This window comes from Streptomyces sp. NPDC001532 (assembly GCF_040298625.1).
GTDB lineage: Bacteria > Actinomycetota > Actinomycetes > Streptomycetales > Streptomycetaceae > Streptomyces.
Genome location: NZ_JBEPAL010000014.1, coordinates 1 through 57,671, shown reverse-complemented (window position 1 = coordinate 57,671; position 57,671 = coordinate 1). Strand labels below are relative to the sequence as shown.

Genomic DNA, 57,671 nt, shown 5'->3' with positions numbered 1-57,671 from the left:
CGAAGTTCAGCAGGACGGCGGCGACACAGCCGGTGGAGATGCCGGAGTCCAGGACGATCCGGGCGGTCTCCGGGAAGGCGTGGTAGAAGTCCGGCTCGGTGATCGGGATGATGCCGACGGCCACGGAGACGGCCACGATGAGCACGTTGTTGTCCTTGTCGAGGCCGGCCCGGACCAGGGTCTGGATGCCGCTCGCGGCGACCGAGCCGAACAGGACGACGCCCGCGCCGCCGAGCACCGGGCGGGGCACCACGGCGATGAGCGAGGCGGCGACCGGGCACAGGCCCATCAGCACCAGGAAGCCACCGCCGGCCGCGACGACGAACCGGCTGCGAATCCGGGTCATCGCGACCAGGCCGATGTTCTGCGCGAAGGCGCTGCACATGAAGCCGTTGAAGAGCGGGCTGAGCGCGGAGCCGAGGGTGTCGGCGCGCAGTCCGGCCGCGATGGTCTTCTCGTCGGCCGGGCGGTCCACGATCTCACCGAGGGCGAGCATGTCGGCGGTCGACTCGGTCATCGACACCACCATCACCACGCACAGCGAGACGATCGCGGCGACCTGGAACTGCGGTGCGCCGAAGTGGAACGGCGTCGGGAAGCCGACGAGGTCCGCGTCGGCGACCGGGCTGAAGTCCGTCACCCCGAGCGGGATCGCGACCAGCGTGCCCGCGACCAGGCCCAGCAGCACGGCGATCTGCTTGACGAAGCCGCGGGTGAAGCGGCGCAGCAGCAGCACGATCACCAGGGTCACGGCGGCCAGGCCCAGGTTGGTGCCGGAGCCGTAGTCGTCGGCCGCGGGGCTCGCGCCCTGGGCCCAGCCGAAGGCGACCGGGAGCAGCGAGATGCCGATCAGGGTGATGACGGTGCCGGTGACGACCGGCGGGAAGAAGCGGACCGCCTTGCTGAAGAAGGGGGCGGCGAGGAAGCCGAGGAGGCCGGCGACGATCACCGCGCCGAAGATGATCGGCAGCGCGTCGGACTTGTCGTCGGTGGCGGCGACGATCGCGGTCATGGGGGCGACACCGGCGAAGGTGACGCCGTTGACGAAGGGCAGCCGGGCACCGATCTTCCAGACGCCGAGGGTCTGGAGGAAGGTGGCGAGGCCCGCGGTGAACAGGCAGGCGCCGGTCAGGAAGGTCAGTTCGGTGCCGGACAGGCCGATGGCGGCGCCGACGATCAGGGGCGGGGCGACCACGCCCGCGTACATGGCGGCCACGTGCTGGAGGCCGGTGGTCGCCATCTTGAGGGCGGGCAGTTTCTCGTCGACGGGATGCACGCCGGGGCGTGACCCGGGATCCGCGGCGGGATCCGGGGCGGATATGGGCGGTACGGCATCTGGCTGAGCGGCCACGGCGGCTCCTCCGGTCGGTTACACGTCGGCTCTGACGTGGGTTTCTTGGAGGTGGTGCGGGTGGTCGTGCGGGACCGGGACGGGGGTGGCACTGCGAGCGGTGAGCGGTGACCGTTCCGGGGCGCGCGCATGGGCACGCGCCCCGGAGACGGCTGCCGTGGATCCCGCTCGGATCCACGGGTCCCGGCCGGGAGCCGTCCCTCTCGGCCGGAGTCTGGTGGGATCAGCCCTGGGCGGCGATACGCGCCAGGCGCTGGGCCTCCTCGCGGGTGGAGCGGGCGACGGCGTCCTCGTCGACGGTGGTGAGGCGGCCGTTGTCGACGATCTGCCGGCCGTTGACGAAGGAGGCGGTGACGAGGGCGGCGGCGCCGAAGACGAGCGCGGTCACCGGGTCGGCGATGGAGGCGTGGGCGAGCGTGTCCATCTTCCACAGCACCACGTCGGCCAGCTTGCCGGCCTCCAGCGAGCCGATCTGGTCGGCCCGGCCGAGGACCTGCGCACCGCCGTGGGTGCCGAGGCGCAGCGCCTGACGGGCGTTCAGGGCTGCCTCGCGGTGAGCGCCCAGGCGGTTGATCAGCAGGGCGTTGCGCAGTTCGGTGTGGAGTTCACCGGACTCGTTGGAGGCGGTGCCGTCGACGCCGAGGCCGACCGGGACGCCCGCCTTCAGCATGTCGGGGACGCGGGCGATGCCGGCGGCGAGGCGGGCGTTGGAGGACGGGCAGTGGGCGACGCCGGTCCTGGTGCGGGCGAAGGCGGCGATGTCGGAGTCGGTCATGTGGACGCAGTGCGCCATCCACACGTCCTCGCCCAGCCAGCCGGTGGACTCGAAGTAGTCCGTCGGGCCCATGCCGAACAGCTCGTGGCAGAACTTCTCCTCCTCCACGGTCTCCGAGCCGTGGGTGTGCAGCCGTACGCCGAGGCGGCGGGCCAGTTCGGCGCCGTCACGCATCAGTTCGGTGGAGACGGAGAACGGCGAGCAGGGGGCGACCGCCACCTGGGTCATGGCGTCGAAGGAGGCGTCGTGGTGCTTCTTGACGGTCTCCTCGGTGGCGGCGAGCGCGCCTTCCAGCGTCTCGACGGCGAAGTCCGGCGGCAGGCCGCCGTCCTTCTCGCTGCGGTCCATCGAGCCGCGGGCCAGCGTGAACCGTACGCCCATCTCGGCGGCGGCGCGGATGATCGAGCCGGACAGGTCTCCGGAGCCCCGCGGGAAGACGTAGTGGTGGTCCATTGCGGTGGTGACACCGCCGCGGGCCATCATGGCGAGCGAGCCCTGCGCGGCCGCGTACGTCATGGCCTCGTCGATGCGCGCCCAGGTCGGGTAGAGCGCGACCAGCCAGTTGAACAGGTTGTGGTCGGTGGCCAGGCCCCGGGTGATCCACTGGTAGAAGTGGTGGTGGGTGTTGACCAGACCCGGTGTGGCCAGGTGGCCGCTCGCGTCGATCCGGCGCACCACGTTCTCCAGCCCCTCGGGGGCCTTGCCCGCGCCGACCGACTCGATCCGGTTGCCGGCCAGGACGAGGTGTCCGGAGGCGTACTCCGTGTCGCCCGCGTCCACGGTCGCGATCGCGCAGTTCTCGATGACGATGCGCTGGGCTGCCGATGGTGCCATGGTGCTTCCTTGTCTTTCAGTGGCGGACCCGTGGACGGGAGGACCGGGAAGTGTCCACGGGGAGGGCACGGCAGGACCCTAGGAGGATTTGAGTGCCGGGGCCGGTTGGCGCCGGGTGCCGAGATGGTGGAAGAACAGGTTGAGCGAGACGGCGACGAGCGCGCCGGCGCTGATCCCGGAGCCGAGCACGGTCTGCGCCCAGGCCGGGAAGTCCGCGTAGAACGTCGGTGACGCCAGCGGGATGATGCCGGCGCCGAGCGCCACGGCCACCAGGATGATGTTGGAGCTGTCGTCGAGGCCGGCTTCCGAGAGGGTGCGGATGCCGCTGACGGCGATCGAGCCGAAGAGCACGATGCCCGCGCCGCCGAGGACCGGCATGGGGACCAGGGAGACGACCGCGCCGAGCACCGGGAAGGCGCCGAGGACCAGCAGGGTGGCGCCGGCGACGGCGACGACGTAGCGGCTGCGCACCCGGGTGAGGGAGACGACGCCGACGTTCTGGGCGAAGGCGGAGGTGGGGAAGCCGCCGAAGACCGGGCCGAGCAGGGTGGCGAGGCCGTCGGTGCGCAGTCCGCGGGTGATGGTCCGGGCGTCGGCGCGGCGGTCGCAGATCTCGCCGAGGGCGAGCATGCCGGCGCTCGACTCGGTCATCAGCACCAGCATCACGATGCACAGCGACAGGACGGCCGCGGGCTGGAACTCGGGCGCGCCGAAGGCGAACGGGGCGGGCAGCGCGGCGACGGGGGCGGACTTGAGGGCTTGGAAGTCGGCCATGCCGAAGGGGACGGCGGCCAGGGTGCCGATGAGCAGCCCGAACAGCAGGGCGACCTGCTTGACGAAGCCGCGGCCGAAGCGCTGGAAGAGCAGGATCACGATGAGGGTGAAGCCGGCGAGCGCGAGGTGCCTCATGGCGCCGAAGTCGGCGGCGCTCTCGTCGCCGCCCTGGGCCCAGCCGACCGGCACGGGCATCAGGGTGACGCCGATCAGGGTGATCACGACGCCGGTGACCAGGGGCGGGAAGTAGCGCAGCAGCCGTCCGAAGAACGGTCCGACGGCCAGGCAGAAGACGCCGGCGACCATCACCGCGCCGTAGACGGCGGGGAGTTGGCGGCCCGGGTCGTTGGTCTCGGCGATCGCGAGGATCGGGGCGATGCCGGCCGAGGAGGCGGCGTTGACGAAGGGCAGCCGGTTGCCGACGAAGCCCTTGACGCCGATGGTCTGCAGGAGGGTCGCGACGCCCGCGATGAGCAGGCTCGCGGCGATCAGCCGGGTGCGGGCCGCGAGGTCGAGTCCGCAGGCCTGGCCGATGATGAGCGGAGGAGTGACGACGCCCGCGTACATCGCGGCGATGTGCTGGAGCGCGGCGGGGACGAGCCGCGAGGGGTGGAGCTTCTCGTCGACCGGGTGCACGGACGTGACGGCGTCCTCGGTGTGCGCCGGCGGGGTGGGACAGGGGACTTTCGCCGGCCCCTCGGCGGGCTGTGCCATGGTGTTCCCTCCGGTGTGGCGCGCCCCCGGTCCCGGCCGGCGGGACCGGGGGCGCGCGTCCCGCGTCAGAGGTTGGTCATGTCGACCGGGATACGGGCCTCGCAGCCGTCCCGCAGGATGGTGGCCTCGATCAGGCCGTAGGGACGGTCCGCGGCGAAGTACACCTCGTTGTCGTTCTTCAGCCCGAACGGCTCCAGGTCCACGAGGAAGTGGTGCTTGTTCGGGAGGGAGAAGCGGACCTCGTCTATCTCGCTGCGGTTGTTGATGATGCGCGAGCCCATCTGGTACAGCGTCTGCTGGAGCGAGAGGGAGTAGGTCTCGGCGAAGGCCTGGAGCATGTGCTTCTTGACCTGCTCGTAGGACTTCTCCCAGTTCGGCATCTTCTGCTCGTCGTCGGTCCAGTTGAACCGCCAGCGGCCGGAGACCTGGGTCGCCAGGATGCGGTCGTACGCCTCCTGGAGGGTGGTGTACTTGTCCTTGACGTAGCCCCAGAACTCGGAGTTGGTCGAGTTCATCACGACCAGGTCCTTGAGGCCGGAGACGACCTCCCACTTCTCACCGTCGAAGGTGATCTGGGTGACCCGGGTCTCCTGGCCCTTGCGGACGAAGGAGTGCTTGACCTCGTCGGCGCCGATGAACTTGGAGTTGGCGTCGGAGGTCTCGATCCGCTCCCAGGCGTACTCCTCGATACGGATGCGGGCCTGGTGGATCGGCTCCTGCGAGGTGACGAAGTGGCGGGCGAGGTGGATGCCGAACTGCTCGGCGGACTCGATGCCGTACTCCTTGGCGAACGCGAACACCGTGTTCTTGGTGGTGTCGGTGGGGAGCACGTTGGCGTTGGAGCCGGAGTAGTGGACCTCGTCCATGTCACCGGAGAGGGCGACGGAGACGTTCAGGTCCTTGATGTGGTGGGTGGCGCCGTCCCGCGTGATCTTTACGACTCGGTTCTCGGCCTTGCCGTACTGGTTCTGTCCCAGGATCGTGGGCATGTCTGCTAGCTCCCTCGGTAAACGGAGTAGCCGAACGGGTTGAGCAGCAGCGGTACGTGGTAGTGCTCGCCCGGTACGACGGCGAAGGTGATCGCCACCTCGGGGAAGAACACGGACGGACCGCTGTCCCGATTCGCGGGGGCGTCCTGCTGCGCATCGGCTTGCTTCTTCGCGAAACTCTCGAAGTACCGCTCGACGGCGAAGTCGAGCCGTACATGGGTCGTCCCCTCCGGCAGCGCCGGAAGGTCCTTGCACCGGCCGTCGGCGTCGGTCGCGGAGCCGCCGAGCGCCTGCCAGTCCGCGTCTGCGCCCCCGCGGGCGGAGAGGTGGACGGCGACGCCCTCGGCGGGGCGGCCGACGGAGGTGTCCAGGATGTGGGTGGACACGGAGGCGGTGGTGCTGGTGCTCATGGTGTCAGGCGTCCTCTTCGACGAGTCGGGCCAGTCGGATGCGGTTGATCTTCCCCAGCTCGGTGCGGACGATCTCCCGCTCCCGCTCCGGCGTGTTGCCGATCCGCTCCTTCACGGCGTCCCGCATCTGCTCGCCGGTCCGGCCGGTGGCGCAGATCAGGAAGACATGGCCGAACTTCTCCTGGTAGGCCAGGTTCAGTTCCAGCATCTCGGCCTTCAGCTCGTCGGAGGCGCCGGCCATGCCGCGCTGTTCGCGGGCGGAGGTCGGGTCGCCGGGCTTGGGGCGGCCGATCGGGGGGTGCCCGGCCATCGCCTCGTCGAGGTCGTTCGCGGTCAGCTCGGCGGTGGCCGCGTCGCTGGCCGTGTACAGGTCCTCGGGGGTGGCATAGGGTCGGGCGGCGAGCAGTCGCTCCCCCCATGCCGTGGAGGCACACGCCTCGTGGAGTGCGGCGGTGGCCGCGGGCTCCTCCAGGGCGTTGAACCGGGCCAGGCCCGGCGACGTGGAAGTGGAAGTCACGGGAGCCTCCGTGGCCTTGCGGCCTTCGTGCTGAACGGGCTGCGGATAGCTAACGCTCTGCGAAACACCACGTCAACACTTTGTTGAAAATTCGGGGTAACAAAAGCGGGATGACAAAGGCCGCCGCCCCGGAGCCGGGACGGCGGCCTGACACCACCCGCTTCGGGCCCTCTCAGGCCTCCTTCTCGCGGTTGAGGTAGTTGTAGACGGTGAAGCGGCTGACGCCGAGCGCGCCGGCCACCGTCTCCACTCCGTGCCGTACGGCGAAGGCGCCGCGCGCCTCCAGCGCCCGCACGATCTCCTGTTTGGCCTTGCGGTCCAGGTCCGCCAGCGGCTTGCCTCGCTTGCGCTCCATGGCGGCCAGGATGTGGTCGAGGGAGTCCGCCAGCTGCGGCAGGCGCACGGCGAGCACGTCGGCACCCTCCCAGGAGAGCACGACATCGTCCGGTCCCGCCTCGTCGGGCGGCAGCATCTCGCCGCCCATGGCGTCGATGAGCGGCTTCACCGCCGCGATGAAGGGCTCGTCGCCGGACCCGGTCACCGCTCGCCCTCCCCCACCACGTTGACCTGGAGCGAGACCCGGGTGGCACCGGCCTCCAGGGCCTTGCGCAGCAGGGCGTCAACGGCGGTGAGGACCTGGTCCGCGCCGCCCTCGGCGGTGTTGCCGAACGGGCCGACGTCCACCTCGTCCAGCTCGGCGGCCTCGATGACCTCACGCGCCACCAGCGCGTGCGCGGGCGCCTCGTCGAGATCGAAGGGCTCGGTTGTGAATTCCACTCGCAGTCGCACGCGCTCAACCTAACGCGCGGTGCGCCCTTTCGGGCGGCCGTCACCGGTTCGGCTCTTGACAGCCCTCCCCGACGGCATGCAGTCTTCCCCATGTCTTCCGGTAAGCAGAAATGAACTTCCGCGATACGAAATAGATCGCGGAGGAGCCAATCAGGAAGGAGCGCGACCCTGATGGGATTCGCAGACCAGCGCTTCAACGTCAACCTGTCGATCCTCTTCACGGAACTCCCGCTCCTGGAGCGCCCCGCGGCCGCCGCCGCGGCCGGCTTCACCGCGGTCGAGCTGTGGTGGCCCTGGATCGACACCCCCACCCCCGAGCAGTCCGAGCTCGACGCCCTGAAGCGGGCGATCGAGGACGCGGGCGTCCAGCTCACCGGCCTGAACTTCTACGCCGGACAGCTCCCGGGCCCCGACCGCGGCGCCCTGTCGGTGCCGGGCGAGGAGTCGGACCGGTTCCGTGCCAACATCGACGTCGCCGCCGGCTTCGCCGCCTCCCTCGGCTGCAAGGCGCTCAACGCGCTCTACGGCAACCGCGTGGCGGGCGTCGACCCGGCCGAGCAGGACGCGCTGGCGCTGGAGAACCTGACCCTCGCGGCCCGGGCCGCCGACCGGATCGGCGCGATCCTGCTGATCGAGGCGCTGAACCAGCCGGAGTCGCCGCTGTACCCGCTGGTGAGCGCGCCCGCCGCGGTCGGGATCGTCGACAAGGTCAACGAGGCGACGGGACTGGGCAACGCCACGTTCCTGATGGACCTCTACCACCTGTCGATGAACGGCGAGGACCTGCCGTCGGTGATCGAGCGGTACGCCGCCGGGACCGGCCATGTGCAGATCGCCGACAACCCCGGCCGAGGCGCCCCCGGCACCGGCACCCTGCCGCTGGAGGACCTGCTCGACCAGCTGAGGAAGGCCGGTTACGACGGCTGGGTCGGCCTGGAGTACAAGCCCGGCGACCGCCCGAGCGCCGAGGCCTTCGACTGGCTGCCGGCCGAGGCCCGCGCCGCCCGCTGACCATCCCCGTTTTTGAGAAAGGCCCCGCCATGAGCACGCTTCCCAAGATCGCCTGGATCGGCCTCGGCATCATGGGCTCCCCCATGTCCGAGAACCTGATCAAGGCGGGTTACGACGTCACCGGCTTCACCCTGGAGCAGGAGAAGCTGGACCGTCTGGCCGCCGCCGGCGGCACCGCGGCCGCGTCGATCGCCGAGGCGGTCCGCGACGCCGATGTGATCATCACGATGGTGCCGGCCTCCCCGCAGGTCGAGGCCATCGCCTACGGCCCCGACGGCATCCTGGAGAACGCCCGGTCCGGCGCGCTGCTGATCGACATGTCCTCGATCACCCCGCAGACCTCCGTCGACCTGGCCGCCGCCGCCAAGGACAAGGGCATCCGCGTCCTGGACGCCCCCGTCTCGGGCGGCGAGGCCGGCGCGATCGAGGCCGTGCTGTCCATCATGGTCGGCGGCGAGCAGGCGGACTTCGACCAGGCCAAGCCGGTCTTCGACGCGCTCGGCAAGACCATCGTGCTGTGCGGTCCGCACGGCTCGGGCCAGACGGTGAAGGCCGCCAACCAGCTCATCGTCGCGGTGAACATCCAGGCGTGCGCCGAGGCCGTGGTCTTCCTGGAGAAGTCGGGCGTGGACCTGGCGGCCGCGCTGGACGTCCTCAACGGCGGTCTCGCCGGCTCGACCGTGCTGACCCGTAAGAAGGACAACTTCCTGAACCGCGACTTCAAGCCAGGCTTCCGCATCGACCTGCACCACAAGGACATGGGCATCGTGACCGACGCCGCCCGCAACGTCGGCGCCGCCCTGCCGGTCGGCTCCACCGTGGCCCAGCTGGTCGCCTCGCTGCGCGCCCAGGGCGACGGCGGCCTGGACCACTCGGCCCTGCTGCGTGCCGTCGAGCGCCTCTCCGGCGCCCAGGTCTGATCCGGACCTCACCCAGACCTCCGGGCGGCGTCGCCGCTGACACCTGTCCTGTCGCGCCCAGGCGGTGGCGCCGCTCGGATTCCACTTCAACAAAGTGTTGACGTCCAGATCGCCCCAAATCTAGGCTCCGCACAGCGGAAGCTCCACAAAGCGGAAGACCATTTCCACAGACTTCCGCTGCCCCCTCGTACGGAAGGTCCACGATGTCGAAGCGCGTGCTCACCACCGAGTCCGGCGCCCCGGTCGCCGACAATCAGAACTCCGCCTCCGCCGGCGCCGGCGGCCCCCTCCTCCTCCAGGACCAGCACCTCCTGGAGAAGCTGGCGCGCTTCAACCGCGAGCGCATCCCGGAGCGTGTGGTGCACGCCCGTGGCTCCGGTGCCTACGGCTACTTCGAGGTGACGGACGACGTCACCGGCTTCACGTACGCCGACTTCCTGAGCGCCGTGGGCAGGCGCACCGAGGTGTTCGTGCGCTTCTCCACCGTGGCCGACTCGCTCGGCGGTGCGGACGCGGTCCGCGACCCGCGCGGCTTCGCGGTCAAGTTCTACACGGAGGAGGGCAACTACGACCTCGTCGGGAACAACACCCCGGTCTTCTTCATCAAGGACCCGATCAAGTTCCCCGACTTCATCCACTCGCAGAAGCGTGACCCGTTCACCGGCAAGCAGGAGCCGGACAACGTCTGGGACTTCTGGGCGCACGCTCCCGAGGCCACGCACCAGGTGACCTGGCTGATGGGCGACCGCGGCATCCCGGCGTCGTACCGCCACATGAACGGCTACGGCTCGCACACCTACCAGTGGACGAACGAGCAGGGCGAGGCCTTCTTCGTCAAGTACCACTTCAAGACGAACCAGGGCATTCGCAGCCTCTCCACCGAGCAGGCGCAGGAGGTCGTCGGCAAGGACGCCAACTCCCACCAGACCGACCTGCTCCAGGCGATCGAGCGCGGGGTGAACCCGTCCTGGACGCTGTACGTGCAGATCATGCCGGCGGCCGAGGCGGCGGACTACCGCTTCAACCCGTTCGACCTCACCAAGGTGTGGCCGCACAAGGACTACCCGCTCCAGCGCGTGGGCCGCCTGGTCCTCGACCGCAACCCGGACAACGTCTTCGCCGAGGTCGAGCAGGCCGCCTTCTCCCCCAACAACTTCGTGCCCGGCATCGGCCCCTCCCCGGACAAGATGCTCCAGGGCCGGCTGTTCGCCTACGCCGACGCGCACCGCTACCGCCTGGGCGTCAACCACACCCAGCTCGCGGTCAACGCCCCGAAGGCGACCGTGGCGAGCAACTACGGCCGCGACGGCCTGATGGCGTCCAACTCCCAGGGCCGGTACGCCAAGAACTACGAGCCCAACTCGTACGACGGCCCGGTCGAGACCGGCCGCCCGCTGTCCGCCCCGCTCGCCGTGTCCGGCTGGACCGGCAACCACGAGGCGCCGCAGCACACCAAGGACGACGACTTCTTCCAGGCGGGCGAGCTGTACCGCCTGATGAGCGAGGACGAGAAGTCCCGTCTCGTCGCCAACATCGCCGGCGGCCTGTCGCAGGTCTCCCGCGACGACGTGATCGAGAAGAACCTGGCCCACTTCCACGCCGCCGACCCGGAGTACGGCAAGCGCGTGGAGGAGGCGGTCCGCGCCCTGCGCGAGGACTGAACTCCCTGACCGCGTCCGCCCAGGGGACGACCCGGATGAGGGGTGGTCGCCCCGGCGGGCGGGCGCGGGCAGGGTGAGGACCGCGGCGGCCTGCGAGCCAGTGCGGTGGTGAAGGACGCGTGTCCCCCTTCTCGACCTGAGGGAAGGGCGGCACGGCTCCGTCGCAGCCGCCGCGGTCCCGGCAATCGGTACACCCCGGACGAGCGCCGGGTGCGGACGGTCCCGCACCCGGCGCTTTCCCGTGCCCGCCGGGGTGCGGATCCGTCCGGACCGCAGCAGCCTGAAGGCATGGCACCTCCAACGCAGCATCCGCATGTCGTGGTCCACTCCCCCGCCCTGGACGGCTCCCGGCGGGTCACCGAGGGCGACCAGACGCTGGGGATCGCCTCGCACGCCGACGACGTCGGCGAGATCCTGCGGCTGGCCGATCTGTACGTCACCGACGTCGCGGAAAGCGATCTCATCGAATGGCAGGGCGGCGGCCCGGACGACTGGCCGGGCCTGTCCGAGCATCACGACGCCTGAACGCACCTACGCCACCGGTCGTAGACCCGCTACGGCACCCTCAAATCAACCTCTGAACCCGTCCCCGAGGGGCGCGCCCCGCCCCCGGGGACGGGCACGATAGCCCTCGTGCCGGGGCCCGCCGACACGGGGGCGGCGGGCCCCGGCACGTTTCGGACGAGGCGGCGCGTCGCCGGCCGGGTACGCGGAAGGGCGGCCCACCGGGTGGTGGGCCGCCCTTCGCGAAGGTGCGGGTCAGGCCTTGAACGTCCTGACCGAGGTCGGGGCGTGACCCGGCTCGGTCGCGATCTCCTCGAACTCCACGACATTGCCGATGTCGTTGGTGGTGGACATCGAGATGTTGGTGACCCGCTCCAGGATCGCCTCGACCACCACCGGCACCCGGTACTCGGCGGCCAGCTTCTTGGCCTGCTCGAAGGCGGCGCCCAGCTCGCTCGGGTCGGTCACCCGGATCGCCTTGCAGCCCAGGCCCTCGGCGACCTTGACGTGGTCCACGCCGTAGACGCCCAGCTCGGGCGCGTTGATGTTCTCGAACTCCAGCTTGACCTGGAAGTCGATGTCGAACGCCCGCTGCGCCTGGCGGATCAGGCCGAGGTAGGCGTTGTTGACCAGGACGTGCACGTACGGGATCTTGTGCTGCGCCCCGACCGCCAGTTCCTCGATCATGAACTGGAAGTCGTAGTCGCCGGAGAGGGCGACGACGGGCGCCTCCGGGTCGGCCTTGGCGACGCCGAGCGCGGCCGGGACGGTCCAGCCGAGCGGGCCCGCCTGGCCGCAGTTGATCCAGTGCCGCGGCCGGTAGACGTGCAGCATCTGGGCGCCGGCGATCTGCGAGAGGCCGATGGTGGAGACGTACCGGGTCTCCGGGCCGAAGGCCTTGTTCATCTCCTCGTAGACGCGCTGCGGCTTGATCGGGATGTCGTCGAAGTGGGTGCGGCGCAGCAGGGTCGCCTTCCGCTCCTGCGCGGCGGCGGCCCAGGCGGAGCGGTCGGGCAGCCTGCCGGCCGCCTTCAGCTCCTTGGCCACCTCGACGAAGAGCTCCAGCGCGGCCTTGGCGTCGGAGGCGATGCCGTAGTCCGGGGCGAAGATCTTGCCGATCTGGGTGGGCTCGACGTCGACGTGCACGAACTTCCGTCCGGCAGTGTAGACGTCCAGCTTGCCGGTGTGGCGGTTGGCCCAGCGGTTGCCGATACCGAGGACGAAGTCGGACTCCAGGAAGGTGGCGTTGCCGTAGCGGTGCGAGGTCTGCAGGCCCACCATGCCGGCGTTCAGCTCGTGGTCGTCGGGCAGCACGCCCCAGCCCATCAGGGTCGGGACGACCGGGGTGCCGGTCAGTTCGGCGAACTCCACGAGCAGTTCGGCCGCGTCGGCGTTGATGACACCGCCGCCGGCGACGATCAGCGGGCGCTCGGCGGCGTTGAGCATGCCGATCGCCTTCTCGATCTGGGCGCGGCTGGCGGCCGGCTTGTAGACCGGCAGCGGCTCGTAGGTCTCCGGGTCGAACTCGATCTCGGTGAGCTGGACGTCGATCGGCAGGTCGATCAGGACCGGGCCGGGACGGCCGGAGCGCATCAGGTGGAAGGCCTGCTGGAAGACGCCGGGGACCTGCGCGGCCTCCAGCACGGTGACCGCCATCTTGGTCACCGGCTTGGCGATGGAGGCGATGTCGACGGCCTGGAAGTCCTCTTTGTGGATCACCGCGGTCGGGGCCTGTCCGGTGATGCACAGGATCGGGATGGAGTCGCCGATCGCCGAGTACAGGCCGGTGATCATGTCGGTGCCGGCCGGGCCGGAGGTGCCGATGCACACGCCGATGTTGCCGGCGTGGGTGCGGGTGTAGCCCTCGGCCATGTGGGAGGCGCCCTCGACATGGCGGGCGAGGGTGTGGTTGACGCCGCCGGAGGCCTTGAGCGCCGCGTAGAAGGGGTTGATCGCCGCGCCGGGCACACCGAACGCATCGGTGACGCCCTCGCGCTTGAGGATCTCGACTGCCGCGCGGGCAGCGGTCATACGAGCCATGGGAACTCCTGCTTCGGCTGTCGGTACGGCTCCCGTCGCGCCCCGCGGTGAGCTCGTCTTCCGCATGTTTTCCACATAGCGGAAATCAACTTCTGTTATCTGGAAGAAATGTAGGTGGGGTGAGGGGTCACGTCAAGAGACGACCGAGGCGCGGGACGGCCACCCGCCGAAGTCCGGGACAAGGAGGCTCCCGCCGGAGGACGATGGACGGCATGTCCGAGAGCGTGCCGGTGCGCTGTCCGGCCTGCCGGCGCGCCCATCTGTTCGCCGCGCCGTCCTACCCCTGCGCGTGCGGCGCGCCCGTCGCCCCGCCCCTCGACCGGCAGGCCCCGGTGACGGCCGTCGCCCACCGCGCCTGGGACGAGGAGTGGGTCACCGTCCGCTGCGCCGCCTGCGACCGCCCGGCCCAGTGGCCGCGCCCGGAACTGGGCTGCCCGTGCGGCGCCGTACTGCGGATACCCATGGCGGGGTCCGCCCCGGCCCCGGCCGCCCCCGGCCCCGCGCCCGCGCCCGCGCGCCCCGCCTTCCAGCCGGTGACCATCCGCACCGCCCGGGACGCGGTCACCACCGCCGCGCTCTATCTGCGCTGGCTGGGCCACGGGGACGTGCGGCGCGCCGACCGGCGTCCGCCCTCCGGGATCGGGCTCGCCGCCCGCGGTCTGCTGGCCCAGGTGGACCCCACCGTGCGGCCGGCGTCGGTGCGGGACGTGGAGTGCCTGTGGCTGACCGCCACGGCGGACTCCGCGGCCTGCGTCTACTTCTCCCTCGCCGGGTACACCGACGAGGCGCGCGCCCGCGCCGACGCGCTGGGCGTGCCGCTGTTCGTGCTCGACCTGACGGGCACCCCGCAGCCGGTCAACGGCCACGCCGACGCGCTCGCCGCCTGACGCACCGCACACAGGACGGCGCCGGCCCCCGCGGATGCGGGAGCCGGCGCCGCCGTCTGCCGGTGTTACGGGTTGACGCAGGTGATCGAGCCGACCGGCAGGTTGTTCCCGGTCGAGGTGGCCGTGAAGCCGAACGTCACACTGCCGTCCGGCGCGATGGTGCGGTTGTAGTCGGTGTTCTTGACCGTGACCGTGCCGTCGGTGCCGGTACTCAGGATGCCGTTCCACGCCTGCGTGATCTTGGTTCCGGCGCCGGGCTGCCAGCGCACCGCCCAGCCGTCACGCGCGGCGGTGTTGTGGTTCATCACCTGGACGGAACCCTGGAAGCCGCCGCCCCAGTAGTTCGTCACCGAGTAGACGGCCATGCACCCGGAGTGCGGGTCGGTGGGCGTCGGGGTCGGCGTCGGGGTGGGCGTGGGGGTCGGCGTCGGGGTCGGGGTCGGCGTGGGCGTGCCGCCCGAACCGCGGATGCCGGTCACCTCTCCGTTGCCGCCGTCGAAGACGATGTCGGAGCAGGAGAAGAAGTTCTCCTGGCTGTCCGAGCGCACCCACTGGATGAACATCATCGCGTTGCCCGAGCGGCCCGAGGGCAGCTTCAGGTCCCAGTAGTAGTGGCCGGAGTCCGAACCCACCGAACCGGACTGCGGCGGGTTGGTCACCGTCTGGACCAGCTCCAGGTCGCCCCAGCCCAGCGGGGACGTGGGCGAGTAGCCGGGCTTGGAGATGTACACCCGGAAGCTGCCCGGGTGCGCGGCCCAGTTGCTGTGCTTGATCTGGATCGTCGCCCCGGAGGTGAGGTGCGTGCGGGGCCAGTCGGCGCGGGCCGCGTTGTAGCCGGTGAAGTTGTACGGCGAGCGGTCGCCCGCGCTGCACAGCTTGCCGTCCGGCACATAGCCGGCACCGCGTCCGCCCGCGTTGGAGTCGAGCACGGCGAACCAGTTGTACAGGGCCGTCGAGCCGCTCTCGGCGAGCGCCGCCTTGCAGGCGGGGTTCGTCGGGTCCAGCGAGCCGGTGGATGTCTTGGCGTCCAGCCAGCAGAGGTAGGTCCGCGAGCCGGGCGTCATCGTCACACCGTGCGCCTGCGCGCTGCCCTGGCCGATCAGGGCCAGGCCGAGCCCGCTGAGCAGGGTGGCCAGCACCGCCAGTAACGACAGTGATCGTCTGGTGCGTGGAGCACTTCGTGCCATGGTGTCTCCTGTGATGGGTGGGGTGTTGTCGCTCTCCTCGGTGGTTCCGGGCCGGTCAGGCGGGCGGAGTGCCCCAGGCCCGCTCGGCGGCCAGGTAGGCGGGGATCTTCGGTGCGTCCGTGTACGAGGTGGCGGTGGAGCGGCTGTAGTCGCCGGCCTCGTCGAACGCGGACCAGTCGGACTTGGCCATCCGCAGCTGGATGTCGCCGGTGTCCTTGCCGGCGGCCAGCGTGCCGGCGGAGAAGCCGACCTCCAGGTAGGCGTCCGCTCCGGCCACCGGCGTGCTCAGCGCGACCACGCGGAGCCTGACGTTCCCGCAGCCGACGGCGGCGTAGTCGCAGAAGGCGTTCACGGTGGACGAGCCGCCGTCGCGGGTGAAGTAGTAGCGGGCCGTGACCTTGGTCAGGTCCACCGACGCGGTGCCGGTGTTGACGATCCGCAGTCCGGGCCGGATGGCGTTGTCCGTGGCCGAGGCGTCGTTGTTCTTGTAGGTGACCTTCAGGCCGCCGACCGGGTCCGGTCCGCCGCCGCCCGCCTCGGTGGTGACGCTCAGCGCGGTGGAGGCCGCGGAGACGTTCCCGGCGGCGTCCCGGGCGCGCACGGTGTACGAGTACGCCGTCGAAGCGGTCAGCCCGCTGTCGGTGTACGCGGTGGCGGTGACCGGTGAGGCGTTCACCTTGGTGCCGTTGCGGTACACGTCGTAGCCGGTGACGCCGACGTTGTCGGTGGCGGCCGTCCAGGACAGGGTGACGCTGGTCGCGGTCTTCGCGGTGGACGTCAGCGCGTTCGGCACGGTCGGGGCGGTGGTGTCGGTCGGGTCCGGGTCGCCGCCGCCGTCACCGGGCACGGCCGGGTGGGCGTTGCGGACCAGCATGGTGAACTGGTCGTGGAACCAGTGCCCGGCGAGCGGGGCGCCGGGCAGCGCGCCCGTCTTGCTGCCGCCCGCGTTGGGCGCCGAGTACGTCGGGTCGCACATCGGGTCCAGACGCTTGCCCTCGTCGTTGGGGATCTCGGTGCTCGATCCGTCCGACTCCCCCGGCGGCTTCACCCACAGGAAGGCGTCGAGGTGGGAGTCGGGGAAGCCGGAGGGCGCGGCCTGCGGCGGGCGGCCCAGTCCGGCGCCGCTGGTGTTGCACCACAGGCCGCGGTGGACGCGGCGGTCCACCTTCGACTCGCTGACGTAGGTGTCGAGGGTGGTGCTGGTGCTCTCGGCGGTCGGGCGGGCGGAGCCGCCCCAGCCGTTGCGGGAGGTGTCGACCAGCATGCCGGTGGAGGCGGGCCAGCCCGCCGCGACCAGGGCGCGGTAGGTGTTCCTGGTGAAGTCCGACTCGTCGAAGTTCGGGTTCCACTCGTAGTACTTGCCCGACTTGATCATGTTCCCGCCGACCGTCTTGTTCGGGTCGGGCAGGAACGGCTCCTCCAGCGGCGTGTAGTTGGAGACGTTGGTGACCAGGCCGTCGACGCTGCTCAGCCCGGCACGGGTGCCCTTGGCGACGTCCGTGTAGAGCTGGACGGTCTGGGAGAGGTTGGTGTCCCAGCCGAGCCAGCCGGAGTGGGCGAAGTCGAGGTAGGTGTAGACGTTGGGGACGGCGTGCAGCTGGTCGAGGGCGTACTGGACCGCCTTGGCATAGATCCCGCTGCTCTTGGCCTGGGCGCACTCCGGGTCGGCGGTGTTGGTCACCAGGTTCGGCAGCCCGTCCGGCTCGATGACGGTGGTGATCCGGATGTCCTGGTACTTCGGGTTCTTGAAGACGGCCGCGATGGCGTCGATGTACTCGGTCTTGTAGCGCTGCAACCCGGCCTCGGTGAGCGGCAGTTCGCCGTTGGAGGCGAGCGCGGCGCAGTCCCGGCCCGGCAGGTCGTAGACCACGAAGGTGGCGGTGATCGGCTGGCCGGGCTTCTTCTGGGCCAGCGCCAGGTCGAGATGGTCGGCGAGGCTCTTGCGGCCGGCGTTGACTGCACCGCCGTGGATGGCGGCGATCCGGTCCAGCCAGACGGCCGTCGGATAGCTCTTGACCTGCTCCATCTTCGCCTTGAGGGCGGCGTCGGAGGTCAGTGCGATGGAGCCCTGGACGCGCTCGGCGTAGTCGGGGTTGACGTACGCGGTGGCACCGGCGAACGGGTTGTCCACATGGGCCTCGGCGGCGGACGCCTCGGGCGCGGACAGCTGCGCCGCCGCCCCCAGCAGGAGCGTGCTCAGCGCCGTGGCCAGCGCTGCCGTCCGCTTGCGGTACGGCCTGCGCAGGCGGGCGCCCGTCCGTCTGGTCCGGTCTGTCATGTCTCTCCTCGGGTGGGAGGTGCGGGGTGACGGGTGTGGGGACATCCGTGATCGACCGTGGGGAGAACGGGGGTGCGGTCAGGTGGCGGTGCAGCGCGGGGCGGGGGTGCCCGCGGTGCCGTTCGCGGTGTAGCCGAACGAGGTGCCCGCCGCGGCGGCCAGGGAGCCGTTGGAGGCGGTGTTGCGGACGGTGATCCGGCCGCCCGCGACCGTGTGGGTGCCGTTCCAGAGGCTGGTGATCGTGGCGCCGCCCAGCTCCCAGTCGACGCTCCAGCCGGTGATCGGGCCGGTGCCGGTGTTCTTGACGGTGATCTCCGCCTGGTGGCCGCCCGGCCAGGAGTTGACGAGCTTGAAGGTGGCGGTGCAGGCCTTCGCGGGGGTCGGCTCCGGGGTGGGATCCGGGTCGGGGTCCGGGTCCGGGTCCGGTGTGGTGCCGTAGGTCAGGCCGTACCCGTAGGGGAAGAGCGGGCTCTTGCCGTCGCCGTCGTTGACCGGCTGCTGAGAGGCGCTCCGCATCCAGCTCACCGGCAGCTTGCCGGTCGGGGCGTAGGCGCCGAACAGCACGTCCGCGACGCCGCCGCCCTCGGTGCCGGGCAGCCAGGCGGCCAGCAGCGCCTTCCAGTCCGGGAGCTGCGCGGCGATGTCGAGGGGCCGGCCGGAGACCAGGACCACGACGACGGGCACACCGCTCGCCTTCAGCCGGGCCAGGGTCTGAAGATCCTCCTGGTCCAGGCCCATGCCGGCGGGCCGGTCGCCGCGCATCTCGGCGTACGGGGTCTCGCCGACGACGGCCACGGCGGCCGTGTAGCTGCCGTCGATGCCGTTGCCGTAGCGGTCGTAGGTGACGCGGGAGGGGTCGGTGACGGTGGCGCGGATGCCCTGGAGGACGGTGGTGCCCTCGGTGACGGCGCCGCTGCGGCCCTGCCAGCCCACGGTCCAGCCGCCGCTCTGGTTGCCGATGTCGTCGGCGGACTTCCCGGCGACGAACAGCTTGCCGTTCCTCGCCAGCGGCAGCACCCCGCCCTCGTTCTTCAGCAGCACCTGCGAGGCCCGCACCGCCTCCCGGGCGAGGGCCCGGTGGGCGGCCGATCCGACCGTGGTGGTGTACGAGCGGTCGGTCAGCGGGCGTTCGAAGAGGCCGAGCTGGAACTTCTTGGTGAGGATGCGGCGGTTGGCGTCGTCGATCCGGGCGAGCGGGACGCGGCCCGCGGTGACCTCGCCGCGCAGCAGGGCCAGGAACTTCTTGTAGTCGTGCGGGACCATCACCATGTCGACGCCCGCGTTGACGGCGGTGGCGATCTCGGCGCCGGTGAAGCCGGTCTGCCCGTCGAGCTGGTCGACGGCGGCCCAGTCCGAGACGACGAAGCCGCTGAAGCCCAGCTCGCCCTTGAGGACGTCGGTGACCAGGTACTTGTGGGCGTGCGAGCGCACCCCGTTCCAGCTGCTGTAGGAGAGCATCACCGAGCCCACGCCGCGCCGGACCGCCTCCTTGAAGGGCGGCAGGTGGATCGCGCGCAGCTCGGTCTCGGACAGCTCCGTGTTGCCCTGGTCGACGCCGCCGGTGGTGCCGCCGTCGCCGATGTAGTGCTTGGCGGTGGCGAGCACGGAGGCCGGGTCGCCGCCCAGGCCGGCGCCCTGGAGGCCGGTGATGAACGAGGTCATGGCGGTGGGCAGTTCGGGCGTCTCGCCGAACGACTCGTAGGTGCGGCCCCACCGGTCGTTGCGGGCCACGCAGAGACAGGGCGCGAACGACCAGTCGATGCCGGTCCCCGCGACCTCCTCGGCGACCGCGCGTCCGACGCGCTGCACCAGGGCGGGGTCGCGGGTGGCGCCCAGGCCGATGTTGTGCGGGAAGAGCGTGGCGCCGCGCACCGCGTTGTGGCCGTGGACGGCGTCGATGCCGTAGATCAGCGGAATGGCGAGCGGGGTGCCGAGGGCCGTGCGCTGGAGGGAGTCGTAGGTGTCGGCCCAGGTCTGGGCGTTGTTGGGGCTGACCGTGGAGTCGCCGCCGGAGAGCACCGACCCGATCCGGTAGGTGGCGAGGTCGGACTGCGGGACCAGCGCGTCCTTCTCGATCTGGGTCATCTGGCCGAGCTTGTCGTCGAGCGACATCCGGCCGAGCAGGTCGTCGACCCGCTGCGGGACCGGCACCGAGGGGTCCTGGTACGGCAGGACGGCGGCGGTCGCGGTGTCGCGGTCGGGCGGGGCGGCGGCGGTCAGGCCGGTCACCGCGAGCGCCGCGGCGCACAGGGCCGCGACGAACGCGGGCCGGCGGACGGAGGCCGCGGGGCGGGGAGCGGGGCGGGGGGCGGGAGGTGCTTGGCGGGGAGCCGGGGGTGCGGGACGCGAGCTCATGGCGGGCCTTTCCGGGTGCGGGCCGGAGGGGCGGGGTTGGAGCGCTCCGGGGGCCGCCCTTTCGGCGCAGGACGGGCCCCGGAGCGGTACGGTGCGCCGCGGGTCAGGCGACGGAGCAGGCCGTGCCGTTCAGGGTGAAGCCGGCCGGCTTGGCGAAGGTGCCGCTGTAGGTGCCCTGGAAGCCGAAGGACTGGCTCGCGCCGGCCGCGATGTTCGCGTTGTGCGACACACCGCTCGCCGTGACCGCGCCCGTCGAGCCGGACAGGGTGGCGTTCCAGGAGTTGGTGACGCGCTGCCCGGACGGCAGGGTGAAGCCGAGCTTCCAGTTGTCGACGGCGGTGGAGCCGGTGTTCTTCACCGTCACCTCGGCGGTGAAACCGCCCTGCCAGACGTTGGTGGCGTAGGTGACCTGGCAGGCCGCCGCCGGGGTGCCCGGGTCGCCGGGGCCGCCCGGGTCGGTGCCGCCGAGGTTCACCGCGGAGGAGAAGGAGTTCACCGCGAGCCCGGCGCCGTTCTGCCACGGTTCGAACCCGGCCTGGACGCTCGTCAGGTACCAGTTGCTCTGCGCCATGCCGCGGGCGACGGTCTGGTCGACGAAGTCCATCACGTCGAAGCTCCAGCTGCTGATCGCCGACGGCGCGACGAAGGAGATCACGTCGTTGGAGCCGTTGCTGCCGGTCCACACCTGCCAGGTGCGGCCGCCGACGGTGGCGGTGCCGACCTGGGAGCCGATCGGCTGGATGGAGCCCACCCGGTTGAACCAGATCATGATCTCGGTGCGGTTGACGCCGTCGGTGCGGGGCGTCGGGTCCAGCCAGATGTCGTACGAGGCGTTGTAGACGGCGTTCGAGACATAGCCGTACGAGATGCTGCTGGGCGCGCTGGAGATGGAGCTGACCTGCGCGGGGAGGTTGGCGCCCGGCGAACAGTTGGTGTAGTGGCAGCCGTTGAAGACCGAGGGGTACGACTTCGGGGCGCCGTTGGTGGGCACCGAGCCGTCGGCCTGGCTGAGCCGGAAGCCGGTGTCGGTGGCGGTGACGCACTGGGTGGCGCTGGTGCCCCAGCGGTTGTTCTGGACGACGTAGCGGCCCTGGATCACGGTCGAGCCGAACTGCTCGCAGATCGTGGTGTCGGCCTGGGCCGGTGCGCCGACGGCGACGAGCGCCGCCAGGGTGGCGAGTGCGGTGAGCAGCGCGCCGAACACGGCGCGGACGGTGCGGAGGCGGTGCGGTGACGATCGCATGCGGGGGCCTCTCTGCGAGGGTTGCGGATTCGACAGGGGTGCCGTGCTGGTCACGGGAGCGCTCCCGTCTCCCCACTGATGGGAGCGCTCCCACCCCACCGGTTTCGGACGCGACTGTAGGAGCCGTCCATGTCCCTGACAACCCCGTGCGCAGCAATCCGTCGAATCGATTTCGAAGACGCAGGTCAGCGAGAGGGCGGTCGGCCTGTTCGATCAACCAACCGACCGCCACTGGGAGTTGGGAGCGCTCCCGAAAATTTCGCTGACGGTTCGTCAGGTGCAGGTGCGGCCGTTGAGCGTGAAGGCCGCGGGCGCGGCGGCGGGGGTGCCGCTCGCCTGGAAGCCGAAGCTGGTGCCGCCGCCCGCCGGGAGGGCCGCGTTGTGTCCCGCGTTCACGGCGGTGACGGCGGCTCCCGACTGGGTGACCGTGGCGTTCCAGGCGTTGGTCACCTTCTCGTTCCCCGCGAAGGAGAAGCCGAGCTTCCAGCCGTTCACCGCGGTCGTCCCGGTGTTGCGCACCTTCACCTCGGCGGTGAACCCGCCGTTCCACGAGGACCCGACCGTGTAGGTGACCGCGCAGCCCTCGGCCGGCGTGGGCGTCGGGGTCGGCGTGGGGGTGGGTGTCGGGGTCGGGGTCGGTGTGGGGGTCGGGTCCGGTCCGGGGGTGCCGCCGTCCGGCGGGCTGCCCCACTGCCGGTCCGCGCCCTCCAGCAGGACGATGTTCGGCGCGTCCACCGGGGTGCTGCCCGGTGTGGTCGCGATCCGCTGGTACGACCAGTCGTTGCCGGGGTTCCAGGCGCCGGACGAGCCGATCCGGAACTGCACCTCCTTGCGGTAGGCGGACTGGCCGGCGGGCGCGATCACGGTGTCCGAGCAGTCCACGGTGACGTAGTGGACGTCACCCGCGTACCGGGTGGGGCCGGAGACCGGTCCGCACTGGTTGTAGTTGGTGCTGACGGTGATCTGGCTCGGCTGGACGCCGGGTTCGAGGGTGAAGTAGTAGCGCAGCGAGCTGTCGGTGAGGGCGCGGGCGGGCCAGGCGGACTTGTTGACCAGATACGCCTTGATCTCGGTGAAGTTGGCGCCGGTGGCGTTCACCGAGGCCTGTACGGACATCTCCGGGCCGTCGGGGGTCTCCGGCGCGGGGAAGCCGGTCAGGGGGGCGCCGCCGTACTCGCCGTACAGGCGGGCCAGGGCGCCGGTGAAGGCGGCGTTGTAGTCGGTGGCGACCTCGTTGTTGACGTAGTTCTGCCGGTCGTCGGTGTAGGCGTCGTCGGCCGCGCTCGGGCCGCCGACGAGGGCGCCGTGCAGGGTGTGGCGGCTGTCGGCGGGACTGGTGATCTGGTCGGTCCAGGAGCCGTGGGCGGTGCGGTGGTGGGGTTTGGTGGGCGGGTTGGCGCCGAAGCCCACGACATAGCTGGAGTCGCGCGGGTTGTCGCCGAGCGCGTAGTCGATCTGGCGGACGGCGAAGTCGTGGTAGCGCGCCTTGCGGGTCGGGTCACCGGTCAGCCAGTCCGAGTAGACCAGGGCGGCGAAGGCGGTGTTGGCGGCGTAGCGCAGGGAGCCCCAGCTGTCGAGGACGGCCTGGCCGCCGGGCGAGTAGCGCACCCGGCTGCCGTTCACGCCGACGGTCCACCAGTCCAGCCAGCGGTTGGTGTCGTCGATGTACTTCTGCTTGCCGGTGAGCTGGGCGAGCAGGACGTAGGCGCCGTAGGAGCTGTCGTCCCAGGAGAGGGTCCAGCGGTAGGAGCGGGTGGTGGACTGGGGCTCGGTGGAGAGGTTGTCGTAGTAGCTCTCCGCCTTGGTGAGGTAGGCGGGGTCGCCGGTGGCCTTGTACAGCCAGATCGCGCCCCAGACCAGCTCGTCGCGGTAGCCGCTCCAGGAGTTGTAATAGCTCTGGGCGTCGGTGACGCAGTCGCTGTACTTCCCTCGGTGGGTGTCGGCGAAGGTGTACAGCTGCTTGGCGTGGGTGAGGAGCTTGCCGGCGTAGGCGGCGTCGCTGTCGGCGAACACCATCGAGGAGGCCGCCATCGCGGCGGCGGTCTGACCGGCGAGGTCGGAGCCGGGGCAGGAGGCGTCGATCTTGAAGGAAGGCCGCTCCATCGGCATCACCTCGGCGGGGCCCCACCAGGCGTGGTCCTTGCCGCCGTGGCCGACCTGCCCGTACAGGACGTCGGGCGAGGGGTGGGCCTTGACGAAGTAGTCGTTGACGAACCGGAGGTTGTTCTTCAGGTGGGTCCACTGGCCGGCGCTGGTGTAGGCGGCGCGTTCCTCCAGGCCGCCCCAGGCCAGCACGGTCGCCGAATAGGCCATCGGCAGGCCGAACTTGACGTGGTCCCCGGCGTCGTACCAGCCGCCGGTGAGGTCCACTCCGGCGTCCTTGCCGTCGTTCAGCCCGGAGTCCCCGCGCCAGCCGACGCGGTTCCAGTCCGGGAGTTCGCCGGACTGCTGGGCCTCGTAGAAGAGCAGCGACTTCTGGAGGGCCTCGCCGTAGGCGAAGGCGGGGGCGGCGGCGGAGGGGCCGGCGGCGGTGAGCGGCAGCAGCAGTCCGGCGGTGAGGGTGGCGGCGAGAAGGGCGGGGCCCGGGCGCCGGCGGCGGGCGGGCGGCGGCTCGGGGCGTCTGGGCGGAGCGAGAAGGTGCGGGCGCAACGGATCGTCCCTTCCGTACGGGGAGGTGCGGGGAGGATGGATCGGGGTCGTGCCGTGCCGGGTGGGGGCTGCCCGAGGCGCCGTCGTACGGGGGCGTGGTGGAGCCCGGCGCCGGTTCCCGTCCGCGGGGAGGCATACGGAAGCAGACGCCGGGAGTCCCTTGGGAGCGCTCCCACGTGCTGGCCATGAAGCCAGCACGTGGGAGCGGTGTCAAGAGAAACGGCGGGGCCGGCGAGGCTCGGCCCCGCGGTCCGGCCTCCCGGCGCGGTCGCGGACCGCGGGCGCTCACACGGGGCCGTCGGCGATCGCCCCGAGCTGCCGCAGCTGTGAGAGGACGTCGACGACGCCCCGGATCTCGACGATCCGGCCGCCCGCGACGCGGAAGATGAAGATCTCGCCGTAGCTGACGGACCTGCCGGTGGGCGCGAGTCCCCGGTAGTCGCCGAGATGGGTGCCGGTGACCGTGTTGCGGACGACGACCTTGTCGCCCTCGGTGATCACCTCCTCCGCCGTGACCTCGAGGTCGGGAAAGGCCCGCAGCAGCACCTCCCAGACCCGCTTGAGCGCGTCCGCCCCGCTCTCCCCCATCGGTACCGGCGCGTGGAACCGCACGTCCGGTGCGACGACCTCGTCGATGGTCTCGGCGACGGCCTTCGGGTCGCCGCTGTTCACCGCGGTGTGCAGGCGGCCGAACACGGCCCTGCCGTCGGCTTCGTGTGCTGTGGCCATGACGTCTCCTCGATCGCTGTCGGTGGCTGCACACGTACGACGGATCGGCTCCCCGGGGTGTGACATGCCCCGAGGCGTCTCAGGTCGACTCCCGCACCACCAGCCTCGTCCGCACGATCACATGGCGCCACGCCACCTCCGGCTGCTCGATCTCCTCCAGCAGCAGGCGCACCATCGTGCGGCCGATCTCCTCCAGGGGCTGGCGGACCGTGGTGAGGCGGGGTTCGGTGTGCTGGGCGAGGGTGAAGTCGTCGAAGCCGATGACTGCCACGTCCTCGGGGACCCGCCGGCCGGCGGCGCGCAGGACGGCCAGGGCTCCGGCGGCCATGGTGTCCGAGGCGGCGAGGACGGCGTCGACCTCCGGGTGGCGGCGCAGGAGTTCGGTCGTCGCCCGGCGCCCGCTCGCCTCGGTGAAGTCCTCGCTCTCGACGACCCAGGAGTCGTCGGCGGGGAGTTCGGCCTGGGCCAGGGCCTGCCGGTAGCCGCGCAGCCGGCACTGGGCGACGTACATGTCCAGGGGGCCGGTGAGGGCGGCGATCGAGCGTCTGCCGCCGCGTGCCAGATGGGTGACCGCCTCGCGGGCACCGCCGACGTTGTCCGCGTCCACGTAGGTGATCTGCTCGTCGCCGGAGCGGCGGCCGAGCAGCACGGTGGGGATGCCGGCCTCCGCGAGCATGTCCGGCAGCCGGTCGTCGGCGCGCACCGACATCAGCAGCACGCCGTCCACCCGGCCGCCGCGCGCGAACTCGACGAAGCGCTGCCGCTCGGCGTCGGTGCGGACCAGGGTGAGCAGCAGGTGCACCGAGGTGTCGGTGAGGGCGTCACCGACGGAGCGGACCGTCTCCGAGAAGAACGGTTCGCCGAACAGCCGCCAGTCCCGTTCCGTCATCACCAGCGCCACCGCGTCGGCGCGCCGGCCGGCCAGTGAACGCGCCGCCAGATTGGGCACGTAGCCCAGTTCGGCGATGGCGCGCTGCACGGCACGGCGGGTCGATTCCTTCACTCCGGCCGCGTTGTTGATGACACGGGAGACGGTGCCCCGCCCGACACCGGCGTGGGCGGCCACTTCCTCCAGCGTGGGCGTGCCGGGGCGCCGCTTGACCATATTCACCCCCCAGAGGCATCCGATCTTAACTACGGGCCGTGGCCCGCCGGGACCGAATGCCCTCGGAGGTCCGTCAGGTGCCGTACCGCCGGCGCAGTTCCACCTTGCGCACCTTGCCGGACACCGTCATCGGGAAGGCGTCGAGCACCTGGAGCCGGCTGGGGATCTTGTAGTGCGCCAACTGCCCCTCGCAGTGGGCGCGCAGCTCCTGAAGGGTCGGCGGGTCGGCCGGGTCGCGCGGGATCACGCAGGCCAGCACCTCCTCGCCGTAGCGCTCGTGCGGCACCCCGACGACCTGGACGTCGGCGATCTTCGGGTGGCCGTGGAGGAACTCCTCGATCTCGCGCGGGTAGATGTTCTCGCCGCCGCGGATGATCATGTCCTTGATGCGGCCGACGATCTCGACGTATCCGTCCTCCCGCATCAGCGCGAGGTCGCCGGTGTGCATCCAGCGGCCGGGGTCGACCGCCTCGGCGGTCTTCTCGGGTTCGTTCCAGTAGCCGAGCATCACGCTGTAGCCGCGGGTGCACAGCTCGCCCGCGGTGCCACGCGGCCGGGTCGCGCCGGTCGCCGGGTCGACGATCTTCACCTCGATGTGCGGCAGGACCCGGCCGACCGTGCCGGTGCGGTGTTCCAGGTCGTCGTCCATACGGGTCTGGAGGGAGACCGGGGAGGTCTCCGTCATGCCGTAGCAGATGGAGACCTGCGCCATGTGCATCTCGGCGACCACCCGCTTCATCACCTCCACCGGGCAGGGCGAGCCGGCCATGATGCCGGTCCGCAGCGAGGAGAGGTCGTACGTCGCGAAGTCCGGCAGGTTCAGTTCGGCGATGAACATCGTCGGGACGCCGTAGAGCGAGGTGCAGCGCTCCCGCTGGACCGCCGCCAGGGTGGCGCGCGGGTCGAAGGAGGCGGCGGGGATGACGATGCAGGCGCCGTGGGAGGTGGCCGCGAGGTTTCCCATGACCATGCCGAAGCAGTGGTAGAAGGGCACCGGCACGCAGACCCGGTCCTGTTCGGTGTAGCCGATCGTCTCGCCGACAAAGTAGCCGTTGTTGAGGATGCTGTGGTGGGAGAGCGTGGCGCCCTTGGGGAAGCCGGTGGTGCCGGAGGTGTACTGGATGTTGATGGGGTCGTCGCAGGACAGCTCCGGGAACGGCCGGTCGCCGGCCGCCCGCCGAAGCAGCGCCTGCCAGCTCGGGTCGCCGATGTACACCGTCTCGCGCAGCTCGGGGCAGTTGCCCCGGACCTGTTCGACCATCGCGCGGTAGTCGCTGCTCTTGTGGGCGAGCGAGGCGAGGAGCAGGGAGACGCCGGCCTGCCGGAGGACGTACTCGACCTCGTGGGTGCGGTAGGCCGGGTTGATGTTCACCATGATCGCGCCGATGCGGGCGGTGGCGTACTGGACGAGGACCCACTCCGGGCAGTTGACCGCCCAGACGCCCACCCGGTCGCCCTTGCCGACGCCACTGGCGAGCAGGGCCCTCGCCAGTTCGTCGACGTCCGCGGCGAACCGCGCGTAGGTCCAGCGGCGGCCGGACGGTACGTCGACCAGCGCCTCCCGGTCCGGCCAGGCGGCGGCCGTGCGTCGGAGGTTCTCGCCGATGGTGTCGCCGAGCAGCGGTGTGCCGCCGGTGCCGTGGGCGTAGGAACCCACCGGGTTCACCAAGTTCACCGGATCCGCAGGGTTCACCGGAAGTCCTCCTCGCGGTACTCGGCGTCCGAGCCGGCGGCGGTGGCCTCGCGCAGTTCGACGCGGCGGATCTTGCCGGAGACGGTCTTGGGCAGGTCGCCGAACTCCAGCCGGCGCAGGCGCTTGTACGGCGCGAGGACCTCGCGGGAGTGCTCGAACAGGGCCTTGGCGGTGCCGGGGCCGGGCTCCCAGCCCTCCGCCAGCACCACGTACGCCTTGGGCACGGCCAGGCGCAGCGCGTCCGGGGCGGGCACGACGGCCGCCTCGGCGACCGCCTCGTGCTCCAGCAGGGCGCTCTCCAGCTCGAAGGGGCTGATCTTGTAGTCGCTGGCCTTGAAGACGTCGTCGGCGCGTCCGACGTAGGTGAGGTAGCCGTCGGCGTCGCGGGCGCCGATGTCGCCGGTGCGGTAGTAGCCGCCGGCCATCGCCTCCGCGGTGCGGTCGGGGTCGCCGTGGTAGCCGGTCATCAGGCCGACGGGCCGGGCGGACAGGTCGAGGGCGATCTCGCCCTCGGTGGCGCCGGGGGCGCCGGTGACCGGGTCGAGGAGTTCGACGCGGTAGCCGGGGCCGGGGCGGCCCATCGAGCCGGTCTTCAGCGGCTGGCCGGGGCTGTTGGCGATCTGCACGGCGGTCTCGGTCTGCCCGAAGCCGTCCCGGACGGTGACGCCCCAGGCGCGCCGGACCTGTTCGATGACCTCGGGGTTCAGCGGCTCGCCGGCGGCGACGGCCTCGCGCGGCGGGGTGCGCAGCTGGGTGAGGTCGGCCTGGATGAGCATGCGCCAGACGGTGGGCGGGGCGCAGAAGGTGGTGACGCCCGCGCGGTCCATCTCGGCCATCAGGCGGGCCGCGTCGAAGCGGGTGTAGTTGTGCAGGAAGACGGTCGCCTCGGCGTTCCACGGGGCGAAGAGGTTGGACCAGGCGTGCTTGGCCCAGCCGGGCGAGGAGATGTTCAGATGCACGTCGCCGGGCTTCAGGCCGATCCAGTACATGGTCGCCAGATGCCCGATCGGGTACGAGGTGTGGGTGTGTTCGACCAGTTTGGGGCGGGCGGTGGTGCCGGAGGTGAAGTAGAGCATCAGCGGGTCGTCGGCGCCGGTCGGGCCGTCGGGTGTGAACCCGGAGGGGGCCGTGTACGCCTCCTCGTAGGGGAGCCAGCCGTCGGGCGCGCCGCCCACCGCGATCCTGGTGCAGCCGCCGGGCACGTCGGCGAACTTGGCGGTGTCCTCGGTGCGGACCAGGACGTGCCGCACCCGGCCGCGCTCGACGCGGTCGCGCAGATCGGCGGGGCCGAGCAGCGGGGTGGCCGGGATGACGACCGCGCGCAGCTTCATCGCGGCCAGCGCGGTCTCCCACAACTCGGCCTGGTTGCCGAGCATGACGAGGACGCGGTCCCCGGCGGCGACGCCGCGGGCGCGCAGCCAGTTCGCGGCCCGGTCGGAGCGGTCGGACAGTTCGGCGAAGGTCAGCCGGGTCTCGGTGCCGTCCTCCTCGACGATGTGCAGCGCGGTGCGGTCGTTGCCGTCCGCGATCACGTCGAACCAGTCCAGTGCCCAGTTGAACCGTTCGGGCCGCGGCCAGGCGAAGCCCTCGTAGGCCGTGGCGTAGTCCTCACGGTGTTCCAGCAGGAAGTCCCGCCCCTTGCGGAACAGCTCCGTCGCCGTCGTCATCTGTCCTCCTCGGTACCGGACCATTGCCGGGCGGCTCCCGGACATCGTGTAATCCGTGATGCAGGTCTCACTACCCCCTGACGGGGGTGTGCGCCGCGGGGACGCGGCCGGAAGGGCGGGCACGTGGGAGCGGACGCGGCGGACACGGTGGAGATTCGGGGCGCGCTGCTGCGGCTGCGCCGTGCGACGGGCCTGCCGGTGGCCTTCGGCGGGCTGGTCGAGGCGGGCCGGCCACGGATGCGGATCACCGAGCTGACCGGGACCCGTACCGCGGCGCTCAGCGCGCTCGCGGTGACGTCGGGCAGCGGTCTGGGCGGCAAGGCGGTGGCGCTGGGCCGGCCGTGCGCGGTCACCGACTACTCCGCCTCCCGGCAGATCAGCCACGAGTACGACGCGCCGGTCGCCGTGGAGGGGTTGCGCTCCGTGCTCGCGGTGCCGGTGGTGGTGCGGCGCCGGGTGCGGGGCGTGCTCTACGGCGCCCTGCGCGCCGCCCAGCCGCTGGGCGACCGCATGCTGCACGCGGCCGTCGAGGCGGCGCGGGACGTGGAGCAGGCGCTGGTGGTGCGGGAGGAGGCACGGGAGCTGCTGGACGGGGTGCGGGCGCGGGGCCTGCCGGGGCCGGCGGCGGTACAGCCGGCCGACGCGGTGGCGGGGGCCGTCCGGGAGCGGATGCGGGAGGCGCACACGGCGCTGCGGGCGCTGGCGCCGCGGATCGCCGATCCGGCGCTGCGGGCGGAGCTGCTGGCGGCGTGCGGGCTGCTGACGGCGCCGTCCGGGACGGTGACGGTGCGGCTGGCGCCGCGCGAGGTGGACGTGCTGGCCTGGGTGGCGTCCGGGGCGACGAACGCGGTGACGGCGGAGCGGCTGGGGCTGCGGCCGGAGACGGTGAAGAGCTATCTGCGTTCGGCGATGCGGAAGCTGGGGGTGCGCACGCGCGGGGAGGCGGTGGTGGCGGCGCGGCGGGCGGGGGTGCTGCCCTGAGCGCGGTGGGGCGCCGTGGATGTCCGTCATGCGCCAGGATTTCGTTCATCCCGCAACGAAATGCCGTCCGTCATGCCGTGCAAGTGCCCTCCGCGACGCCCTGGAAGCACCGTTGGTCATGCAATTGACACCTCGCTGAAATTGCCCATGCAGCAGGCTGTTATTTCCCTCACCACCTCGCCCCTCCGAATTTCAATGACTTGCTGCCTAGAATTTGGCCCGGACACGACACACGGAGGGGAGCGGTGACCGTGCGACGGGACTTCCAGGAGCCTGCCAGGTGCCGCCCCGACCTGGTCATCGGACGGGACGAACCGTTCAGCGCGGCGCGTGAGCAGCTGGCGCGCGGCGGCAGTGTGCTGCTCCACGGCCCCGCCGGAATAGGAAAGTCGACCGTGCTGCGGGCATTGGCCGCGGAATACGGCGCGACGGCCCGGACCGTGTTGCGCTGCTCCGCCACCGAGTCCGAATCCCATCTCCCCTTCCTCGCCCTCGCCGACCTGCTCGGCCTCGTCCTCGACGAGGTGTCCGACCGGCTGCCCGCCCCCCAGCGCACCGCACTGGAGTCGGCGCTCACCGGCCGGGGCGAGTCCACCCTCCAGCGCGACGGCCTCGCCCTGCGCCTGGCGGTGCTGTCCGCGCTGCGCGCGCTCGCCGTCGCCGGCCCCGTGCTGGTGGTGGCCGACGACCTCCAGTGGCTGGACCCGGCCAGCGCCGAACTCCTCGGCTTCGCCGCCCGCCGCCTCGGCGACACCCCCGTCCAGCTGCTGTGCGCGGTCCGCACCGAGGGCCAGGAGTACGACCGCCGGCTGAGCTCCCCCGCTCTGGACTACGCCCGGGCGGGAGGGCCCCCGTCCCCGCCCGACACCCTCGCCCTGCGGCTCGGCCCGCTCACCCGGGTCCAGGTCTCCGCACTGCTCGACCACCGCGGCTACACCGGCCTGCCCCGCTCCACGGTCCGCGACATCCACCGCACCAGCGGCGGCAACCCGCTGTTCGCGCTGGAACTGGGCCGCGCCCTCGCCGAGAACCCCACCCCGCCCCGGCCCGGCGAACCCCTGCCGGTGCCGACCTCGCTGCGGGCCCTGGTGCTGAGCCGGCTGGAGATGCTGTCGGACGAGGCCCGGCACACCCTCCTCGTGGCCAGCGCGGGCGCCCGTCCCACGCTGGCCCTGCTGCACGCGGCCGGCCGGGAGAACGCCGAGGCGGACACCGCGCGGGCGGTCGAACTGGGGCTGCTGGCCACCGAGTCCGAGGGTCCGGCCGTACGGTTCGCGCATCCGCTGATCTCCGCCGCGCTGTACGCCGAGGCGCCCGCGCACCAGCGGCGGGCCGCGCACGGCGCGCTGTCGGAGGCGGCCTCCGACCCGATCGAACGGGCCCGGCACCTGGCGCTGGCCACCACCGGCACCGACCCGGAGGTGGCGGCCCGGCTCGCCCAGGCCGCCGCGCTGGCCCGCGACCGTGGGGCGCCGTCCATGGCGGCCTCGCTGGGCCTGCTCGCCGCCCGGCACACCCCGGCCGACGGAGTACCGTGCGCCGACGAGCGGCGCTTGCAGGCCGCCGAGGACGCCATCACCGCCGGCGAGGTCGACCTCGCCCGTGACATCGCGCGCGAGGTGCTGGCCCGGGCCACCGTGCCGGCCGACCGGGTGCGGGCCTGGATGGTGGTCATCGAGGCGGCCGGACAGGCCCTCGGCGACGTCGACGCCGTCTTCCCGCAGGCGCTGGCCGACGCGGGCGACGACCCCCGGCTGCTCGCCCTGGTCCACTACCAGCTGGCCTGGCGCGGCCTGGTCGTCGAGGGCGACTTCGCCAAGGGCCGGGAGGAGGCCGCGCACGCCGCCGCGCTGGCCGCGCGGGCCGGCGACCGGCGCACCGAACTGCTGGCGCTCGCCTTCCAGGCGCAGGCCGAGACCCTGATGGGCCACCCCGACGCCCCCGCCACCATCAAACGGGCGCTGAAGGAACCTCAGGACCCGCAGGTCGCCTGCCATCACAACGGGGCGGGCTCGACCCGGCTGCGCTGGCTGCTGATGAGCGACCAGCTGCCGGAGGCCCGGGGCACCGTCACCAGGCTGCTGAGCCAGGTGCGGCGGCGCGGCATGGTGGAGAGCGAGGTGCACTTCCTGCGGATGCTCGCCGAGACCGAGCTGCGCTCCGGGCACTGCGGACGGGCCCTGGACCTGTCCCGGGAGAGCCTGCGGCTGGCCCGGGACTCCGGGATCGGCGAGGTGGCGTCCGCCGTGCTCACCTCCGTCGCGGAGGCCTCCGGCGGGGACGTCGAGCGGGCGCTGGCCCTCGCCCGGGAGGCCGCCGAGCACGCGGAGGAGGACGGCGACCACATCTACATGTCCCGCGCCCTGGCCTCCCTCGGCTACGTCCAGCTGGTCACCGGGGACGCCTCGGGCACCGTGCGGTCGCTGCGCCGGGTACGGGAACTGGAGCAGGGACTCGGCGTGACCGACCCGGCGCGCGGGCGCTGGCACGGCGACCTCGCGGAGGCGCTGGTGCGGGTCGGCGAGATCGACGAGGCGCAGGACGTCGTCGACGTCACCCGCGCGCAGGCGCTGCGGCTGGGCCGGGAGAGCGTGCTGGCCGTGCTGGACCGGGCGGAGGCGCTGGTGCGGGCGGCACGCGGCGACCACGAGGGCGCCGTCGTGCAGCTGACGTCGGTTCAGGACCGGCTCGCCAAGCTCGGGCACGGCCTGGAGGAGGCGCGGGCCGCACTGCTGCTGGCCCGGCTGCGCACCGCGCCCCGGCCGCCCGGGCCGGGGCCGACGTCGTACGACGAGGCGGCGCGGCTGTTCCGGCGCTGCCGGGCGCTGCCCTGGCTGCGGCAGACGGAGACGGAGGCGGCGGCCGCGGCCGCGGTCCCGGCGGCGGAACCGGCCCCGGCGCCCGCCGCCGCGGCGGCCGCGCCGGAAGGGCCGGCGGGACTGCAAGGGCTGGCGGGGCTGGAGGGGCTGGCGTCGATGGAGCGTCAGGTCGCCGCGCTGGTCATGGAGGGCGCCACCAACCGGGAGATCGCCGCGCGCCTGTTCATCAGCGTCAAGACGGTGGAGGCGACCCTGACCCGGGTCTACCGCAAGCTGGGCATCCGCTCGCGGGTGGACATCGTCAGACTCGCGGCGGGGCGACGCGCTCCTTGAGGCCCCCTCGGGTACCGGTGGAGCGGACCGAGGGTTTTCCCTTCCCGGCCTCCCTAGGGGGTTCCCTCATTGGGAGGGCGGTCCGCCCGGTCCTAGCGTAGGCACGTGCCGCTCGCCGGGCACACGGGGGTCTGTCCCGAGACCCCCGTGCAAACCCCCCACACCCGCGCGACCCCCCACCGGCAACCCCCTGAGGAGTCTCATGTCCGGGCTCACCCGTGCAAGACGCACCGCCGCCGCCCTGGCCGCCACCGCCGCCGCTGCCGCGACGGCACTGATCGGCGCCCCGTCGGCGGTCGCCGCGCCGCAGCCCATCGTGGGCGGCACCACCACCACGACCAGCGCGTACCCGTTCATGATGCAGATCACCGACGCCTCGCAGAACCAGTTCTGCGGCGGCACGCTGGTCTCCCCGACGAAGGTCGTCACCGCCGCGCACTGCATGGTCGGCGAGACGACGAGCGGCGTCCGCGTGGTCGGCGGCCGGACCTACCTCAACGGCACCAACGGCACGGTCGCACGGGTCAGCAAGATCTGGATCCACCCGAACTACACCACCGCCACCCGCGGTGAGGACGTCGCGGTGCTGACGTTGTCGACGTCGATGCCGTACGCCACGGCCAAGTACGTGGCGTCTACCGACACCTCCGTCTACACGGCCGGCACCACCGCCCGTGTGCTCGGCTGGGGCACCACCTCGCAGAGCGGCAGCTCCTCCAACCAGCTGCGGACCGCGACCGTCCCGATCGTCTCCGACACCAGCTGCCGCGGCAGTTACGGGTCCGACTACGTCGCGGCCGAGATGGTGTGCGCCGGATACTCCTCCGGCGGCGTGGACACCTGCCAGGGCGACAGCGGCGGTCCCCTGCTTGTCGGGGGCGTCCTGGCAGGGATCACTTCCTGGGGCGAGGGCTGTGCCCAGGCCGGTTACCCGGGTGTCTACACCCGGCTGACCGCCTTCTCCAGCCTGGTGACCACACAGGTCAACTCGTGACCGGGAGAAAGCTCCTGAGGGCACCCCTCAGGTGAGTACCAGGGGGCGTTGCGGGCCTCCACGAGCGGCCCGCAGCGCCCCCTTTCCATGCCCTGGCCCCCTTTCCATGCCCTGGCCTCCTTTCAGGGCCGTGTCAGCCGACGACGGTCCCGAACCGGATGTCGTGCGCCCCGCCCGGATACAGCGTCCGCAGCATCCGCTCCCCCTCCGCCAGCACCTCCTCGCGCGCCCCCTTCGCCGGCTCCGCGAAGGGCTCGATCACGAGGGCGTCGTCGTACAGCCGCCACACGCCCGCGAGGAAGCCGTCCACGAGCAGCGGGCAGTAGAAGGTGTTCGCCTGCCAGGTGCGGCCCCGGTGCGGTGCCGGGATCACCCGGGTGCGGTCGGCGTGCGACAGCAGCAGGTTGTCGAACTCGGGCAGGAAGCGGGGCGGCGCCGGGGTGTCCGGGTCGGGGCGCGGGGCGTCGGGCAGATCGAAGAGCTCGACGCCGTCCGGACCGCGGAACGTGACCAGCCGGGGCCGCAGCCCTTCGAAGACGGCACGCATCCGGGTCAGCCCGGCCCATGTCTGCATGTCCTTGACGGAGGCCGGACCGAAGGCCGCGAGATAGCGCAGCACGGCCGCCTCGGGCGACGCGGGCTCCGCCGCCGGACGGTCCAGCCAGTGCTCGAGGGTGGTCAGCGCGACCTGGGCGCTGCGCCCCCACATGCCGCGCGGCGTGACCTGGACCAGCGGGAGCGTGCAGCGCGCCGCCACGGCCAGCGCCTGCGGGTCGGCGTCCGGCCACTCGGCGAGCAGCGCCTCGCGCAACTGCCGCATGGTGCGCGGCTCGTCCTCGACCAGGTCGCGGACCAGCGCGGCGAGCCGGGTCAGGTCGACGCCGACGAGGCCGTCGCGGAACGTCTTCATGTTCAGCTCCCGGTCCCGCGCGGGCTGCACCAGCGGCCGCAGGGCGAGGGCGTCGTCGGCGGTGTGCAGATGGATGGTGGAGCGCATCGTGACCATCCGCACCACCTCCCGCTCCGCCAGCAGCCCCGACAGCTCCTCGGGCACGAACCCGTCGAGCCGCGCGGCGAGCGCGACATACGGCGGCTTCACCTCCTGCGCCTGAAGCCCCACCAACCGCTCCACCGCCACCCCGGCCGGCATCTCCACCCGCCGCAACAGCAGTTGCCGGGCGAGCGTGGCCCGATTGAGGTCACGGGTCGTGAGCACGGGTCCGCTGGCGGCGGGTTGAGCCTTCGTCCTGGTCATGTGGGGCACGGTAGCGGGGAATGCGGACAGATTCTGTCCTCGATACGGTCTCGATACGGCGGTTGGGCCCGCCGGAGGGGTGCGGAAGGGTGCGGGATGCCGCGGCGACGCCGGTCACGGTGGTGCGTCGCCGCGGTCGTGTTCCTGGTGGAGGAGTTCCTCCAGGTCCTGGAGTCGCTCCAGGCCGCGTACCGCCTGGGTCATGCGGTGGTTTCGCTCCAGGCGGGTGCGGTGGCGGTGGAGGAAGGCCCAGTAGCCGGCGGTGTAGGGGCAGGCGCGGTCGCCGACGCGTTCCGTGGGGCGGTAGGCGCAGCCGCCGCACAGGTCACTCATGCGGTGCACGTAGGCGCCGCCCGAGGTGTAGGGCTTGGTGGTCATCCGCCCGCCGTCGGCGTACTGGGACATGCCGACGACGTTGGGCAGCATCACCCAGTCGTAGCCGTCGACGAAGCAGCGGTGGAACCAGTCCGTCACCGCCCGCGGGTCCCAGCCGCGCTGGAGGGCGTGGCTGCCGAGCAGCATCAGCCGGGGGATGTGGTGCGTCCAGCCGGTGTCGCGCACCTGGGCCAGGGCGGTGGACAGGCAGCGGGCGGTCACCGCGTCGGCGTCCAGCTCCAGCCACCACCGCGGCAGGGGCGCCCGGTGGTCCAGGGCGTTGCGGTCGCGGTAGTCGTCGCCGAAGTACCAGTACAGCTGCCACACGTACTCGCGCCAGCCGGCGATCTGCCGGACGAACCCCTCCACGCTGTTGACCGGCGCCCGCCCGGCGCGCCAGGCGTCCTCGGCGCGCTCCACGCATTCGGCGGGGTGCAGCAGGCCGAGGTTGAGCGACGAGGACAGCAGGCTGTGGCTCATCACCGGGTCGTCGGCCAGCATGGCGTCCTCGTGGGGCCCGAAGCCGGCTAGCCGGTGCTCGACGAACCGCCGCAGCGCGGCCAGCGCCTCGCGCCGGGAGGCGGGGAAGCGGCGGGGGCCGTCGCGGCCCACGAAGGAGACGGTGCCGTCGGCCTCCCAGCGGTCCAGGTCGTGCCGCACCTCCTCGTCGATGTCGTCCTCCCGGGGCCGGTAGGGCGGCGGGGCGGCTAGGGTGCGGGCGCCCTTGGGCGGGGGCTCGCGGTTGTCGTGGTCGTGGTTCCAGCGTCCGCCGACCGGGGCCTCGCCGTCCATCAGCAGGTGGTGGCCGCGCCGCACCCACCGGTAGAAGTCCTCCTGGAGCAGCCGTCCCCCGCCGTGCCCGTCGGCCCAGGCCCGGAAGTCGTCGTGCGCGACGAGGAAGCCCCGGGCGGGCAGCACGGTGACGCCGTCGAGTGAGCGGACCAGCCGCAGCGCCGCGTGGGAGGTCGGGTGGTGCACCGTCACCGGGCCGCCGCCGGTCGCCTCGCGCAGCCCTTCCCGGTAGGTGTCGCAGCGGACGTAGCGGACGCGGTCGCCGAGTTCCGCGGCCCGGTGCCGCATCGCGGACAGGACCAGATGCGCCTTGGCACGGTGGAAGCGACGGCGGCGCAGGACCGAGCGCGCCTCGATCATCACGACCGGCGCGTCACGGCCGGGGCCGTCGTCGCCCGGGGTGAGGAAGTGCGGTCCCAGTTGGTCGCCGAAGATCCAGTGGGGGGTGGCCATGTGCGCGATCGCCTCCTGGTCCGGGTGCCGGGACCGTGCCCGCCGGGCCTGCCGTGCCCGCCAGACCTGCCGTGCCTGCCAGACCTGCCTGCCGGGCCTGCCGGGCCTGCCGTACAGATGCCTGGGGCACCAGAATCGCCGTCGTCCGTCCCGGCCGCACGCGGACGGATCGCCGGGCCTCGAGTGCATCCGTGTGCGCGGGTGGCGGGGAATGTGGGGTGGCGGGCCCTCGATCCCGGAGCCCCGAGCCGGGGCGGGGGCCCGCGTCCGGCCCGCCGGGGTTGTCAGGACGCCCGTCCCGGCCTCGCCCGGACGCCCGGGCCGACCCCATCAGGCGGCCCGCCCGGCCCGGGCCGGGCCTCGCGACCCCCCGGTCCCCCGTCCCCCCGTTCAGGACGCCTCCAGCGCCTGCACGATGATGTCGACCGCCTCCCGTACGGTGCGGCCCCGCGGCAGCGGCGGGGGCCGGCCCACCACGGCGCGCTCGGCGAAGCCCGACTCCACGTGCGGCAGCCGGATGTCCAGGACCGCGGGGCCGGTGCGCCGCCGCTCCCGGCGCACCGCGGACAGCCAGGCCGCCAGCGCCGCCTTCGCCGCCCCGTAGTCCGCCATGCCCGCCGGAACGGTGTCGACGACCACGCCCGTGACGGCGGCCAGCGTCCCGCTCGGCGGTACGACGGTCAGGGCGGCGCGCAGGAAGGCGATGGGAGCCAGCGCGTTGACGGTGATCAGGTGCTCGGCGACCGCGTCCTCGACGGACTCGGCCGGGCCGAACCCGGCGGCGCCGACGCACACCACGACGGCGTCCAGGCCGCCGAGCGCGCCCGCGGCCCAGCGCACGGTGTCCGCGCAGCCGTCCAGGTCGTAGGCGTCGAAGCGGCGGGCCGGCACGTCTCCGCAGACCGCGGCGATCCACTCCAGGGAGCCCCGATCACGCCCGGCGACCGCGACCCGCGCCCCCTGCCAGTGCAGCCGCTCGGCGAGCACCCCGCCGATCACCCCGGTGGCACCGGGCACCAGGACACGTGCGTCTTGGATCTTCATCCCGCACCTCCCGTCATCGGCCTCCATCAGTGGTTCGGCGCAGGAGGGCGCGGCGGATGCGGCTCGCGGCCGCCGCGTGGTCCGGGCCCGGTCAGCCGCGACCGGAACGCCGTGACCGGAACGCCGTGAAGGGCGGCCCCCGGGGTTCACCCGGGGGCCGCCCCTCACGCGTCGTGCGTCAGGGCAGGCGGTGGTCCGCGTTCAGCACCGCGCCGCGCTCCGGGTGGTTCTGGTCGTAGCCGCGGGTGTCGCACTGGAGGCCGCCCACGATGCAGTGGTCGACCAGTGCCTTGAGGGTGCGCTCCTCCCAGGCGTTGAAGAAGTCGTAGTGGAAGGAGTAGCCGCGTCCGCTGGCCAGGCGGACGTCGCTCATGTCGCCGTTGACCGGGAAGGCCATCTTGAACTCGATCATCGGCAGGGCGACCGGGTGGGAGGCCGGGCACATGTTGTCGTTGGTGCCGGGCTTGACGACCGGGTAGGCCATGTGGCTCTTGTGGTCGGGGGTGTCGAGGTACTTGCCGTCCCAGCAACTGGGCGCCTGGAAGCGGATGTTGAGCTGGACGTCGGGCCGGCTCGGGCAGCTCGCCGGGAAGTCGACGTTGAAGAAGCTGTCACCGCACTCCCAGCCCTCGACGAACCCCTTGTGGCTGCGGAACTGCTGGGCGCTCTGCAGGGGATCGCCCACGACGTACCGCAGTCCCCTGGGGAAGGGCCGCACGCTGGTGTAGTCGGTGACGCCGGACTTGTAGTAGATGACCTGCGGGCCGACGGGGAGGATCTTCCTGTCGCCCTTGTACAGGGACGGCATCCAGTACGCGGAGGCGTCGGCGGGGGCGTTGCAGGTGGTGTTCCCGCCGTAGAGGCTCGCCGTCGTGCTGCCGGCGTTCGTCGACCTGTTGCCCATGAAGGTGTGGTCGTGGGACTTGCCGGGCTGGCCCGGGTAGATGATCGGGTCGTCCGGCGCGGTGTGCGTGACGGAACAGTTGGCCTGGAACTCCTTGTGGTAGCGCGGCGGCGGCGTCGCGGTGGACGGTGTCACACCGGTGACCTGGGGCACGGCCGGTATGTAGCCGTCGCCGTCGGGGTCGTCGGCCGACGCCTGGGTCGACACGGCCATCGTGTGCCCGGTGTGCGCGACGGTCGAGGCGGCCGGGGGGCCGCCGGGGTCCGCCGCCGTGGCGACGGTGCCGATGCCGAGCACGCTTGCGAGGAGCGCGCTGCCGAGCAGCAGCGCGGGGAGCTTCGAACGCGGTCTCATGGGGCCTCCTTGCCCGCTGAGGTGCCAGGTGGGGGGAGACGGAGGACGCCGCCGGGCGCCCTCCGCCGTCGTCAGCTGTAGACGCCGAACTCGTGCAGCGAGTAGCCCCAGCCGGTGCCACGCGCCGTCAGGTGCAGTCGTACGTGCCGTGCGGTCGCGGACACGTCGATGGTGTCGATGTCGCCGTTACCGGTGGTCGTGGTGTGGACCGTGCGCCAGGTGGTGCCGTTGTCCGAGACCTGGACCTCGTAGGACTTGGCGTAGGCGGGGTCCCACACGAGCTGGAGCTTGCGGATGGGCGTGGCCGAGCCGAGGTCGACCTGGATCCACTGCGGGTCGCTCCAGTCGCTGGCCCAGCGCGTGTCGCTGCGGCCGTCCACCGCCTTGGCGGGCTCGCACGGGCAGTCGCCGTACGAGGCCTGGAAGGAGGACGCGGTGGTGGGCTTGTTCAGCGCCACGTTCGTGCCGGTGACCGGCGGGGCGACGACCTTGACCGACTTGGTCTCGATGCCGGCGTTGCCACGGCCGTCCTCGGCCTGGATGTACACCTTCCACACACCGAGCTTCTCGGGAGCCGTCACGGCGAAGGTCCCGTTGCCGGTGGACCGCCACCTGGCCTCGACCAGACGCTTGTCGCCGTTGGCGTAGTTGCCGCTGAGGAAGATCTTGTAGGTGATCGGGTCGGCGTCGGGGTCACGCACGTCCGCGCGGACGGTGAACTCGCCGCCGGCCGGGGCGGACGAGGCGGGGCTGACGGTCATGTTCGAGATGACGGGCGGGGTGTTGTCGTTGCCGGCCGTTCCGGTGTAGGCCCTCTTGAGGGCGTAGTAGGAGAGCCTCTTCAGCCCGTCGGGCACCAGGTTGAACCAGATGCCGCCGAAGTCGTGTTCGATGCCGTAGTGGAAGAAGGTGGCGCCGAGCGCGACACCCCGGTGGCCGGTGACACAGTCCCAGGCCTTGGTGTACCCCTCGGCCTTCTGCACGTCGGTCGGCTCGTCCGGGACGCCGTTGGCGTCGTCCGGCACCTCCCACTCGCCGGCCGGCCCGCCCTCGGTGATGATGTACGGCTTGGTGTAGCCGCCCTCCTCCCAGTCCTGGCGCACTCCGCAGATGTCGCCGTAGGAGTTCATCGAGTACAGGTCGAGGTCGGGGGCGTTGCGCTTGTAGTAGGGCCAGGCGCCGGTCCACGCGTCGGTCGAGGTGACCGGGTGGTCGGGGTCGATGCTGTGGATCTTCTTGGCGACGTCGTTGACGAAGCCGGTGTAGGCGTTGCGCTGTGTCTCCAGCTCCGCTCCGCTGTAGCAGTTCTGGAGGCCGAGGACCGATTCGTTGCCGACGTTCCACATGAGGGTCGCGGGGTGGCTCTTGTACGCCTCGACCCACTTGGCGAACTCGGTGAGCATGTTGTTCTTGTACGTGGTGTCGGTGACGTAGTCGACGCAGCCGCCGGACCCGGGTCCGCCGCCGGGCTGCAGCCAGAAGCCGTTGACGACCTTGACGCCGTGCGCGGCGGCGCTGTCCAGCAGCGGCTTGGTGCCGCCGTCGGTGCCCCAGGTGCGGATCGTGTTGACGCCCATGGACTTGACGTCGGGCATGTACTTCGGGGCGTCCGCGATGGCGGGACCCCAGGTCAGGCCCTTGACGGTGTACGGCTGTCCGCCGACGGTCAGCTGCCAGGCGCCCTGCGAGCCGGTGACCTTGACCGCTCCTCCGGCGGGCGGTGTGCCGTCCGTGGACCCGTACACCTGGAACTCCCAGAGGGAGTAGCCGTAGCCGCCGGAGCGCTCGGTGCCCAGCATCCGGACGTAGCGGCCGGAGCCGGAGACGGCGACCTCGTCCGTGCCGCCGTCGCCGCCGGTCACGGTCTTCAGGGTCCGCCAGTCCGTGCCGTTGTCGGACGCCTGGATCTGGTAGCTCTTGCCGTACGCGCCCTCCCAGGTCAGTACGACACGGCTGAGGTCGAACCGCTGCCCGAGGTCGACCTGGAACCACTGCGGGTCGCTCCACTGGCTGGCCCAGCGGGTGGAGGTGAGGTTGCCGTCGACGGCCGCGGAGGGGGCGTATCCGGCGCCTTCCTGCGACGAGGCGGTGGCGGGCTTGCCCTGGGAGAGCAGTGTCTCCGCAGCCTGGGCGGGCGGAGCGGCGAGGGCGAGCGAGGACGCCACCAGCGCGCCGAGCGCGAGCAGCGGCACGGCGCGGCGGCCGGCCGGTCCGCGGTGGGAGAGGGCTGTGGACACATCTGCTCCAGACGGGTTGGGGAGAGCCGACGGGGCGGGGCTCCGGGAGCACCGCGTGATGGCCCCTCCGGGCCGGGTCGCGGGGTTGTCATCCGGCCCGGAGGGGAGTCATGGCCGACGGGCGGCTCGATCAGGGGAAGGACACGACCGTGGACGGCACGGTCGAGGTGCCGGCGGGCACCGTGGAGGCGCCGGTGTCGTTGATGACGTGGTTGTAGTGGCCCATGCCGCCGAGGGAGACCACGAGGAGACTGTGGAACTTCACGCCCGGCTTGACGGGTGTCTTGAAGCCGTGGTCCTGGCGGATGCTCGGGTCGACGTTGTAGTTGCAGTAACTGCCCAGGCCCCACGCCTCATGGGTGTCCACCGAGTCGTCGACCCGGTAGGCGGCGTAGCCCTTGGTGGTGCCGTTCTGGATGGCGGCCTGGTTCGGGGCGTCGTACGCCTTCTCGTTCTGGTAGAAGATCGTGCGGCCGCGCTCGCCGTACCACTCCACGTCGTACTTGTTGAAGTGCTCGACGAACAGGCCGGTGGCCAGCACGTCGTCACCGTTGACGCGGACGCCGTAGTCGGCCCGGTTGGTCTCCCAGCCGACGCCCTCGCCGTGGTCGGCGCGCCAGACCCAGGTGTGGTCGATGATGGTGTCGTCGCTGTTCACCACGATGCTGGTGGTGGCCTTGCCGGGGCCGGCGCCGCCGATGCGGACGTAGACGTCCTGCACGGTGGTGGGGTTGGCGGCGTGGTCGGCGGAGGCGCCCGCCGGTCCGACCTCCAGCAGCGTCGGGGAGTTGACGGTGCCGGCGTCGATGAGGAAGCCGGCCAGCCGGACGCCGTCGACGTCGGCGACCCGCATGGCGGTCACCCCGTTGTCCGGGATGATCGTCGCGAGGCCCAGGCCGAGGACGATGGTGTTCGCGCGGTCGATGTCGATCGTGCGGTCGACGTGGTAGACGCCGGGCGTGAACAGCAGGTGCAGGCCCTGGTCGACGGCGGCGTTGATGGTGGCCGCGGTGGCGCCGGGCTTGACGACGTAGAAGCGGCTCAGCGGGATCGACTCGCCCTGCGGAGTGCCGTTCGCCCAGCTGGTGCCGCGCGCGTTCGTGCGCTTGGCGGGGGCGAACACCTTGTACTCGTTGCCGTCGAGGTAGAGGTACGGCTTCTCGCGGGAGATCGGGGTGTTGGCGAGGGTGGTGTAGCGGGGCTCCGGGAAGGAGGTCGCCGGGGCGCCCTCGACGCCGGAGAAGACCTGGTTCCACACCGAGTTGGACCAGCCGCCGATGGCGCTGTCCCGGGTGTACCACTGCTGCTGCGAGTAGTTGCCGATCTGGCCGTCGATCTTGCTGTCGGCGATGTAGCCGCCGCTCGCCCAGCCGTAGCCGTTCGGGGCGAGGTTGAGGCCGCCCTTGACGTGCATCCGGCGGAAGGACGAGGCCTGGGAGACGGCCCAGCGGTTTGTGCCGTTGACCGGGTTGAGGGCGAGTCCCTCGGCGCCGCGCCAGAAGTTCTGGGTGGCGTTGCCGTTGAACCAGCCGGCGTCGACGGTCACGTCACCGTTGATGGTGGTGTCGTCGGGGCGCAGGCCGAGGCCGGCGATCTGGGTGTAGAAGCCGATCTGCGCGTTCAGGCCGTTGTAGGTGCCCGGCTTGAAGAGGAAGGCGTGCCGGCCGCTGCCGAACTGGGCCGACTCCTGCTGGCGGAAGACCTCGTCGAGCTTGGCCTGGATGCCGGGCGTGGACGGGTCGAAGACGTGCACGTTCGGGCCGAGGTCGCCGCCGCCCGGGATCACCGGGCCGCCGCCGTCGGCGCCGTACACCTGGAACTCCCAGAGGCTGTAGCCGTATCCGGTGGCGCGGGTGACGCCCTGGAAGCGCACGTAGCGGGCGGTGCCGGAGACGGGCACGGACTCGTTGCCGCCGGTGCTGGTGGTCGTGGAGTAGGCGGTCGTCCAGTCGGTGCCGTTGGTGGACAGCTCGATCCGGTACGCCTTGGCATAGGCGGCCTCCCAGCGCAGCTCGACGTGGTCGAGGGCGGTGGGGGCGCCGAGGTCGACCCGGAGCCACTGGTTGTCGGAGAAGGCGCTCGACCAGCGGGTGCCGAGGTCGCCGTCCACGGCCGCCTCGGCGGAGGTGAAGGCCGCTTCGGCGCTGGAGGCGGTGACGGGCTTGCCCTGCGAGACCGGCACCGGCGCGGCCTGCGCGCCGCCCGCGGGGGCGAGGGCGAGGAGGGTGCCGGCCAGGGCCGAGGCGACGGCCGCGGCGAGCCCGCGGCGTGCCGTCGGGCGTCTGCGGGACGCGGGGGGTGGGAGGGTCCCAGCGGGAGACATGCGGCTCCTTACACGGAGGGAGGTACGGGGAGAGGTTGGGAGAACTCGGGGAGAGCGCTCTCCCATGGCCACCCTGCCCGGTGCATGTCAGAGCGGTCAATAACCCTGACGCGACTTTTCTTTCGTCTTTCATTAAGCCGGTAATGACCTTGGGCGACCGGACGGCGACGGCACGTTAAGGTGCGGGGGTGAGCAGACGGGAACCGACGCTGGAAGACGTCGCGCGCGAGGCGGGGGTGTCGCGTGCGACCGTGTCGCGGGTGGTGAACGGGGTCCGCAACGTGGACCCGGCGCTCCAGGAGGTGGTCCAGCGGGCCATCGACCGGACCGGCTACACGCCCAACCGGGCCGCCCGGTCCCTCGTCACCCGACGGGCCGAAGCGGTCGCGCTCATCCTGTCCGGGGCGGGTGACGCCTTCGCGGCACGCGTCTTCTCCGACCCGTTCTTCGGCCGGATCGTCGAGGGCGGGATCGGCTTCCTGCGGGCGCGCGCGATCCACCCGGTGCTGCTGCTCGCCGAGTCCGAGACCGCCCGCGAACAGGTCGTCGCCTACCTGCGGCAGGGCAGCGCGGACGGCGCGCTCGTGGTGTCGATACAGGCCGACGACCCGCTGCCCGGGATGCTCGCCGCGGCGCGGATACCCGCCGTGTACTTCGCCCGGCCCGCGCCCGCCACCCACTCCTCACCGGCCGGCTGGGTGGACCTCGACCACGCCGAAGGCGCCCGGCTCGCGGCCACGCACCTGCTGGAGCGCGGCCGGCGGCGGATCGTCACCATCAGCGGCCCCCGCTCGCTCCCCGCGGCCCGCGAGCGCCTCGACGGCTTCCGCACGGCGCTCGCCGCGGCCGGGATCACCCGGGTGCCCGCGGCCGAGGGCAACTTCACCGCGGAGAGCGGCGCGCGGGCGATGGGCCGCCTGGTCGCCGAGACCCCGGACCTGGACGGTGTCTTCGCCGCGAACGACCTCATGGCCCAGGGCGCCTGCCAGTACCTGCGCGAACACGGCCGGGCCGTCCCCGGCGACGTCTCGGTCGTCGGCTTCGACGACTCCAGCGTGGCGACGGCCTGCCGCCCGGCCCTGACGACGGTGCGCCAGCCGGTGGAACGGATGGCGGCGGCGATGGCGGAACTCCTGATCGACCAGCTCCAGGGCAGCCGGACGGAACCGGGGTCCCGGGTGTTCGCGCCGGAGCTGGTGGTGCGGGAATCGTCGTGAGGGGGTCGCGAAGGGGACCCACTGCGCTGCGCGCCTTCGCGCCGGCGCAGGCTCCGATCCCACCCGGCTTCCCCCGGCGTCACCACGGCAGGGCGTGAAGCCACCCTGCGGCGTGGAAGGTTCGCCGCGTGCGCTCCCACTGCACCTGCGGCATCCCTGTGAGCGAAGAAGGCCGTGTCCTAGCGTTGGCTGCCCGGCAGGTAGGGAGGGCCCGAGGGGTGCGGGGCTCGACAGGCGCGACGGGTGGGGGACGCGGTGGCGGACGAGGCACTGGTACGGGATGTCGCCAGGATGATGATCGAGCGGGTGGCTCCCCAGGAGCTGGTGATCTTCCACCCGGAGAGCAGGGCGTACTTCAAGGACCCGCACGGCGCCCTGGACGCGGCCCGCGCCCGCGCCTCCGCGAAGCCGAGGGATCGCGAGGGAGGTTTCGGCGCAGCGGAGACGGTGGAGGTACTGACCCCGTTCGCGCTGGCCGTGGCCGGGGCGGTCGTGGAGCCTCTGGTCGTCCGGCTCGTCCAGTCGGCGACCGCGCGGAGCCGTGAGGCCGCGCAAGACCTGGTGCGCCGGCTCCTGCGCCGCGATCGGCCCACCGCGGGGGACGGCGAGGACCGGCCGACGGGTCAGGACGGGGACGGTGGCGAGCCGGCAGGGGTCGTCTGGTCCGCCGAGGACCGGGCCTGGCTGTGGGAACGGGCCTACCGCGAGGCACTGCGACAGGGCTTGGACGACCACCAGGCCCGGCGCCTGGCGGACGCGCTCGTCGACCGCACGGACGGGGATGCGGACGGCAGCGCGGACCAGGGTCCCTGAGTCCCGGCGCTCTCCGCTCCGCAGACCTGGACGATGGGGGGTCGCATGACATCCGCGCCGATACCGCCGGCACCACCGCATCCGCCCCCGGGCCGCACAGCCGATCCGTGGAGCGTGCCCTCGGGCACCGCCTTGCGCTTCGCGCTGCTGTCCGCCGCGCTGCTGGGTGCCTGCGTCTTCATCTACAACCTGTTCTACTTCGCCTTCGCTCCCGGCGGCGACGCAGTGCTCGCGCGGTACAAGAAGTGCGCGTCGTCCGCGTCGGCCCCGACCGGGGAGACGCCGCCGGATTTCACTCACGCGTTCCTCAGCTGCACCGAGCCCTGGGAGCGGGAGAAGGCCTCCTACATCCTCGCGGGCATCGCCGTCTTCCTCCTGGTCGCGGGCGTCGCGTACTGGTGGGAGCCGGCGCTGCGGATACGTCGCGGTGGCATGGAGCCGTTCGAACCCGACGAGGATGCCGAGACGAGGGCCTTGCTGGACCGGCTGGCCGGCCTCAGCCGCGAGGCGGGACTGAGCCGACCACCGCAGTTTCTGCTGTCCCTTCGGTCCCAGCGCGAGGACGCGGTGGCCTTCGGACGGGCCGGGCGCTACAGCGTCTGCCTCGACGCCGGGCTGGTCACCCACTTCCGCGGCGACCCCGCGCGGTTCCGCGCCATCGTGCTGCACGAACTGGGTCACCTGCGCAATCGCGACGCCGACCTCATCGGACTGACACGTGCCCTGTTCTACGCGTTCATCCCGCTGGGGCTGGTGCCCCTGGCCGCGGCACTGGTGGGGACCGCGCCGGCGGACGTGGTGGCCGTCGGATGGCGCTCCCTCCTGCTCGTCGCCCTGGTGTTCTACGGCCGGCTGGCAGTACTGCGCGCCAAGGAGAGCGGAGCCGACGTACGGGCGGTGACCTGGAACGTCAGCCCCACGGACCTGGTCCGCGAGGTGTCCAAGCCCTGGTCGGTGCATTCGCCTCATCCACCCTGGCGGGAGCGGTTGCGGGTCGCGCGCGATCCACGCGAGCTGTATCGCGTCGGCTTCTGGGACTGCTGTGCGGCGGGGCTGGCGGGCATGGCCGCGACGAGCGGCTTTCTCGACCTGATGTGGCTGCTGTTCCACCAGGCCGACCCGCTCCACGCGCGTGCCGCGGCGGCCGCTCTGCTCGCACCCGCCGTCGCGGCGGTCGTGGCTCTGGGCATCTGGCGGACGACCTGGTTGACGGCCTTGCCGCGCGGCTTCGTCCTGCCCGCACTGGGGCTGGCCACGGGACTGCTGCTGGGACAGTCGACGGTCCTGCCCAGGGCCCTTGCCCCCGGGCACCTCGCCCATCCCGGCAGCAGTGCCGTCGGCGCGGTGTTCGCGGCCGGGCTCCTCCTCCTGCTGACGCTGTTGTGCTGCTGGACGGCGCGCAGCGCCCTCGCGTGGCTTCCCGACGGCACGGTGTCGCGAGACCGGAGCCGGAGCTGGGTGGCGGCCTGGCTCGTGTCCTCCCTGCTGCTGGCGGTGCTGCTGAGCTGGTGGATGCTGCTGTTCGACCACGCCCATAACCTCACGGAGCTGAACGCCTCACTGCGTGCCGAACACGCGGAACTGGCCCGCTCGGCGCCGGCGGGGTCGTTCCTCCTGTGGTCGGCAGTGGAGCATCCCCTGGTGGTGCGCTTCGCACAATGGACGCCCGTGGCCGCCGCCGGCGTGCTCTTGTGGGCCTGGCCGTTGTCCTCACAGCTGCGCCGTCCCGCACGGAGGGGATGGGTCCGCACGGTGGCTCTCGCAGGCGCCGCCGGGAGCGGCGGGTACGTGTGCGGAGTCGTCGTCCTGCGTCTGCTGGTACGAGTGAACCTGGATGCCCCGCCGGCGTCACAGGAAGCGGTTCTGCGCCTGTTCGCCTACTGGCAGATGGCCGCCGCCATCGGTGTCCAGGCGCTCGTCGCGGTCGCCGTCGCCGCCGTTCTTCTCCGCCGTCACGGTGGTTTCTCCGCCGTTTACGCACTCGTGGCCGCCTTTCTGACCGGCTGCCTCAACGCAGCCGTCTTCATCGGCGGATCCCTGGTCGGCGGTTGTGTCGACGCCCTCGCCGTCCGCCCGGCACCGTGCACCGGACTGTCCCTGTCCTACGTCCGCGACAGCGTGCTGCGCATCATGACCGGCGGCACCCTGCTCGCCGTGGCGGGTGTCGCGGTGGTCACGCTGCTGGGTCACGCCGGGAAGGGGCGCGCCGGCGTCGGTGCAGGGAGGCGGTTGCCGTACGCCTCCCCGGCGCCCGAGCCTGCCTCACCCGTGGTGGCCCGTCGGGTCCGGCGGTTCGTGGCGGTCCTGACAGCGCTGGGGTGCGCGGTCGTGGTCGCCGGATTCGCCATCCCGGTGCGCGATGCCACCTTCGGTCCGGAGACGACCGGCCGGGAAGCCGCCGCGGCCTGCGACTCCTACGACGACCTGTGGGGCTCGCTGGATTCGCTGACCACCTCGCAGGCGGAGGGCCTTCTGGCCGACGCGGAGCAGAAGGCGGTGCGAGGCGGAGCACCGCAACTTGCCGAAGATTTCCGGCTGCTGTTCCTCCTGCCGCCGCAGGAGGAATCCGCGAGCGCCGAGGTGGCCGATCGGATCGACCGCACCTGCGCTGCCGCCGGCCGGCCGCTCATCAATCTCCCCTGAGTCAGCCACCACTTGTCTGCCGCACATAACTGACGCCGTCCAGCAGGAGATTCTCGAAGGCATACCCTTCCACGTCGAACCGCTCGATCGACCAGTTCTGGACGACCATGCGGGTGCCGGGAACGTAAATGGTCATCGATGAGCCCCACACCACTGCCGTTCCGTGCAGCACCCCGCCCGAGTTGGGGTACAGAGCGGCGGTTCCGTCCGCCATGAAGGCGATTTTCGTCAGCCGGGCCGGACCGGGTCCGTCGCCGTCCCATTCCCCGACGAGACGCTGCGGAACGCGGCCCGCAGGCAGGGCGTCCGGCAGCGGGGACCGGGTGGTCGCTGAGGGTGGCGACGGCGTGCGGTCCGGCAGCGGCGGCTCGGGCACCGCGGGTACGTCGTCCGGCTCCGAGGGCGTCGGAGCCGGAGTCGGCTGGTCGACCGTTTCGCGGGCAGGCGTGGTCGTGGTCTCACCGGTCACCGGATCCTCAGGGAATTCGATGGTGCGCCCGCACCCCACCGCGAACACAGCGACCAGTGTGACGAAGGATATCCGAACGATGTTTCCGAGACCACCGGGATTTCTCACCACGACGCGATTCCCCCCTCGCCGGGCTCCCTTTGAAGAAACCGGGAAACCATTCCAACGGCGAGGGTAACGTCAGCACCGCAAAAGGAAACGTTTCACTAAATAATTCAGTTATGACCGGCGGCGGAACCCCCGACTCCCCTTGCGGGGGTGCCGCCGCCGGTGTCAGGTCAGGCGGACTGGGACCGGTGGTCGCGGATGATGTCCGCGTACCGGGCGCCGCTCGCCTTCAGGGTGCGCTTCTGGGTGGCGTAGTCGACGTGGACGAGGCCGAAGCGCTTGTCGTAGCCGTAGGCCCACTCGAAGTTGTCCAGCAGGGACCAGGCGTAGTAGCCGGCCAGCGGGGCGCCCTTGCGGACCGCGCGGGCGCAGGCGGCGACGTGCTGCTCCAGGTAGCGCGTGCGGTCGGGGTCGTCGACGGTGCCGTCGGGGGCGACGGTGTCGGGGAAGGCCGAGCCGTTCTCGGTGACGTAGAGGCGGGTGGCGCCGTAGTCGTCGGTGAGGCGCATCAGGATCGCCTCCAGGCCGTCGGCGTCGATCTGCCAGTCCATGCCGGTGCGCGGTACGTCGGGGAGGCGGACCTCGGCGGCGTGCGGGACCGGGCCGGACGGGTCGTCGGCGACGGTGACCGGGAAGTAGTAGTTGACGCCGTGCCAGTCCAGCGGCGCGGCGATGACGTCCAGGTCGCCGGGCTGCTCGGGCAGTTCGACGCCGTACAGCTCGCGCATGTCGGCGGGGAAGCCGCGGCCGTAGACCGGGTCGAGCCACCAGCGGTTGGTGTGGCCGTCCATCCGGGTGGCGGCGGCGATGTCCTCGGGGCGGGTGGAGGCGGGGGCGACGGTGGAGTGGTTGGTGACGATGCCGATCCGGGCGGTGGGGGCGACCGCCCGGATCGCGCGGGTGGCGAGACCGTGGCCGAGGAGCAGGTGGTAGGAGGCGCGTACGGCGGCGGTGAGGTCGGTGAGACCGGGCGCCATACGGCCTTCGAGGTGGCCGATCCAGCCGGAGCAGAGCGGTTCGTTGAGGGTGGCCCACTGGGTCACGCGGTCGCCGAGGCGGGCGGCGACGGTCTCGGCGTAGCGGGCGAAGTGCTCGGCGGTCTCCCGTACGGTCCAGCCGCCGCGGTCCTGGAGGGCCTGCGGCAGGTCCCAGTGGTAGAGGGTGACCGAGGGGGCGATCCCGGCCGCCAGCAGGGCGTCGACGAGCCGGTCGTAGAAGTCCAGGCCCGCGGCGTTGAGGGGGCCGTCGCCGGATGGGAAGACGCGCGGCCAGGCGATGGACAGACGGTAGGCGTCGACGCCGAGACGGCGCATCAGCTCGACGTCCTCGGGCCAGCGGTGGTAGTGGTCGCAGGCGATGTCGCCGTGGTCGCCGTTGTCGATCGCGCCCGGGGTGTGGGAGAAGGTGTCCCAGATGGACGGGCCGCGCCCGTCCTCGGCCACGGCACCCTCGATCTGGTACGCGGACGTCGCGGTGCCCCAGAGGAAGTCGGCGGGGAAGGCGCCCAGGTCGAGCGTGCGGGCCTCGGTGGATTCGGACACGAAGGACCTCTCTGCATTCGGTGGGTGGAGGGACGTCACTTGACCGCACCCGCGGTGAGGCCGGCGACGAGGTAGCGCTGGAGGAGGAGGAAGCCCGCGACGACGGGCACGCTCACGACGAGCGAGGCGGCCATCACCTGGTTCCAGTAGACGTCGTTCTGGGTGGCGTAGCCCTGGAGTCCGACGGCGAGGGTGCGGGTGGTGTCGTTGGTCATGACGGAGGCGAAGAGGACCTCGCCCCAGGCGGTCATGAACGCGTAGACGGCGACGGCGATGATGCCGGGCGTCGCCGCCGGGACGATCACCCGGAAGAGGGCGCCGAGCGGCCCGCAGCCGTCGACCTTGGCGGCCTCGTCGAGGTCGCGGGGGATCGAGTCGAAGTACCCGATGAGCATCCAGATGGAGAACGGCAGCGAGAACGTGAGGTAGGTCAGGATCAGGCCGCCGCGGGAGCCGAAGAGGGCGATGCCGGTGGCGTTGCCGATGTTGACGTAGATGAGGAACAGCGGCAGCAGGAAGAGGATGCCGGGGAACATCTGCGTCGACAGCACGGTGACGGTGAAGACCCGCTTGCCGCGGAAGGTGTAGCGGCTGACGGCGTACGCTGCGAACACCGCGATGACGACCGAGCACAGGGTGGCGGCGAGGGACACGATCAGGGAGTTCACGAAGTAGTCCGCGAGCGGGACGGTCTCCCAGATGTCCAGGTACGGCTGGACGGTGAGCCCGGAGGGCAGCCACTGGAACTTGCCCGAGACGTCCGCCAGCGGCTTCAGCGAGCTGGAGATCATCACGTACACCGGCAGCAGGACGAAGCCGGTGAGCAGGGTGAGGAAGATCCTGCGGCTCCACAGGAAGGAGGCGGGCGCGGCCATCGGTGAGCGGGGGGCGCGCCGCTGGGTGCGCTCAGGCATCGCCGGCCTTCCTTCCTCGGTTGGTGAGCAGCAGGTACACGCCCGTGACGAGGAGCAGGAAGAGCAGCAGCAGGACGGACATCGCCGAGCCGGTGCCGAAGTTCCAGGTCTGGAACGAGGACTGGTAGATGTGCAGGGAGATCAGGTCGGCGGCTTCGGGCGCCGCCTTGCCGAAGAGCACGAACGGCGTGTTGAAGTCGTTGAACGTCCACAGGAACAGCACCAGGACGAGGACCTGGTTGACCGGGCGCAGGGACGCCAGGGTGATGTGGCGGATCTGCTTCCAGACGCCGGCGCCGTCGAGGGCGGCGGCCTCGTACAGCTCGCGCGGGATGTTCTGGAGGCCTGCCATCACGGTGAGGAAGGCGAACGGCCAGCCCTTCCAGACGGAGACGATGAGCAGCGCCCAGAAGCTGTTGTCGCCGATGAGCCAGAAGGCGGGGCTGTCGCCGATGCCGAGCTGGTCGTGCAGCACGTGGTTGATCAGGCCGTTGTCGCGCTGGAACATGAACGCCCAGGTGATGACGGCGGCGTAGACCGGCAGGGCGTACGGGACCAGGAAGATGGTGCGCAGCAGGCCCCGGCCGCGGAAGGACTCCTGGAGGTAGATCGCGGCGGCGGTGCCCAGCAGCCAGCACAGCCACACCGACAGCACGGTGAACAGGCAGGTGGTGACGAAGGACTTCAGCAGGGCTTCGCCGATGGGGGCGTTGAAGTCGACGGCGAGCGAGAAGTTGTCGAATCCGGCCCAGGGCGCCTCGGACCAGTCGCTGATGTAGAACTGGGTGAGCTCCTTGAAGCTCATGGCGATGCCGATCAGCATCGGCACGAGGTGGACGAGGAGTTCGAGGGCCAGGGCGGGCAGGAGCAGCAGGTACGGCAGCCCGATGCGGCGCAGCCGTCCGGAGCGGCGCGGGGTGCGCGCCCCTCCGGACGGGGTCTTCCGCACCGTCCGCTCGGCCTGCGGCGTGACGGTAGTGGTCATCTGTGGTTCCGCGCCTACTTCTTGGGCATCTGCTGCTGGGCCTTTTCGAGCGCGGCCTTCACCGACTCGGTGGTGACGGGGCGGCCGGCGGCGGCGTCGGCGAACAGCTCCTTGACCGCGGTGCCGACGACGGTCTCGAACTGGGACTCGTTGGGCACCTGCGGCAGCGCGGAGGCGCTGGTGGCGAGGGTCTCGCGGATGACGGAGAGCGCCGGGGTGTTGAAGACGGGGTCGGCCTGGGCGGTCACGACCGGCGGGATGGAGCCGTAGGCCTTGTTGAGGATCTTCTGCTCCTCGTCGCTGGTCATGAACTTCACGAACTTGGTGGCGCCGTCGATGTTGTCGGTGTTCTTGAAGACGGCCATGTTGATGCCGGCGACCATGGAGTTGGTGGCGGCGTCCGGGCCGGGCTTGCCGGAGGGCACGGGTGCGGGGGCGACGCCCCACTCGTCCTCCTTCATGCCCTGCGCGGCGAAGGTCTGCTGCGGGGTCTGCCACAGGACCATGCCGGTCTTGTCCTTGGCGAAGTCGCTCAGGGACTGGTTCTGGGCGTACTCGGCGTTGCCGGGGGCGACGATCTTGTCGACGGCCATCAGGTCGATGTACTGCTTGACGGCGGCCACGGCGCCGTCGGAGGTGAAGTCGGGCTTGCCGTCGGGGGTGAAGAAGTCGGCGCCGTGCTGCTTGCCGAGGACGAAGACCTGGTGGATGTTGTTGGAGAGGTTGGAGCCCTCGACGCCGATGCCCCACTTGCCGTCCTTGCTGAGGCGCTTGCCGGCGTCGACCAGCTCGTCCCAGGTGGCCGGCGGCTTCTCTATGCCCGCGTCGGCGAACATCTTCTTGTTGTAGTAGAGCGCGTAGGCCATGGAGTACAGCGGGACGGCGGCGGGGTCCTGGCCGGCGGCGCCGGTGGAGCCGAGCGCGGACTCGACGAAGCGGTTCTTGCCGCCGATCTTCTCGAAGTTCTTGGCGTCCCAGGGCAGCAGGGCGCCGGTGGACTGAAGGGACGCGCTCCAGGTGTTGCCGATGTTGAGGACGTCGGGGCCCTGGCCGGAGGTGGTGGCGGTGAGGATCCGGTTCAGCAGGTCGGACCAGGGCACGACCTCCAGCTTCACCTCGATGCCGGTCTCCTTCTCGAACTTGTCGAGTTCGGGCTGGAGGACCTTCTTGTCGACCTCGATGCTGGCGCCCTGGTTGGAGGCCCAGTAGGTGAGGGTCTTGGGCTGGGAGTTGGATCCGGAGCCGGAGCCGCCGGAGGTGCCGCCTCCGCAGGCGGCGGCGGTGAGGACGAGGGTGAGGGTGACGGCGCCTGTGACCGCGGCTCTGATTCTGCGCATGGCTCCTCGGGACCCTTTCGGGAGTGGCGGAGGCCGGCGGGGAGGGACGGTCGAGACGTCCCACGTCCGCCCCGTGCACCTTCCGGCTTAATTTAGGACGTGAGTTAAATGGCGAGAGAAGGGCGCGTCAAGGTCCCCGGCAGGGGTATCTTGCGCTCGGAGACCTCACGGACAGGGGACAAGGTGCGAGCCAGGAACAGCCGTACGGTGCGTGACCTGCGGCGGGAGAACCGCACGGCGGTTCTGCAACGATTGTATTTCGACGGGCCGCAGAGCCGGCTCGCGCTCGGCCCCGCCACCGGGCTCAGCTCCGGGTCGGTCAGCAACGTGGTCGGCGAGCTGCTTGCGGAAGGGCTGGTGGAGGAGGCCGGCCATGTCGACTCCGCCGGCGGCCGGCCGCGCACCCTGCTGCGGGTCAGCCCCGGCAGCGGCCGCATGATCGGCGTCGACATCGGTGAGACCCGGGTCCGCGTCGAGCTGTTCGACCTCGCGCTGACCGAACTCGCCCGCGTGGAACGGCCGCTGGCGCCCGACGGCGCCGATCCGCACGAGCGGTACGAGGTCGGCCTCGTCGTCGGCCATGTGCGCGACGGCATCGCCGAGGTGCTGCGGGCCGCGGACCTGCCCGCCGACCGGCTGCTCGGCGTCGGGATCGGCGTCCCCGGCATCGTCGCCCGCGCCGCCGACGACACCGCCGTCGTGCACGGCCAGACCGTCGGCTGGGACGCCGTCCCGCTGGAGCGGCTGCTGCGCGAGACCGGCGCCGTGCCCGGCCATGTGCCGTACTACATCGACAACGGGGCCAAGACCCTCGGCCAGGCGGAGATGTGGTTCGGCGCCGGACGCGGCACCCCCGACGCCGTCTTCGTCCTGTTCGGCTCCGGTGTCGGCGCCTGTGTCATCGGCGACGGCCTGGGCCCCGTCCGCTCGGTGGAGTGGGGCCACCTCACGGTGCGGGTGCGCGGCCGTCGCTGCCGCTGCGGCTCGCAGGGCTGCCTGGAGGCGTACGCGGGCGCGGAGGCGCTGCTGGCCCGCTGGCGGGAGGCCGGCGGGACTCCCCCGGCCGGGGCGGACGAGGAGACCGCGCTGACCGCGATGCTCGCCGCCGCCTACCCGGAGCCCGGCACGGACACCGCGCCCGACGCGACCGCGCTCGCCGTGCTGGAGGAGACCGCCGAGTACCTGGGGGCCGGTTTCGCCGACCTCATCAACCTCTTCCGGCCCGAGCGCATCCTCGTCGGCGGCTGGGCCGGCCTCCAGCTCGGCGCCCGCTTCCTGGACACGGTCCGGCCCTACGCCACCGCCGGCGCCCTGCGCCACCCGGCCGCCCGGACCCGGATCGAGCTGGGCACGCTGGGCCCGGACGCGGTCACCGTGGGCGCGGCGATCCTGCCCCTGGAGGCGTTCTTCGACCGGGGCGGGCGGCGCGTGCAGGCTCCGCCGCGCGAGCCCACCCCCGCCTGGGAGCCCGCCCTGCGGCACCGGGTGACGTCCTGAAGGAGGCTCACCGCGCCCGGGTCCGGGACGGAGTCTCGTGCGGCGGGACGCCTTGGTGAGTTTCTCCCTCCCTCTCACGCGGCGTCGGATCACCCCTTTCTCCAGTGTGGTTCCTCCGGCCCCGCTCCGCTTTTTCCGCGGTGGCCGAGACCGGTGGCCGGACGTAGATTTGAGATGCGTTCCGCCCCCACGGAGTCGGCCATGAGCAGCCAGAACAGGATTCCGATCATCTATGTGAGGGGATTCGCGGGCGATACTTCAGGCATCAACAAGGTCGTCACGGATCCCTTTTATGGATTCAACGAAGGTTCCACCCATGTCCGCGTGGGACCCGGTGAGAAACCGACGTTCCATCAGTTCGAGAGCCCGCTGCTGCGCCTGCATCTCGACGAGGGTTACCAGATCCTCGTCGAGGGCGGCCAGGATTCGTATCTGGACACCAACTCGAACATTCCGCCGGACAGCATCTGGGTCCACCGCTTCTACGACGCGTCGGCCACCAGTTGGGGTGCGCGAGCGCGCGAGTTCCGTCTGGAGGACGCCGCCGCGGACCTGCTGCGGCTGATCGAGAAGCTGAAGGCGAAGACCGGCGCACCGCGGGTGCATCTGGTCGCGCACTCGATGGGCGGACTGGTCTGCCGCTGTCTGCTGCAGAAGATCCTGCCCGACCGGGGCGTGGACCCGGCCGAGCACGTCGACAAGCTGTTCACCTATGGAACGCCGCACGGCGGCATCGCCTTCGACCTGGGCTTCGGCCTGTTCGAGCGGCTGCGGGACAGGCTCGGCATCCACGGCGCCGACATCTTCGGCCCGCGCCGGATGTACGAGTATCTGACGCCCCGCGCCGAGCGCCGCGGGGACGACCCGCCGGACGACTGGGACGCCCGGCTCATGCCCCAGGGCCCCGGAAGGTTCCCGCCGGAGCGGGTGTTCTGCCTGGTCGGCACCGACCCCGAGGACTACGACGTGGCGTCGGGACTGTCGTCCGCCGCGGTCGGCGCCCGCAGCGACGGGCTGGTGCAGATCGAGAGGGCCGCGGTGCCGGGCTCGCACGGGTCGTTCGTGCACCGCAGCCACAGCGGGCGGTACGGGCTGGTGAACTCGGAGGAGGGCTACCAGAACCTGCGCCGCTTCCTGCTGGGCGACCTGCGCGTCGAGGCCTCGCTCGACGGCCATCGGCTGCCTGTCGACCCCGAGGTGAGCTGGCAGGCCGAGGTCGAACTGGCCATCCGGGGACTGCCCGTCGTCGTGCACGAGCGGCGGGCCGACCACTGGTGCCCGCTGCCGCTGCCGAAGCCGGCCGCCGAGGGCGCCGCCGTCCCGCCCGTGTCACTGACGACGACGTTCCTGCGCACCGACCTGCCCCGCCCGGCCACCAGCCCGACCATGCGGTACGCGCTCCATCTGCGGATCCTGTCGCTGCGGGCCGACAACCGGATCCTGGACTTCGGTGACCATCTGGAACACACCGCCGACTTCGACGACTCGCTGGTCGTGGACATCGGCACCGGCCCGGCCCCCGAGATCTGGGCGACCTGGAACTCGCTCATCCCCGGCACCATCAAGGACCACGAACCCCAGGGCCGCCCGCTCACCGACGAGAACGCCGCGACCGACCGCTGGGAGGCGCGGGTCCCGTTCCCGGAGACCGCCCGCCCCATCCTCGGCGACCAGGCGCGCATCCGGCTCACCGCGACCCCGTGGCGGTGAGCGCCGCTCCCGCACACCGCTGCCGCACGACCCCCAGAGCGCGCCGATGAGCTGATCTTCATCGCCGCGGGCCCGGAGAAGAGCGGCGACGGCTGCCTGCACTTCGCCGAGGGCATGGTGCTGACCGGTAGCGGCGTCGCCCTGGCGTACACCGGAGTGAGCCGGCACTAGCTGTATTGACCCGCAGGGTTGTTCACGCGGGTGATGGGTGGCTGGCCGCCGAGTGCGGTGTGGCAGCGGTGGTGGTTGTAGGTGTGCAGGAAGTCTGCCAGGGCTGCGGTGCGTTCGGTGTTGCTGGTGTAGGGCCGTAGGTAGGCCCATTCGTCGAGCAGGGTGCGGTTGAAGCGTTCGACCTTGCCGTTGGTCTGCGGCCGGTAGGCCCGGGTGAGCTTGCCGGCCGCGCCCAGGTCGGCCAGGGCTTGGCGCCAGGCGAAGCTCTTGCGGTAGGGCCAGGCGTTGTCGGTCAGGACCCGCTCGATGCGGCCGACGCC

43 protein-coding genes (1 of these 43 running past the window's edge) are annotated in these 57,671 nt (G+C 71.7%); 13 read left to right on the top strand and 30 right to left on the bottom strand.

The genetic code is table 11. The features are described 5' to 3' along the window. From ABT232_RS15660 to ABT232_RS15625, 8 genes are all read right to left on the bottom strand, one after another. Positions 1–1,240: the 5' portion of a nucleobase:cation symporter-2 family protein gene (locus tag ABT232_RS15660; protein WP_450871647.1), read on the bottom strand. Its footprint begins 107 nt before the window's first position; only the first 1,240 of its 1,347 coding nucleotides appear in the window; it begins with the start codon at positions 1,238–1,240; its stop codon lies beyond the left edge, outside the window. Between the two features lie 334 nt (positions 1,241–1,574). Next, on the bottom strand, positions 1,575–2,960 hold the full coding sequence (locus ABT232_RS15655) for an 8-oxoguanine deaminase (RefSeq protein ID WP_351840441.1): 1,386 nt from the start codon (positions 2,958–2,960) through the stop codon (positions 1,575–1,577). A 78-nt stretch (positions 2,961–3,038) separates the two neighbouring features. Beyond that, positions 3,039–4,448: a nucleobase:cation symporter-2 family protein gene (locus ABT232_RS15650; RefSeq protein ID WP_351840440.1), complete on the bottom strand. Its 1,410-nt coding sequence runs from the start codon at positions 4,446–4,448 to the stop codon at positions 3,039–3,041. A 65-nt stretch (positions 4,449–4,513) separates the two neighbouring features. Continuing rightward, positions 4,514–5,437, bottom strand: coding sequence for a factor-independent urate hydroxylase (gene pucL, locus ABT232_RS15645; protein ID WP_351840439.1), 924 nt, complete (start codon positions 5,435–5,437; stop codon positions 4,514–4,516). Between the two features lie 5 nt (positions 5,438–5,442). Beyond that, positions 5,443–5,847 carry a hydroxyisourate hydrolase gene (gene uraH, locus ABT232_RS15640; RefSeq protein WP_351840438.1) on the bottom strand — a complete coding sequence of 135 codons (405 nt, stop codon included), beginning with the start codon at positions 5,845–5,847 and terminating at the stop codon, positions 5,443–5,445. A gap of 4 nt (positions 5,848–5,851) precedes the next feature. After that, positions 5,852–6,364, bottom strand: a complete 513-nt coding sequence (uraD, locus tag ABT232_RS15635) for a 2-oxo-4-hydroxy-4-carboxy-5-ureidoimidazoline decarboxylase (protein WP_351840437.1) — start codon at positions 6,362–6,364, stop codon at positions 5,852–5,854. A gap of 172 nt (positions 6,365–6,536) precedes the next feature. Further along, the gene (locus tag ABT232_RS15630) at positions 6,537–6,905 is read right to left on the bottom strand and encodes a helix-turn-helix domain-containing protein (protein ID WP_351840436.1); all 369 of its coding nucleotides are present in this window, start codon (positions 6,903–6,905) and stop codon (positions 6,537–6,539) included. Then, positions 6,902–7,153, bottom strand: a complete 252-nt coding sequence (locus ABT232_RS15625) for a thiamine-binding protein (RefSeq protein WP_351840435.1) — start codon at positions 7,151–7,153, stop codon at positions 6,902–6,904. The genes ABT232_RS15630 and ABT232_RS15625 overlap by 4 nt, the downstream gene beginning before the upstream one ends. A 171-nt stretch (positions 7,154–7,324) precedes the next feature. On the opposite strand from ABT232_RS15625, the gene ABT232_RS15620 reads away from it, so the two are divergent. The 4 genes from ABT232_RS15620 (at position 7,325) to ABT232_RS15605 (ending at position 11,270) form a co-directional block, all read left to right on the top strand. Further along, positions 7,325–8,164: a TIM barrel protein gene (locus ABT232_RS15620; RefSeq protein WP_351840434.1), complete on the top strand. Its 840-nt coding sequence runs from the start codon at positions 7,325–7,327 to the stop codon at positions 8,162–8,164. 29 nt (positions 8,165–8,193) lie between these two features. Continuing rightward, positions 8,194–9,084 carry a 2-hydroxy-3-oxopropionate reductase gene (locus ABT232_RS15615; protein ID WP_351840433.1) on the top strand — a complete coding sequence of 297 codons (891 nt, stop codon included), beginning with the start codon at positions 8,194–8,196 and terminating at the stop codon, positions 9,082–9,084. 203 nt (positions 9,085–9,287) lie between these two features. Further along, positions 9,288–10,745: a catalase gene (locus tag ABT232_RS15610; protein ID WP_351840432.1), complete on the top strand. Its 1,458-nt coding sequence runs from the start codon at positions 9,288–9,290 to the stop codon at positions 10,743–10,745. A gap of 288 nt (positions 10,746–11,033) precedes the next feature. Further along, positions 11,034–11,270, top strand: a complete 237-nt coding sequence (locus ABT232_RS15605) for a hypothetical protein (RefSeq protein WP_351840431.1) — start codon at positions 11,034–11,036, stop codon at positions 11,268–11,270. 234 nt (positions 11,271–11,504) lie between these two features. On the opposite strand, the gene gcl is transcribed toward ABT232_RS15605, so the two are convergent. Then, positions 11,505–13,289, bottom strand: a complete 1,785-nt coding sequence (gcl, locus tag ABT232_RS15600; protein ID WP_351840430.1) for a glyoxylate carboligase — start codon at positions 13,287–13,289, stop codon at positions 11,505–11,507. A 203-nt stretch (positions 13,290–13,492) separates the two neighbouring features. Between gcl and ABT232_RS15595 the strand changes: the two genes are divergently transcribed. Continuing rightward, positions 13,493–14,176, top strand: a complete 684-nt coding sequence (locus ABT232_RS15595; RefSeq protein WP_351840429.1) for a hypothetical protein — start codon at positions 13,493–13,495, stop codon at positions 14,174–14,176. Positions 14,177–14,241: 65 nt separating this feature from the next. Here the strand turns inward: ABT232_RS15595 and ABT232_RS15590 are convergent, their stop codons facing one another. The 9 genes from ABT232_RS15590 to ABT232_RS15550 form a co-directional block, all read right to left on the bottom strand. Then, a complete protein-coding gene (locus ABT232_RS15590; RefSeq protein ID WP_351840428.1) occupies positions 14,242–15,363 on the bottom strand; it encodes a lytic polysaccharide monooxygenase in 1,122 nt (373 codons plus the stop codon). 55 nt (positions 15,364–15,418) lie between these two features. Further along, positions 15,419–17,641: a glycoside hydrolase family 6 protein gene (locus tag ABT232_RS15585; protein WP_351840427.1), complete on the bottom strand. Its 2,223-nt coding sequence runs from the start codon at positions 17,639–17,641 to the stop codon at positions 15,419–15,421. Positions 17,642–17,719: 78 nt separating this feature from the next. Beyond that, positions 17,720–19,996 (bottom strand): glycoside hydrolase family 3 N-terminal domain-containing protein, encoded by a 2,277-nt coding sequence (locus tag ABT232_RS15580; protein WP_351840426.1) that lies wholly within the window; start codon positions 19,994–19,996, stop codon positions 17,720–17,722. Positions 19,997–20,099: 103 nt separating this feature from the next. After that, positions 20,100–21,239 carry a glycoside hydrolase family 12 protein gene (locus ABT232_RS15575; protein WP_351840425.1) on the bottom strand — a complete coding sequence of 380 codons (1,140 nt, stop codon included), beginning with the start codon at positions 21,237–21,239 and terminating at the stop codon, positions 20,100–20,102. A 273-nt stretch (positions 21,240–21,512) separates the two neighbouring features. Continuing rightward, the gene (locus ABT232_RS15570) at positions 21,513–23,888 is read right to left on the bottom strand and encodes a glycoside hydrolase family 9 protein (protein ID WP_351840424.1); all 2,376 of its coding nucleotides are present in this window, start codon (positions 23,886–23,888) and stop codon (positions 21,513–21,515) included. A gap of 285 nt (positions 23,889–24,173) precedes the next feature. Beyond that, positions 24,174–24,617 (bottom strand): ester cyclase, encoded by a 444-nt coding sequence (locus ABT232_RS15565; RefSeq protein ID WP_351840423.1) that lies wholly within the window; start codon positions 24,615–24,617, stop codon positions 24,174–24,176. 79 nt (positions 24,618–24,696) lie between these two features. Further along, a complete protein-coding gene (locus tag ABT232_RS15560; RefSeq protein WP_351840422.1) occupies positions 24,697–25,722 on the bottom strand; it encodes a LacI family DNA-binding transcriptional regulator in 1,026 nt (341 codons plus the stop codon). A gap of 73 nt (positions 25,723–25,795) precedes the next feature. Then, the gene (locus tag ABT232_RS15555) at positions 25,796–27,397 is read right to left on the bottom strand and encodes an AMP-binding protein (protein WP_450871645.1); all 1,602 of its coding nucleotides are present in this window, start codon (positions 27,395–27,397) and stop codon (positions 25,796–25,798) included. Between the two features lie 14 nt (positions 27,398–27,411). Continuing rightward, positions 27,412–29,082 carry an AMP-binding protein gene (locus ABT232_RS15550; RefSeq protein WP_351840421.1) on the bottom strand — a complete coding sequence of 557 codons (1,671 nt, stop codon included), beginning with the start codon at positions 29,080–29,082 and terminating at the stop codon, positions 27,412–27,414. 123 nt (positions 29,083–29,205) lie between these two features. Between ABT232_RS15550 and ABT232_RS15545 the strand changes: the two genes are divergently transcribed. The 3 genes from ABT232_RS15545 (at position 29,206) to ABT232_RS15535 (ending at position 34,209) form a co-directional block, all read left to right on the top strand. Further along, on the top strand, positions 29,206–30,063 hold the full coding sequence (locus ABT232_RS15545) for a helix-turn-helix transcriptional regulator (protein ID WP_351840420.1): 858 nt from the start codon (positions 29,206–29,208) through the stop codon (positions 30,061–30,063). A 245-nt stretch (positions 30,064–30,308) separates the two neighbouring features. Continuing rightward, positions 30,309–33,215 carry a helix-turn-helix transcriptional regulator gene (locus ABT232_RS15540; RefSeq protein WP_351840419.1) on the top strand — a complete coding sequence of 969 codons (2,907 nt, stop codon included), beginning with the start codon at positions 30,309–30,311 and terminating at the stop codon, positions 33,213–33,215. Between the two features lie 202 nt (positions 33,216–33,417). After that, the gene (locus tag ABT232_RS15535) at positions 33,418–34,209 is read left to right on the top strand and encodes a S1 family peptidase (protein ID WP_351840418.1); all 792 of its coding nucleotides are present in this window, start codon (positions 33,418–33,420) and stop codon (positions 34,207–34,209) included. A gap of 133 nt (positions 34,210–34,342) precedes the next feature. Here ABT232_RS15535 and ABT232_RS15530 read toward each other — a convergent pair whose 3' ends face one another. The 6 genes from ABT232_RS15530 to ABT232_RS15505 all read right to left on the bottom strand — a co-directional run bounded on the left by ABT232_RS15530 (position 34,343) and on the right by ABT232_RS15505 (position 43,946). Then, positions 34,343–35,464, bottom strand: coding sequence for a winged helix DNA-binding domain-containing protein (locus tag ABT232_RS15530; protein WP_351840417.1), 1,122 nt, complete (start codon positions 35,462–35,464; stop codon positions 34,343–34,345). A gap of 114 nt (positions 35,465–35,578) precedes the next feature. Continuing rightward, positions 35,579–37,084: a cryptochrome/photolyase family protein gene (locus ABT232_RS15525; RefSeq protein WP_351840416.1), complete on the bottom strand. Its 1,506-nt coding sequence runs from the start codon at positions 37,082–37,084 to the stop codon at positions 35,579–35,581. A 390-nt stretch (positions 37,085–37,474) separates the two neighbouring features. Next, the gene (locus ABT232_RS15520; protein ID WP_351840415.1) at positions 37,475–38,128 is read right to left on the bottom strand and encodes an SDR family NAD(P)-dependent oxidoreductase; all 654 of its coding nucleotides are present in this window, start codon (positions 38,126–38,128) and stop codon (positions 37,475–37,477) included. A 178-nt stretch (positions 38,129–38,306) separates the two neighbouring features. Next, positions 38,307–39,386, bottom strand: coding sequence for a DUF1996 domain-containing protein (locus ABT232_RS15515; protein ID WP_351840414.1), 1,080 nt, complete (start codon positions 39,384–39,386; stop codon positions 38,307–38,309). A 71-nt stretch (positions 39,387–39,457) separates the two neighbouring features. Further along, on the bottom strand, positions 39,458–41,623 hold the full coding sequence (locus ABT232_RS15510; RefSeq protein WP_351840413.1) for a discoidin domain-containing protein: 2,166 nt from the start codon (positions 41,621–41,623) through the stop codon (positions 39,458–39,460). 130 nt (positions 41,624–41,753) lie between these two features. Then, positions 41,754–43,946, bottom strand: a complete 2,193-nt coding sequence (locus tag ABT232_RS15505; RefSeq protein ID WP_351840412.1) for a pectate lyase-like domain-containing protein — start codon at positions 43,944–43,946, stop codon at positions 41,754–41,756. A 188-nt stretch (positions 43,947–44,134) separates the two neighbouring features. Between ABT232_RS15505 and ABT232_RS15500 the strand changes: the two genes are divergently transcribed. The 3 genes from ABT232_RS15500 (at position 44,135) to ABT232_RS15490 (ending at position 48,619) form a co-directional block, all read left to right on the top strand. Further along, entirely contained in the window at positions 44,135–45,163 is a 1,029-nt protein-coding gene (locus tag ABT232_RS15500; protein WP_351840411.1) for a LacI family DNA-binding transcriptional regulator, read from the top strand. A 243-nt stretch (positions 45,164–45,406) separates the two neighbouring features. Further along, positions 45,407–45,976, top strand: coding sequence for a hypothetical protein (locus tag ABT232_RS15495; protein ID WP_351840410.1), 570 nt, complete (start codon positions 45,407–45,409; stop codon positions 45,974–45,976). Positions 45,977–46,090: 114 nt separating this feature from the next. After that, positions 46,091–48,619, top strand: a complete 2,529-nt coding sequence (locus ABT232_RS15490; RefSeq protein WP_351840409.1) for a M48 family metalloprotease — start codon at positions 46,091–46,093, stop codon at positions 48,617–48,619. Position 48,620: 1 nt separating this feature from the next. Here the strand turns inward: ABT232_RS15490 and ABT232_RS15485 are convergent, their stop codons facing one another. From ABT232_RS15485 to ABT232_RS15465, 5 genes are all read right to left on the bottom strand, one after another. After that, positions 48,621–49,136: a hypothetical protein gene (locus ABT232_RS15485; protein ID WP_351840408.1), complete on the bottom strand. Its 516-nt coding sequence runs from the start codon at positions 49,134–49,136 to the stop codon at positions 48,621–48,623. 230 nt (positions 49,137–49,366) lie between these two features. Continuing rightward, on the bottom strand, positions 49,367–50,737 hold the full coding sequence (locus ABT232_RS15480) for a GH1 family beta-glucosidase (protein ID WP_351840407.1): 1,371 nt from the start codon (positions 50,735–50,737) through the stop codon (positions 49,367–49,369). Positions 50,738–50,772: 35 nt separating this feature from the next. Beyond that, on the bottom strand, positions 50,773–51,612 hold the full coding sequence (locus tag ABT232_RS15475) for a carbohydrate ABC transporter permease (RefSeq protein ID WP_351840531.1): 840 nt from the start codon (positions 51,610–51,612) through the stop codon (positions 50,773–50,775). A 31-nt stretch (positions 51,613–51,643) separates the two neighbouring features. Further along, positions 51,644–52,636, bottom strand: a complete 993-nt coding sequence (locus tag ABT232_RS15470; RefSeq protein ID WP_351840406.1) for a carbohydrate ABC transporter permease — start codon at positions 52,634–52,636, stop codon at positions 51,644–51,646. A 14-nt stretch (positions 52,637–52,650) separates the two neighbouring features. Beyond that, positions 52,651–53,973 carry an extracellular solute-binding protein gene (locus tag ABT232_RS15465; RefSeq protein WP_351840405.1) on the bottom strand — a complete coding sequence of 441 codons (1,323 nt, stop codon included), beginning with the start codon at positions 53,971–53,973 and terminating at the stop codon, positions 52,651–52,653. Between the two features lie 183 nt (positions 53,974–54,156). On the opposite strand from ABT232_RS15465, the gene ABT232_RS15460 reads away from it, so the two are divergent. After that, on the top strand, positions 54,157–55,470 hold the full coding sequence (locus ABT232_RS15460; protein ID WP_351840404.1) for an ROK family protein: 1,314 nt from the start codon (positions 54,157–54,159) through the stop codon (positions 55,468–55,470). Between the two features lie 201 nt (positions 55,471–55,671). Further along, a complete protein-coding gene (locus ABT232_RS15455) occupies positions 55,672–57,180 on the top strand; it encodes an esterase/lipase family protein (protein WP_351840403.1) in 1,509 nt (502 codons plus the stop codon). Positions 57,181–57,347: 167 nt separating this feature from the next. Here the strand turns inward: ABT232_RS15455 and ABT232_RS15450 are convergent. Next, on the bottom strand, positions 57,348–57,671 hold a 324-nt coding region (locus tag ABT232_RS15450), incomplete at its 5' end, for an integrase core domain-containing protein (protein ID WP_351840402.1).

Excerpts from the sequence above, each read along its gene's own strand:
- ABT232_RS15655 (WP_351840441.1), bottom strand. The coding sequence starts at position 2,960 with ATGGCACCATCGGCAGCCCAGCGCATCGTCATCGAGAACTGCGCGATC.
- ABT232_RS15650 (WP_351840440.1), bottom strand. The coding sequence starts at position 4,448 with ATGGCACAGCCCGCCGAGGGGCCGGCGAAAGTCCCCTGTCCCACCCCG.
- pucL (WP_351840439.1), bottom strand. The coding sequence starts at position 5,437 with ATGCCCACGATCCTGGGACAGAACCAGTACGGCAAGGCCGAGAACCGA.
- uraH (WP_351840438.1), bottom strand. The coding sequence starts at position 5,847 with ATGAGCACCAGCACCACCGCCTCCGTGTCCACCCACATCCTGGACACC.
- ABT232_RS15620 (WP_351840434.1), top strand. The coding sequence starts at position 7,325 with ATGGGATTCGCAGACCAGCGCTTCAACGTCAACCTGTCGATCCTCTTC.
- ABT232_RS15615 (WP_351840433.1), top strand. The coding sequence starts at position 8,194 with ATGAGCACGCTTCCCAAGATCGCCTGGATCGGCCTCGGCATCATGGGC.
- ABT232_RS15610 (WP_351840432.1), top strand. The coding sequence starts at position 9,288 with ATGTCGAAGCGCGTGCTCACCACCGAGTCCGGCGCCCCGGTCGCCGAC.
- ABT232_RS15605 (WP_351840431.1), top strand. The coding sequence starts at position 11,034 with ATGGCACCTCCAACGCAGCATCCGCATGTCGTGGTCCACTCCCCCGCC.
- gcl (WP_351840430.1), bottom strand. The coding sequence starts at position 13,289 with ATGGCTCGTATGACCGCTGCCCGCGCGGCAGTCGAGATCCTCAAGCGC.
- ABT232_RS15595 (WP_351840429.1), top strand. The coding sequence starts at position 13,493 with ATGGACGGCATGTCCGAGAGCGTGCCGGTGCGCTGTCCGGCCTGCCGG.
- ABT232_RS15590 (WP_351840428.1), bottom strand. The coding sequence starts at position 15,363 with ATGGCACGAAGTGCTCCACGCACCAGACGATCACTGTCGTTACTGGCG.
- ABT232_RS15585 (WP_351840427.1), bottom strand. The coding sequence starts at position 17,641 with ATGACAGACCGGACCAGACGGACGGGCGCCCGCCTGCGCAGGCCGTAC.
- ABT232_RS15580 (WP_351840426.1), bottom strand. The coding sequence starts at position 19,996 with ATGAGCTCGCGTCCCGCACCCCCGGCTCCCCGCCAAGCACCTCCCGCC.
- ABT232_RS15575 (WP_351840425.1), bottom strand. The coding sequence starts at position 21,239 with ATGCGATCGTCACCGCACCGCCTCCGCACCGTCCGCGCCGTGTTCGGC.
- ABT232_RS15565 (WP_351840423.1), bottom strand. The coding sequence starts at position 24,617 with ATGGCCACAGCACACGAAGCCGACGGCAGGGCCGTGTTCGGCCGCCTG.
- ABT232_RS15560 (WP_351840422.1), bottom strand. The coding sequence starts at position 25,722 with ATGGTCAAGCGGCGCCCCGGCACGCCCACGCTGGAGGAAGTGGCCGCC.
- ABT232_RS15550 (WP_351840421.1), bottom strand. The coding sequence starts at position 29,082 with ATGACGACGGCGACGGAGCTGTTCCGCAAGGGGCGGGACTTCCTGCTG.
- ABT232_RS15535 (WP_351840418.1), top strand. The coding sequence starts at position 33,418 with ATGTCCGGGCTCACCCGTGCAAGACGCACCGCCGCCGCCCTGGCCGCC.
- ABT232_RS15530 (WP_351840417.1), bottom strand. The coding sequence starts at position 35,464 with ATGACCAGGACGAAGGCTCAACCCGCCGCCAGCGGACCCGTGCTCACG.
- ABT232_RS15525 (WP_351840416.1), bottom strand. The coding sequence starts at position 37,084 with ATGGCCACCCCCCACTGGATCTTCGGCGACCAACTGGGACCGCACTTC.
- ABT232_RS15520 (WP_351840415.1), bottom strand. The coding sequence starts at position 38,128 with ATGAAGATCCAAGACGCACGTGTCCTGGTGCCCGGTGCCACCGGGGTG.
- ABT232_RS15515 (WP_351840414.1), bottom strand. The coding sequence starts at position 39,386 with ATGAGACCGCGTTCGAAGCTCCCCGCGCTGCTGCTCGGCAGCGCGCTC.
- ABT232_RS15505 (WP_351840412.1), bottom strand. The coding sequence starts at position 43,946 with ATGTCTCCCGCTGGGACCCTCCCACCCCCCGCGTCCCGCAGACGCCCG.
- ABT232_RS15475 (WP_351840531.1), bottom strand. The coding sequence starts at position 51,612 with ATGGCCGCGCCCGCCTCCTTCCTGTGGAGCCGCAGGATCTTCCTCACC.
- ABT232_RS15470 (WP_351840406.1), bottom strand. The coding sequence starts at position 52,636 with ATGACCACTACCGTCACGCCGCAGGCCGAGCGGACGGTGCGGAAGACC.
- ABT232_RS15465 (WP_351840405.1), bottom strand. The coding sequence starts at position 53,973 with ATGCGCAGAATCAGAGCCGCGGTCACAGGCGCCGTCACCCTCACCCTC.
- ABT232_RS15455 (WP_351840403.1), top strand. The coding sequence starts at position 55,672 with ATGAGCAGCCAGAACAGGATTCCGATCATCTATGTGAGGGGATTCGCG.